The organism is Novosphingobium terrae (assembly GCF_017163935.1).
Taxonomy (GTDB): domain Bacteria; phylum Pseudomonadota; class Alphaproteobacteria; order Sphingomonadales; family Sphingomonadaceae; genus Novosphingobium; species Novosphingobium terrae.
The window spans coordinates 1,183,777-1,240,381 of the sequence record NZ_JABVZR010000001.1; the positions used below are offsets into that span (position 1 = coordinate 1,183,777).

51 protein-coding genes (2 of these 51 running past the window's edge) are annotated in these 56,605 nt (G+C 64.7%); 31 read left to right on the forward strand and 20 right to left on the reverse strand.

The window, feature by feature from the left end; genetic code table 11:
* The 5 genes from gcvT to HGK27_RS05630 all read left to right on the forward strand — a co-directional run.
* Positions 1-146: the final stretch of a glycine cleavage system aminomethyltransferase GcvT gene (gcvT, locus tag HGK27_RS05610; protein ID WP_407674600.1), read on the forward strand. 1,063 nt of this gene lie to the left of the window's left edge; the window shows 146 of its 1,209 coding nt (coding positions 1,064-1,209); its start codon lies off the left edge, out of view; it ends in the stop codon at positions 144-146.
* Complete coding sequence (gcvH, locus tag HGK27_RS05615; protein ID WP_206239428.1) at positions 143-514, forward strand: glycine cleavage system protein GcvH; 372 nt, start codon at positions 143-145, stop codon at positions 512-514. The genes gcvT and gcvH overlap by 4 nt, the downstream gene beginning before the upstream one ends.
* Before the next feature lie 7 nt (positions 515-521).
* Positions 522-1,889, forward strand: a complete 1,368-nt coding sequence (gcvPA, locus tag HGK27_RS05620) for an aminomethyl-transferring glycine dehydrogenase subunit GcvPA (protein WP_206239430.1) — start codon at positions 522-524, stop codon at positions 1,887-1,889.
* A 1-nt stretch (position 1,890) separates the two neighbouring features.
* On the forward strand, positions 1,891-3,456 hold the full coding sequence (gene gcvPB / locus HGK27_RS05625; protein WP_206239432.1) for an aminomethyl-transferring glycine dehydrogenase subunit GcvPB: 1,566 nt from the start codon (positions 1,891-1,893) through the stop codon (positions 3,454-3,456).
* 135 nt (positions 3,457-3,591) lie between these two features.
* Positions 3,592-4,086 (forward strand): CcdC protein domain-containing protein, encoded by a 495-nt coding sequence (locus tag HGK27_RS05630; protein WP_206239435.1) that lies wholly within the window; start codon positions 3,592-3,594, stop codon positions 4,084-4,086.
* Here the strand turns inward: HGK27_RS05630 and HGK27_RS05635 are convergent.
* A complete protein-coding gene (locus HGK27_RS05635) occupies positions 4,034-4,963 on the reverse strand; it encodes a DMT family transporter (protein WP_206239437.1) in 930 nt (309 codons plus the stop codon). The genes HGK27_RS05630 and HGK27_RS05635 overlap by 53 nt on opposite strands.
* Before the next feature lie 44 nt (positions 4,964-5,007).
* Here HGK27_RS05635 and HGK27_RS05640 point away from each other — a divergent pair, with 44 nt between their 5' ends.
* The gene (locus HGK27_RS05640) at positions 5,008-5,214 is read left to right on the forward strand and encodes a hypothetical protein (protein WP_206239439.1); all 207 of its coding nucleotides are present in this window, start codon (positions 5,008-5,010) and stop codon (positions 5,212-5,214) included.
* A 265-nt stretch (positions 5,215-5,479) separates the two neighbouring features.
* Here the strand turns inward: HGK27_RS05640 and HGK27_RS05645 are convergent, their stop codons facing one another.
* The 6 genes from HGK27_RS05645 to HGK27_RS05670 all read right to left on the reverse strand — a co-directional run bounded on the left by HGK27_RS05645 (position 5,480) and on the right by HGK27_RS05670 (position 12,290).
* Positions 5,480-7,027 carry a CpaF family protein gene (locus HGK27_RS05645; RefSeq protein WP_206239440.1) on the reverse strand — a complete coding sequence of 516 codons (1,548 nt, stop codon included), beginning with the start codon at positions 7,025-7,027 and terminating at the stop codon, positions 5,480-5,482.
* A 469-nt stretch (positions 7,028-7,496) separates the two neighbouring features.
* Positions 7,497-7,754 carry an ATP synthase F1 subunit epsilon gene (locus HGK27_RS05650; protein ID WP_206239442.1) on the reverse strand — a complete coding sequence of 86 codons (258 nt, stop codon included), beginning with the start codon at positions 7,752-7,754 and terminating at the stop codon, positions 7,497-7,499.
* 3 nt (positions 7,755-7,757) lie between these two features.
* Positions 7,758-9,203, reverse strand: a complete 1,446-nt coding sequence (atpD, locus tag HGK27_RS05655) for a F0F1 ATP synthase subunit beta (protein ID WP_206239444.1) — start codon at positions 9,201-9,203, stop codon at positions 7,758-7,760.
* 24 nt (positions 9,204-9,227) lie between these two features.
* Positions 9,228-10,103: a F0F1 ATP synthase subunit gamma gene (locus HGK27_RS05660; protein WP_206239445.1), complete on the reverse strand. Its 876-nt coding sequence runs from the start codon at positions 10,101-10,103 to the stop codon at positions 9,228-9,230.
* Positions 10,104-10,127: 24 nt separating this feature from the next.
* The gene (atpA, locus tag HGK27_RS05665) at positions 10,128-11,657 is read right to left on the reverse strand and encodes a F0F1 ATP synthase subunit alpha (RefSeq protein ID WP_206239447.1); all 1,530 of its coding nucleotides are present in this window, start codon (positions 11,655-11,657) and stop codon (positions 10,128-10,130) included.
* A gap of 78 nt (positions 11,658-11,735) precedes the next feature.
* Positions 11,736-12,290 carry a F0F1 ATP synthase subunit delta gene (locus HGK27_RS05670; protein ID WP_206239449.1) on the reverse strand — a complete coding sequence of 185 codons (555 nt, stop codon included), beginning with the start codon at positions 12,288-12,290 and terminating at the stop codon, positions 11,736-11,738.
* A gap of 294 nt (positions 12,291-12,584) precedes the next feature.
* Between HGK27_RS05670 and HGK27_RS05675 the strand changes: the two genes are divergently transcribed.
* Complete coding sequence (locus HGK27_RS05675) at positions 12,585-13,487, forward strand: CPBP family intramembrane glutamic endopeptidase (RefSeq protein WP_206239451.1); 903 nt, start codon at positions 12,585-12,587, stop codon at positions 13,485-13,487.
* Here HGK27_RS05675 and HGK27_RS05680 read toward each other — a convergent pair.
* Positions 13,472-15,652: a primosomal protein N' gene (locus tag HGK27_RS05680; RefSeq protein ID WP_206239452.1), complete on the reverse strand. Its 2,181-nt coding sequence runs from the start codon at positions 15,650-15,652 to the stop codon at positions 13,472-13,474. The two genes, HGK27_RS05675 and HGK27_RS05680, sit on opposite strands and share 16 nt — an antisense overlap.
* Before the next feature lie 201 nt (positions 15,653-15,853).
* Here HGK27_RS05680 and fsa point away from each other — a divergent pair, with 201 nt between their 5' ends.
* The 4 genes from fsa to HGK27_RS05700 all read left to right on the forward strand — a co-directional run bounded on the left by fsa (position 15,854) and on the right by HGK27_RS05700 (position 20,500).
* Positions 15,854-16,504, forward strand: coding sequence for a fructose-6-phosphate aldolase (gene fsa / locus HGK27_RS05685; protein WP_206239454.1), 651 nt, complete (start codon positions 15,854-15,856; stop codon positions 16,502-16,504).
* Positions 16,505-16,526: 22 nt separating this feature from the next.
* A complete protein-coding gene (gene cobT / locus HGK27_RS05690) occupies positions 16,527-18,341 on the forward strand; it encodes a cobaltochelatase subunit CobT (RefSeq protein WP_206239455.1) in 1,815 nt (604 codons plus the stop codon).
* A gap of 167 nt (positions 18,342-18,508) precedes the next feature.
* Positions 18,509-19,987: a cysteine--tRNA ligase gene (gene cysS / locus HGK27_RS05695; protein WP_206239457.1), complete on the forward strand. Its 1,479-nt coding sequence runs from the start codon at positions 18,509-18,511 to the stop codon at positions 19,985-19,987.
* A gap of 39 nt (positions 19,988-20,026) precedes the next feature.
* On the forward strand, positions 20,027-20,500 hold the full coding sequence (locus HGK27_RS05700; RefSeq protein ID WP_206239459.1) for a DUF3828 domain-containing protein: 474 nt from the start codon (positions 20,027-20,029) through the stop codon (positions 20,498-20,500).
* Positions 20,501-20,504: 4 nt separating this feature from the next.
* Here the strand turns inward: HGK27_RS05700 and HGK27_RS05705 are convergent, their stop codons facing one another.
* Both HGK27_RS05705 and HGK27_RS05710 read right to left on the reverse strand, forming a co-directional pair.
* Positions 20,505-20,924 carry a hypothetical protein gene (locus tag HGK27_RS05705; RefSeq protein WP_241126858.1) on the reverse strand — a complete coding sequence of 140 codons (420 nt, stop codon included), beginning with the start codon at positions 20,922-20,924 and terminating at the stop codon, positions 20,505-20,507.
* Positions 20,914-21,111, reverse strand: coding sequence for a hypothetical protein (locus HGK27_RS05710; RefSeq protein WP_206239460.1), 198 nt, complete (start codon positions 21,109-21,111; stop codon positions 20,914-20,916). The genes HGK27_RS05705 and HGK27_RS05710 overlap by 11 nt, the downstream gene beginning before the upstream one ends.
* 112 nt (positions 21,112-21,223) lie before the next feature.
* On the opposite strand from HGK27_RS05710, the gene HGK27_RS05715 reads away from it, so the two are divergent.
* A complete protein-coding gene (locus HGK27_RS05715) occupies positions 21,224-21,886 on the forward strand; it encodes a S24 family peptidase (protein WP_206239462.1) in 663 nt (220 codons plus the stop codon).
* A gap of 18 nt (positions 21,887-21,904) precedes the next feature.
* Here the strand turns inward: HGK27_RS05715 and HGK27_RS05720 are convergent, their stop codons facing one another.
* On the reverse strand, positions 21,905-22,414 hold the full coding sequence (locus HGK27_RS05720) for a thioredoxin family protein (protein WP_206239464.1): 510 nt from the start codon (positions 22,412-22,414) through the stop codon (positions 21,905-21,907).
* Positions 22,415-22,515: 101 nt separating this feature from the next.
* Between HGK27_RS05720 and HGK27_RS05725 the strand changes: the two genes are divergently transcribed.
* Entirely contained in the window at positions 22,516-23,187 is a 672-nt protein-coding gene (locus HGK27_RS05725) for an MBL fold metallo-hydrolase (RefSeq protein ID WP_274617175.1), read from the forward strand.
* Between the two features lie 38 nt (positions 23,188-23,225).
* Here the strand turns inward: HGK27_RS05725 and HGK27_RS05730 are convergent, their stop codons facing one another.
* A complete protein-coding gene (locus tag HGK27_RS05730) occupies positions 23,226-23,651 on the reverse strand; it encodes an MAPEG family protein (protein ID WP_241126859.1) in 426 nt (141 codons plus the stop codon).
* 182 nt (positions 23,652-23,833) lie between these two features.
* Here HGK27_RS05730 and rpmF point away from each other — a divergent pair, with 182 nt between their 5' ends.
* The 5 genes from rpmF to HGK27_RS05755 all read left to right on the forward strand — a co-directional run bounded on the left by rpmF (position 23,834) and on the right by HGK27_RS05755 (position 27,182).
* Positions 23,834-24,013 (forward strand): 50S ribosomal protein L32, encoded by a 180-nt coding sequence (rpmF, locus tag HGK27_RS05735; RefSeq protein WP_068080150.1) that lies wholly within the window; start codon positions 23,834-23,836, stop codon positions 24,011-24,013.
* 36 nt (positions 24,014-24,049) lie between these two features.
* Complete coding sequence (gene plsX, locus HGK27_RS05740) at positions 24,050-25,117, forward strand: phosphate acyltransferase PlsX (protein WP_206239465.1); 1,068 nt, start codon at positions 24,050-24,052, stop codon at positions 25,115-25,117.
* Complete coding sequence (locus HGK27_RS05745) at positions 25,114-26,085, forward strand: beta-ketoacyl-ACP synthase III (protein WP_206239467.1); 972 nt, start codon at positions 25,114-25,116, stop codon at positions 26,083-26,085. The genes plsX and HGK27_RS05745 overlap by 4 nt, the downstream gene beginning before the upstream one ends.
* A gap of 174 nt (positions 26,086-26,259) precedes the next feature.
* Entirely contained in the window at positions 26,260-26,556 is a 297-nt protein-coding gene (locus tag HGK27_RS05750; protein WP_068080145.1) for an integration host factor subunit alpha, read from the forward strand.
* Between the two features lie 164 nt (positions 26,557-26,720).
* A complete protein-coding gene (locus HGK27_RS05755; RefSeq protein WP_241126860.1) occupies positions 26,721-27,182 on the forward strand; it encodes a MerR family transcriptional regulator in 462 nt (153 codons plus the stop codon).
* Between the two features lie 302 nt (positions 27,183-27,484).
* On the opposite strand, the gene HGK27_RS05760 is transcribed toward HGK27_RS05755, so the two are convergent.
* The 3 genes from HGK27_RS05760 to HGK27_RS05770 all read right to left on the reverse strand — a co-directional run bounded on the left by HGK27_RS05760 (position 27,485) and on the right by HGK27_RS05770 (position 31,016).
* The gene (locus HGK27_RS05760; protein WP_206239470.1) at positions 27,485-28,042 is read right to left on the reverse strand and encodes a SixA phosphatase family protein; all 558 of its coding nucleotides are present in this window, start codon (positions 28,040-28,042) and stop codon (positions 27,485-27,487) included.
* Positions 28,043-28,049: 7 nt separating this feature from the next.
* Entirely contained in the window at positions 28,050-30,791 is a 2,742-nt protein-coding gene (locus tag HGK27_RS05765; protein ID WP_206239472.1) for an ATP-dependent DNA helicase, read from the reverse strand.
* A 78-nt stretch (positions 30,792-30,869) separates the two neighbouring features.
* Entirely contained in the window at positions 30,870-31,016 is a 147-nt protein-coding gene (locus HGK27_RS05770) for a hypothetical protein (protein WP_206239474.1), read from the reverse strand.
* Between HGK27_RS05770 and HGK27_RS05775 the strand changes: the two genes are divergently transcribed.
* From HGK27_RS05775 to HGK27_RS05790, 4 genes are all read left to right on the forward strand, one after another.
* Entirely contained in the window at positions 31,015-31,191 is a 177-nt protein-coding gene (locus HGK27_RS05775) for a hypothetical protein (RefSeq protein ID WP_206239476.1), read from the forward strand. The two genes, HGK27_RS05770 and HGK27_RS05775, sit on opposite strands and share 2 nt — an antisense overlap.
* Complete coding sequence (locus HGK27_RS05780) at positions 31,184-32,815, forward strand: lysine--tRNA ligase (RefSeq protein WP_206239478.1); 1,632 nt, start codon at positions 31,184-31,186, stop codon at positions 32,813-32,815. The genes HGK27_RS05775 and HGK27_RS05780 overlap by 8 nt, the downstream gene beginning before the upstream one ends.
* Before the next feature lie 23 nt (positions 32,816-32,838).
* Positions 32,839-33,369: a DUF1003 domain-containing protein gene (locus HGK27_RS05785; RefSeq protein ID WP_206239479.1), complete on the forward strand. Its 531-nt coding sequence runs from the start codon at positions 32,839-32,841 to the stop codon at positions 33,367-33,369.
* A gap of 302 nt (positions 33,370-33,671) precedes the next feature.
* Positions 33,672-34,028: a VOC family protein gene (locus HGK27_RS05790; protein ID WP_206239481.1), complete on the forward strand. Its 357-nt coding sequence runs from the start codon at positions 33,672-33,674 to the stop codon at positions 34,026-34,028.
* A gap of 3 nt (positions 34,029-34,031) precedes the next feature.
* Here HGK27_RS05790 and HGK27_RS05795 read toward each other — a convergent pair whose 3' ends face one another.
* The 3 genes from HGK27_RS05795 to ettA all read right to left on the reverse strand — a co-directional run bounded on the left by HGK27_RS05795 (position 34,032) and on the right by ettA (position 37,777).
* On the reverse strand, positions 34,032-34,763 hold the full coding sequence (locus HGK27_RS05795; protein WP_241126861.1) for a prolyl hydroxylase family protein: 732 nt from the start codon (positions 34,761-34,763) through the stop codon (positions 34,032-34,034).
* A gap of 205 nt (positions 34,764-34,968) precedes the next feature.
* The gene (locus tag HGK27_RS31270) at positions 34,969-35,895 is read right to left on the reverse strand and encodes an RcnB family protein (protein ID WP_274617153.1); all 927 of its coding nucleotides are present in this window, start codon (positions 35,893-35,895) and stop codon (positions 34,969-34,971) included.
* A 202-nt stretch (positions 35,896-36,097) separates the two neighbouring features.
* A complete protein-coding gene (gene ettA / locus HGK27_RS05805; RefSeq protein WP_206239484.1) occupies positions 36,098-37,777 on the reverse strand; it encodes an energy-dependent translational throttle protein EttA in 1,680 nt (559 codons plus the stop codon).
* A gap of 193 nt (positions 37,778-37,970) precedes the next feature.
* On the opposite strand from ettA, the gene HGK27_RS05810 reads away from it, so the two are divergent.
* Positions 37,971-39,317: a M28 family peptidase gene (locus HGK27_RS05810; protein WP_206239488.1), complete on the forward strand. Its 1,347-nt coding sequence runs from the start codon at positions 37,971-37,973 to the stop codon at positions 39,315-39,317.
* A gap of 289 nt (positions 39,318-39,606) precedes the next feature.
* Here HGK27_RS05810 and HGK27_RS05815 read toward each other — a convergent pair whose 3' ends face one another.
* The gene (locus HGK27_RS05815) at positions 39,607-40,716 is read right to left on the reverse strand and encodes a hypothetical protein (protein ID WP_206239490.1); all 1,110 of its coding nucleotides are present in this window, start codon (positions 40,714-40,716) and stop codon (positions 39,607-39,609) included.
* Positions 40,717-41,262: 546 nt separating this feature from the next.
* On the opposite strand from HGK27_RS05815, the gene HGK27_RS05820 reads away from it, so the two are divergent.
* Both HGK27_RS05820 and HGK27_RS05825 read left to right on the forward strand, forming a co-directional pair.
* Positions 41,263-42,087 carry a sulfite exporter TauE/SafE family protein gene (locus HGK27_RS05820; protein WP_407674602.1) on the forward strand — a complete coding sequence of 275 codons (825 nt, stop codon included), beginning with the start codon at positions 41,263-41,265 and terminating at the stop codon, positions 42,085-42,087.
* 75 nt (positions 42,088-42,162) lie between these two features.
* Positions 42,163-43,350, forward strand: a complete 1,188-nt coding sequence (locus HGK27_RS05825; RefSeq protein ID WP_206239493.1) for an aminotransferase class I/II-fold pyridoxal phosphate-dependent enzyme — start codon at positions 42,163-42,165, stop codon at positions 43,348-43,350.
* 550 nt (positions 43,351-43,900) lie between these two features.
* On the opposite strand, the gene HGK27_RS05830 is transcribed toward HGK27_RS05825, so the two are convergent.
* Complete coding sequence (locus HGK27_RS05830) at positions 43,901-46,528, reverse strand: TonB-dependent receptor plug domain-containing protein (protein ID WP_241126862.1); 2,628 nt, start codon at positions 46,526-46,528, stop codon at positions 43,901-43,903.
* Positions 46,529-47,215: 687 nt separating this feature from the next.
* On the opposite strand from HGK27_RS05830, the gene HGK27_RS05835 reads away from it, so the two are divergent.
* The 6 genes from HGK27_RS05835 to HGK27_RS05860 all read left to right on the forward strand — a co-directional run.
* The gene (locus tag HGK27_RS05835; protein WP_206239495.1) at positions 47,216-47,374 is read left to right on the forward strand and encodes a hypothetical protein; all 159 of its coding nucleotides are present in this window, start codon (positions 47,216-47,218) and stop codon (positions 47,372-47,374) included.
* Positions 47,371-49,449: an acyltransferase family protein gene (locus HGK27_RS05840; RefSeq protein WP_206239496.1), complete on the forward strand. Its 2,079-nt coding sequence runs from the start codon at positions 47,371-47,373 to the stop codon at positions 49,447-49,449. Before HGK27_RS05835 ends, HGK27_RS05840 begins: the two co-directional genes overlap by 4 nt.
* Before the next feature lie 128 nt (positions 49,450-49,577).
* On the forward strand, positions 49,578-50,213 hold the full coding sequence (locus HGK27_RS05845; protein ID WP_407674633.1) for a TetR/AcrR family transcriptional regulator: 636 nt from the start codon (positions 49,578-49,580) through the stop codon (positions 50,211-50,213).
* 628 nt (positions 50,214-50,841) lie between these two features.
* Positions 50,842-52,110: an efflux RND transporter periplasmic adaptor subunit gene (locus HGK27_RS05850; RefSeq protein WP_206239499.1), complete on the forward strand. Its 1,269-nt coding sequence runs from the start codon at positions 50,842-50,844 to the stop codon at positions 52,108-52,110.
* Between the two features lie 29 nt (positions 52,111-52,139).
* Positions 52,140-55,331: an efflux RND transporter permease subunit gene (locus tag HGK27_RS05855; RefSeq protein WP_206239501.1), complete on the forward strand. Its 3,192-nt coding sequence runs from the start codon at positions 52,140-52,142 to the stop codon at positions 55,329-55,331.
* A 10-nt stretch (positions 55,332-55,341) separates the two neighbouring features.
* A protein-coding gene (locus HGK27_RS05860) for an efflux transporter outer membrane subunit (protein WP_206239503.1) crosses the window boundary here: on the forward strand, positions 55,342-56,605 show its 5' portion. Its footprint extends 140 nt past the window's final position; the window shows 1,264 of its 1,404 coding nt (coding positions 1-1,264); the start codon lies at positions 55,342-55,344; its stop codon lies beyond the right edge, outside the window.

Consider the following 56,605-nt stretch of genomic DNA (forward strand, 5'->3'; position numbering starts at 1 on the left):
CCATCGCCATGGCCTATGTCGATGCCGCGCATACCGCCGAGGGCACCGCTCTTTCCATTGACGTGCGCGGCAAGAAGCTGCCCGCCACCGTCGTGCCCATGCCTTTCCAACCCACCCGTTATTACCGCAAGGGAGCCGCCAAATGACTCGCTATTTCACCAAGGAACACGAGTGGATTCAGGTCGATGGTGACACCGCCACCGTCGGCATCACCGACTTCGCTCAGGAATCGCTGGGTGACATCACCTTCGTGGAGCTGCCCGACGCGGGCCGCGCCGTCACGGCGGGCGAAGCTGTCGCCGTGGTGGAATCGGTGAAGGCCGCCAGCGACGTCTACGCGCCTGTCGCGGGCACGATCGTGGAAGGCAACCCTGCCCTCGATGCCGAGCCCGAGCTGGTCAACAGCGCTGCTGAAACCGACGGCTGGCTGTTCAAGCTGACCCTGACCGACGCGGCTGCGCTGAGCGACCTGCTCGATGAAGCCGCCTACAAGGCCTATATCGCGGAGCTTTGATCTCACGATGCGTTACCTTCCCCTGACCCCGGCGGATCGCACCGCCATGCTCGCGGCTGTCGGCGCCGGCACCATCGACGATCTCTTCGCCGATGTGCCCGCCGATGCGCTGCTCTCCGGCCCCGTTGAAGGCCTTGCCCCGCACGCCAGCGAAATGGCGGTGGAGCGCCATATGGCGCGTCTGGCGGGCAAGAACCTCTCGGCGGGCGCGGCGCCTTTCTTCCTGGGGGCAGGGGCTTACAAGCACCATATCCCGGCCAGCGTCGACCATCTGATCCAGCGCGGCGAGTTCCTGACCGCCTACACGCCCTATCAGCCGGAAATCGCGCAGGGCACGCTGCAGGTGCTCTTCGAGTTCCAGACGCAGGTCGCGCGCCTGTTCGGCACCGATGTGGCCAATGCCTCGATGTATGACGGCTCGACCGCATGCTGGGAGGCCATTGCCATGGCGGGCCGCGTCACGCGCCGCAAGAAGGCGGTGCTCTCGGGCGGTCTGCACCCGCATTACGTGGGCACGGCCGAAACCATGGCCAAGTTCACCGGCGATGTGATCGAGGCCCGCTCGCCCGTGCTGTCGGCCCAGCCCGACGATGCCGAGGTGATCGCCGCCATCGACGACCAGACCGGCGCTGTCGTGGTGCAGTACCCCGATATTCTGGGCCGTATCCCCGATCTGGCCGCGATTTCGGCTGCCGCCCACGCCAAGGGCGCGCTGCTGGTGGTCGTTGTCACCGAGCCGGTGGCGCTGGGCCTGATCGAGGCGCCGGGCCATCTGGGCGCGGACATCGTCGTGGGTGAGGGTCAGTCGCTCGGCGTCGGCCTCAACTTCGGCGGCCCTTATCTGGGCCTGTTCGGTGCTTCGGAGAAGTTCCTGCGCCAGATGCCGGGACGTCTTTGTGGCGAGACCGTCGATGCCGAGGGCAAGCGCGGCTTCGTGCTGACGCTCTCCACCCGCGAGCAGCATATCCGCCGCGAGAAGGCCACCAGCAACATCTGCACCAATGCCGGGCTTTGCGCGCTGGCCTTCAGCATTCACATGAGCTTGCTGGGCGGCGAGGGCCTGTCGCAGCTGGCGGCGGTCAACCATGACCGTGCGCGCCAGACGGCGGAACGCCTCGCCCAGATCCCGGGCGTGACGGTGCTGAACGACGCCTTTGTCAACGAGTTCACCGTGGTGCTGCCCGCCGATGCGCGCGAAGCCGTGCGTTCGCTGGCGGACAAGGGCGTGCTGGGCGGTGTCGCTCTTGGTCGCCTCTATCCGCAGGACAAGGCGCTGCATGCCGGTCTGCTGGTGACGGCGACCGAATGCACCACCGATGACGATATCGAAGCGCTGGCCACCACGCTGGCCGACGTTCTGAAGAAGGGGGCCTGAGATGAACGCTCCGAATGCATCCGGCTGGAAGCCTGAAATGGTGGCCGATGACGGTTCCGTGCAGCCGATGACCGTGTCGGGAGACAAGGGCCTTCAGCTTGAAGAGCCCTTGATCTTCGAACTCAACCGCGCGGGCCAGACCGGCGTGGACATCGATGCGCCGACGCGCGGGCCCATCGCGGGTCTCGCCAAGTTCCTGCGCAAGGCGCCCGCCGCTTTGCCGGGCCTGACCGAGCCGGAGGTGGTGCGCCACTACACCCGCCTGTCGCGCCAGAACTATGCCATCGATCTGGGGCCGTTCCCGCTGGGTTCGTGCACCATGAAGCACAATCCGCGCCTGAATGAGAAGGTCGCGCGGATGCCCGGCTTTGCGGATATTCACCCGCTGCAGCCCAAGCACACCGTCGCTGGCGCCTTTGAAGCCATTGCCGAGCTGTCGGACTGGCTGATCGGCTTGACCGGCATGGCCGCCGTGGCGCTGAGCCCCAAGGCTGGCGCCCATGGCGAGCTGTGCGGTCTGCTCTGCATCCGCGCCGCGATCGAGGCCAAGGGCGAGAACCGCCCGGTGGTTCTGGTCCCGGAAAGCGCGCATGGCACCAACCCCGCCACTGCCGCCTTCGCCGGTTTCCGCGTGGAGAGCATCCCTGCCACCGAGGATGGTCGCGTGGATATGGCTGCTCTGGTCAGTCGCCTCGGCCCCGATGTGGCCGGTGTGATGATTACGAACCCGAACACTTGCGGTCTGTTCGAGCGTGATCTGAAGGCGATTTCGGACGCCGTTCACGCCTATGGCGGTTACGTCTACTGCGATGGCGCGAACTTCAACGCCATCGTCGGCAAGGTGCGCCCCGGCGATCTGGGCGTGGACGCCATGCACATCAACCTGCACAAGACCTTCTCCACCCCGCATGGTGGTGGCGGTCCGGGTTCGGGTCCGGTGGTGCTGTCCGAGGCGCTGGCGCCCTTCGCCCCGCTGCCCTTCGTGCAGCGTGAGGCCGATGGCCGCGTGCATCTGGTGGAAGAGGAAGAAATCGCCTCGACCGGCCATGCGCAGAGCTTTGGCCGTATGGCGGCTTTCCACGGCCAGATGGGCATGTTCACCCGCGCGCTGACCTACATTCTGTCGCATGGCAATGATGGCCTGCGTCAGGTGTCGGAAGATGCCGTGCTGAACGCCAACTACATCCTGCGCGAGCTGGAAGATGTGCTGGAAGCGCCTTTCGCCAAGGCGGGCCCCTGCATGCATGAGGCGCTGTTCAGCGATGCCGGCCTTGCCGCCGGCTTCTCGACGCTGGACATCGCCAAGGGCCTGATCGACGAGGGCTTCCACCCGATGACGGTCTATTTCCCGCTGGTCGTCCATGGCGCGATGCTGATCGAGCCGACCGAAACGGAAAGCCGCGCCGGTCTGGACCGCTTCATCGCCAGCATGCGCTCGCTGGCCGAACGTGCCCGCGCGGGTGACGAACGCCTGAAGACGGCGCCGCACTTCACCCCGCGCCGTCGCCTTGATGAAACCCTGGCCGCCCGCAAACCGGTGCTGGTGTGGAAGGGCGACAAGGCCTGATTGCGTGCGCCACGCCGAGAGGCTGGCGCAACGTAAGCACAAATGGGAGCGCGAGGGTGTAACACCCTCGCATTTCTCTCTTTTCTTCCCTGATGGCTGTGTTATTCTTTTAATACAGTCATCAGGGACCAAAACATGCATAACGGCAATCCTTACAGCCAGTGGATTCCCATCGCCGTGATCGTGGTGGTGCTGGCGCTGCGCAGCCGCCAGATCGGGCGGGAGCGACCGTTCCGCCCCGCTCTGTCGCTGATCCTGCCGGTGATCGCTCTGGCAGCGATCACCGCGCTGCTGATTGCCCGCCCGCCCGAACCATTGGGCTGGGCCGCTCTGGCCGGAGGACTGGTGCTGGGCGTGCCGCTGGGCTGGCAGCGCGCGAAACTCACCCATATCGGCCGCGATCCGGTCACCGGCGCGCTGTTTATCCGCCAGTCGGCGGCGGCGATGATGCTGCTGGTCGGCGTGATCGTGCTGCGGCAGTTTGCCCGCTATGAAATGGTCGAGGCAGGCGCGGCCCATGCCGCCTGGCTCGCGCTGGCCAGCGATGCGCTGATCGGCTTTGCCCTGGGCAGCATTGTCACCTTCCGCGGGGAACTCTACCTGCGGGCGCGCTCTCTTCTGGCGGCGTAGCAGCGGCGCGGGCGCGAACCCGCTCTCGCCAGACGATCACTAGCCCGGCGGCCACCACCAGAGGCGCCCCCAGCCATGTGCTGGCAGGCGGCATCTGGTGGAAGACCAGCCAGCCATAAAGCGTCGTCCAGATCAGCGAGGAATAATCCATCACCACCACGGTGGAGACCGGGCCATAGCGCAAGGCCGCCGTCAGCAGCAGCTGCGCCAGCGTGCCGATGCTGCCCATGGCCAGAATCATCGCCCATTGCAGCGGCGTGTGATGCGTCATGGTGAAGGGCAGGGTGGGCAGCATCAGCACCGTGCCCACCAGCGAGAAGTAGAACACCACCGAAAGCGGCGTTTCCGTGCGGCCCATATCGCGCAGCTGGATCGAGACCACCGCCACCATAAAGCCCGAAGCCAGCCCGACCAGCGCCCCGATCGGGGAAATCGGCATGGCGCCGGGCCGCGCGATCACCAGCACCCCGGCAAAGCCCAGAGCCACCGCCAGCCCGCGCCAGCGACCGGGTTTCTCCCTCAGGAACAGTGCGGACAGCACCACCGCGAACATCGGCGTGGTGAAGCCCAGAATGGTCGCCACCGCCAGCGGCAGCAGGATCGTTGCGCCGAAATTGGCCAGCATGCCCACCATGCCCATCAGCGACCGCGTGGCATGGCTCTTGAAACGGGTGGTCTTGAGTTGCCACATCTGCCCGCGCAGCAAAATCCAGCCCAGCAGCAGCGGCAGGGCCCCGGCCTGTCGCCAGAAGATGATCTCCGGCAGGGAAACGCCCATCTGATGCACCAGCTTGACCAGCATATACAGGCTGGACATGGCCAGTGCCGCGCCAAGCCGAAGGCCCAGCGCCAGAAAGGGGCGTTGATGAACAGGCATGAGTTTCCGTTTACCCGCGCGCGCCGTTGAGGCAAGGGCAGGCGATGGAATTGGACTTTGCGAAATGCGCATGGGTCGCGAGCCTTTCGGTATCGCTGGCCGTGCTGGGCTGGCTGGCCGACCGTCGCCGTTTGCGCCGCGCCGATCCGGACGCTGTGGGCTGGGTGCCGTGGCGCGGAATCTCGTTCTGGGCGACGATGGTGGGGGTGCTGGCTGCGGCTGGGGCCGTGAAGTTCTGGATGGTGTCTTAAAGGGGGAAGAAGAGATTATGCGAGGGGGTTACCCCCTCGCGCTCCCGGGTTTGTCTGCGTTGCGCTTCGGGTTCGACATTGCGCCCGGATTGCCGCGCCGCAGGCCTGAACTTGCTGGCTCTGTCTCTCCTCAGGGATGACTTGCCTGCGGCGTTTTAGGACACGCAGATGGAGAGGCCGCGCGCGCCGATGGGGCGGCACCACCCTATCGTCGGGAGACGTAACGGGGGTGCAGGGGGCGTAACGCCCCCTGCTTCAACTTTTCTTACAAACAGGCCTCAAGATAAGCCTGATCGAACCCGAACTGACGCGCCTTTTCCAGCGTATAAGGCCGCAGACCCGAGGGACGGAACTCACCGATGATCTTGCCGTCCTCGCTCTCGTCCAGATATTCGAACTTGAACAGCTCCTGCGTCACGATCACATCGCCTTCCATCCCGATCACCTCGGTGATGTTGGTGGTGCGGCGCGAGCCGTCGCGCAGGCGCTTCACCTGCACGATGATGTCCACCGATTCGGCGATCTGGCGGCTGATGGCTTCCTTGGGGATCTTGATGTCGCCCATCAGGATCATGTTTTCCATACGGCCAAGGCATTCGCGCGGGCTGTTGGCGTGGAGCGTACACATCGAGCCGTCGTGACCGGTGTTCATCGCGGCGAGGAGGTCGAAGCACTCCGCGCCACGAATTTCGCCCAGAATGATGCGATCCGGGCGCATACGCAGGGCGTTCTTCACAAGGTCGCCGATGGTGATGGCGCCCTGGCCTTCAAGGTTGGGCGGGCGCGTTTCCAGCGGCAGCCAGTGCGGCTGCTGCAGGCGAAGTTCGGCGGCGTCTTCGATGGTCAGCACGCGCTCGCCGGGGTCGATCATCTTCGACAGGGCGTTGAGCATCGTCGTTTTACCCGAGCCTGTACCGCCCGAGATGACGATGTTCATGCGACAGGCGCCCGCAATCTTCAGCGCGGTGCACATCGGGTCCGACATGGAGCCGAAATCGCGCAGCATATCGAGCGTGATCGGCTTTTCGGAAAACTTACGAATCGAGATGGCGGTGCCGCGCAGCGAGAGCGGCGGCACGATCACGTTAACGCGGCTGCCGTCCTTCAGGCGGGCGTCGGCCAGCGGCGTGGTCTGGTCGACGCGGCGGCCGACCTGATTGACGATGCGCTGCGCGATCTGGAACAGATGCTGCTCGTCGCGGAAGCGGATGGTCGAAAGGGTCAGCTTGCCCTTCTTTTCGATGTAGGTCTGATCCGGGCCGTTGACCATGATATCGGACACGTCGGGATCGCCCAGCAGCTCTTCGAGCGGGCCAAAGCCGAGCAGCTCGTCGATCAGCACCTTTTCCAGCGCGAACTGCTCACGCCGGTTGAGGGTGATCTTCAGCTCGGCCAGCACCTCCATGATGATGGGGCGGAATTCCTCGGCCAGTTCATCCTTCGTCAGCGTGGCGGCGGCTTCGGGATCGACGCGCTCCAGCAGGCGTGGCAGCACCTCTTCCTTGATCTTGTGAACGCTGGCCTCGAAACCCTCGGCCTTATGCGTGTTCTCGACCGTGGTGTTCATGCGCTCGTCGAGGCGCGCCATGGCCTCGCTGCGCAGGGGCTGGGGCGCAGACGGAGCGGGCGCCGGGGCCGGAGCGGGCGCGGCGGATTCGGCAGGCAGCGGCGGGAATTGCTGTCCACCCGGCGGCGGCTGCTGAGGCTGGGCCGCCGGAGCAGCGCCACCCTGCATGGGCCGCGCCACGCCGAATTGCGGGCGTGCGCCTTGCCCGAAGCTGGTGGGGCCGTTGCGTCGCCCGAATGCGCTCATAAGTCTCGATCCCTGATCACGTCCCGGCCACAGCCCAGCCGGGTGTGGCGTATGATGGTTGGTGAATAAGACGGAAACTTTGAGGATTTGCTAATAAGTAAGCACGGGTGAGGGGGATTACGGGGCGTTCAGGGAGGAAAAGGAAAAAGCGAGGGCCATCGCCCTCGCGCTCCCTTTACGTCTCCCGACGATAGGGCAGTGGCGCCCGATCCTCGTGCTTAACCTCTCCACCTGCGCGGCATGCCGCCGCAGGCAGTGGATCGCTGGAGAGGGCAGGCTGCACGTGAAATTTGAAAGCCTGCGGCGCAACAATCTGGGCGCAACGCTGAACCCTTGGCGCAACGTAGACATTCATGGGAGCGCGAGGGGGTAACCCCCTCGCATCTTTCCCTTAACTCCCTTGAACAAAGAAAAACCGGGCAACGGAACCCCGCCACCCGGTCTTTCTAATCACGTAAGGGCAGAAAAATCAGCCCTCGACATGCTCCGCCAGCACGGTGAGGCCGCTGGCGCTCACCTCGGCGAAGCCGCCCGAGACGGCGATGTCTTCGGGGGTGCCGTTTTCAGTACGGTACACCTTCAGCACGCCGTCGCGCACGGTGGACATGAAGGGCGCGTGGCCTTCAAGCACGCCGAACTCGCCTTCCGTGCCGGGAACGACCACCATGTGGACGCTCTCGGACCGGACCAGACGCGCAGGCGTGACGAGCTCGAAATGCAGTGCCATGGATCAGGCCTCCGCAGCCAGCTTCTTGCCCTTTTCGATGGCTTCGTCGATGCCGCCGACCATGTAGAAGGCGTTCTCGGGCAGATGGTCGTATTCGCCATCGACCACAGCCTTGAACGAGCGGACGGTGTCCTCGATCTGCACGAACTTGCCGCTGATGCCGGTGAAGACTTCGGCCACGTGGAAGGGCTGCGACAGGAACTTCTGGATCTTGCGGGCGCGGGCTACGGTGAGCTTATCTTCTTCCGACAGCTCGTCCATGCCCAGGATCGCGATGATGTCCTGAAGCGACTTGTACTTCTGCAGCGTTTCCTGAACGCGGCGGGCGGTCTCGTAGTGCTCCTGACCGACAACGGCGGGCGTCAGCACGCGCGAGGTCGAGTCCAGCGGATCCACGGCCGGGTAGATGCCCAGCTCCGAGATGGCGCGGTTCAGCGTGGTCGTGGCGTCAAGGTGAGCGAACGAGGCAGCCGGGGCAGGGTCGGTAAGATCGTCTGCGGGCACGTAAATGGCCTGCACCGAGGTGATCGAACCCTTGGTGGTGGAGGTGATGCGCTCCTGCAGGGCGCCCATGTCGGTCGACAGGGTGGGCTGGTAACCCACGGCCGAAGGAATACGGCCCAGCAGAGCCGACACTTCCGAACCGGCCTGCGTGAAGCGGAAGATGTTGTCCACGAAGAACAGCACGTCCTGGTTTTCCTGGTCGCGGAAATACTCAGCCATGGTCAGACCCGACAGAGCAACGCGAGCGCGGGCGCCCGGGGGCTCGTTCATCTGGCCGAACACCAGAGCAACCTTCGAACCATCGGGGGTCGGGTTGCCCTCGGCGTCCTTGGCGATAACGCCGGCGTCGAGGAACTCGTGATACAGATCGTTGCCCTCGCGGGTACGCTCACCCACGCCGGCGAACACCGACACGCCGCCGTGGCCCTTGGCGATGTTGTTGATCAGTTCCTGAATGAGAACCGTCTTGCCCACGCCGGCGCCGCCGAACAGGCCGATCTTGCCGCCCTTGGCGTAGGGGGCCAGAAGGTCGATGACCTTGATGCCGGTGACCAGAATGGCCGCTTCGGTCGACTGCTCGATGAAGGGCGGGGCTTCGGCGTGGATCGGGGCGAACTGGGTCGCGCCGACGGGACCGCGCTCGTCGATCGGCTCGCCGATGACGTTGAGGATGCGGCCGAGGGTCTGCGGGCCCACGGGGACCGAGATCTGGGCGCCGGTGCTGGTCACGGCCTGGCCGCGCGTCAGACCGTCGGTCGAGTCCATGGCGATGGTGCGGACGGTGTTCTCACCCAGATGCTGGGCAACTTCGAGAACCAGACGGTTGCCGTTGTTGCTGGTTTCCAGCGCGGTGAGAATGGCGGGCAGTTCGCCGTCGAACGAAACGTCGACGACGGCGCCGATGACCTGGCTGATCTTGCCAGTGGAGGTGAGCACGGTGGCCATAGGGTTATTCCTTTTGGTCGTCGATCAGAGCGCTTCGGCGCCCGCGATGATTTCGATGAGTTCAGTGGTGATCGCGGCCTGACGGCTGCGGTTGTACTGAACGGTCAGCTTGTTGATGAGGTCGCCGGCATTGCGCGTGGCATTGTCCATGGCGGTCATCGATGCGCCCTGTTCGCTCGCCGCATTCTCCAGCAGAGCGCCGAAGAGCTGGGTGCGCAGGTAACGCGGCAGCAGCGCGGCGAGGATGTCTTCCTCATCGGGCTCATATTCCACCACGGCGCCGCTGGTCTCCGCAGCCACCTTGGGGGCGGGCACGGGGATGATCTGCTGCGTGGTCGGCTCCTGCAGCAGGGCGCTGCGGAACTTGGAATAGAACAGATGAGCCACGTCGAACTTGCCCGCTTCGTAAAGCGCAACGAGTTCGTTTGCGATCGCCTCGGCCTCGGCAAAGCCGGGTTCGCGCACCGAGGTGGTGTCGAATTCGGCCTCAACCGCCTTGGGGAATTCCCGGCGCACCACCGCACGGCCCTTGCGGCCGATGAGGTAGAACAGCACGGTCTTGCCCTCGGCCTGAAGGGCCTGCGCCTTGGCGCGGGCGGCCTTCAGGATGTTCGAGTTGAACGCACCGCACAGGCCGCGATCCGAGTTGGCCACCACCAGCAGATGCACCTGCGACTTGCCGGTGCCGGCGAGCAGCTTGGGGCTGTTCTCGCTGACGGTGATGCGGCTCGCGAGCGAGCCCATCACCTGCGCCAGACGCTGGGCATAGGGGCGGGCGGCCTCGGCGGAAGCCTGCGCCTTGCGCAGTTTTGCCGCCGCGACCATCTGCTTGGCCTTGGTGATCTTCTGGGTCGACTTGACCGAGTTGATGCGTAGCTTGAGTTCTTTAAGACTGGCCATCGCCAATTACCCTCCCGGTAAGGTTCAGGCGTACTGCTTGGCGAAGGTGTCGAGCGCGGCCTTCAGCTTGCTCTTGGCCTCATCGCCCAGATCCTTGGTGTCGCGGATCAGCTTGAGGACATCGGCGTGGTTCTGATGCAGGAAGCTCAGCAGCTCAGCCTCATACTCGGTCACCTGCTTGACAGGGATGCTGTCGAGGTAGCCGTTGGTGCCAGCGAAGATCACCGCGGTCTGCTCCTCGAAGCCGAGGGGCGAGAACTGGGGCTGCTTGAGCAGCTCGGTCAGGCGCGCACCGCGGTTCAGCAGCTTCTGGGTCGAAGCGTCGAGGTCCGAACCGAACTGGGCGAAAGCGGCCATTTCGCGATACTGGGCCAGCTCCAGCTTGATCGAGCCGGACACCTTCTTCATCGCCTTGGTCTGCGCCGACGAACCCACGCGCGACACCGACAGACCCACGTTGATGGCCGGACGGATGCCCTGATAGAACAGGCCGGTTTCAAGGAAGATCTGGCCGTCGGTGATCGAGATCACGTTGGTCGGAATGTAGGCCGACACGTCACCGGCCTGCGTTTCGATGATCGGCAGGGCGGTCATCGAGCCGTTGCCGAAGTCGTCGTTCAGCTTGGCGGCGCGCTCCAGCAGGCGGCTGTGCAGATAGAACACGTCGCCGGGGTAGGCTTCGCGGCCCGGGGGACGACGCAGCAGCAGCGACATCTGGCGATAGGCCACGGCCTGCTTGGAAAGATCGTCATACACGATCACGGCATGCATGCCGTTGTCGCGGAAGAACTCGCCCATGGCGCAGCCGGTGTAGGGGGCCAGATACTGCAGCGGAGCGGGCTCCGAAGCGGTGGCGGCCACGACGATGGAGTACTCCATCGCGCCGTTCTCTTCGAGCTGACGCACGATCTGAGCGACGGTCGAACGCTTCTGGCCGACGGCGACATAGATGCAATACAGCTTCTTGCCTTCGTCGTCGCCCTGGTTGGCGGCCTTCTGGTTGATGAAGGTGTCGATGGCGACGGCGGTCTTGCCGGTCTGGCGGTCACCGATGATCAGCTCGCGCTGGCCACGGCCGATGGGAACCAGAGCGTCAATGGCCTTCAGGCCGGTCTGCACGGGCTCGTGCACCGACTTGCGAGGGATGATGCCCGGAGCCTTCAGCTCGACGCGGCGGCGCTCGGTGTATTCGATCGGGCCCTTGCCGTCGATCGGGTTGCCCAGCGCGTCGACCACGCGGCCCAGCAGGCCCTTGCCGGTCGGCACGTCCACGATGGTGCCGGTGCGGCGCACAGTGTCGCCTTCGCGGATCTCGCTGTCCGAACCGAAGATCACGACGCCGACATTGTCGGCTTCGAGGTTGAGGGCCATGCCCTGCACGCCATTGGCGAACTGCACCATCTCACCGGCCTGGACCTGGTCCAGACCGTGGATGCGGGCGATGCCGTCACCCACCGACAGCACGCTGCCCACTTCCGAGACCTGGGCCTCGGTGCCGAAATTGGCGATCTGGTCCTTGATGACCTTCGAGATTTCTGCGGCGCGGATATCCATGTTCAGCCTTTCATCGAAGTCTTGGGGAAGGGCCCTACAGTTAGGTTTGCCCTTCGTCGCTTAGCCAAAAGAAGGAGGTTAGCCCTTCATCGCCTGAGCGAGAGAATTGAGACGGGTGCGGATCGAGCTATCGATCTGCTGGCTGCCGATGCGCACCACCAGGCCGCCAAGCAGCTCCGGATCGACATCGGCCTTGATCTTGACGGTCTTGCCTTCGCGGGCAGCCAGCTTGGCCGACAGGGCGGCAAGCTGATCGTCGGTCAGCGGGTGAGCGCTGGTGACCTGGGCGGTAACCTCGCCGCGGGCGGCAGCGGCGATCGAACCGTAAGCGGCGATCACCTGCGGCAGCGCCGAGAGGCGGCCATTGGCGGCCAGCACGCCGAGGAACTTGCGCGTTACATCGCCCAGTTCCAGCACGCCTGCCACGCCGCTGAGCGCCTGCCCTGCGGCATCGCGGCTGACCAGCGGGTTGCGAATCAGGTTGGACAGATCGTCCGAGGCGGCCAGTGCCGCACCCAGTTTCTCAAGATCGGCCTCGACAGGCGAAACAACGCCCGTTTCCTGGGCCAGATCGAACAATGCCGAGGCGTAGCGGCCTTGCAGGCTGGCGGTGATGCCGGCGGAATTCTCCACGCGCGTCGGTCCCCTTTAATCCGGACTCTGAACGCATGAAAGACCGGACCCCGATGCCCGACCCCCGTTCAGATGGTCGGGCGCATAGCGGGCATTATCGCGCTATGCAAGCCGCCGGGGGGTCGCCATGGGGCATGACGTGTCAAAAATATGAAAACGCTATGAACGGAGGGGCAATACGCCATTTGACGCGGTCGCATTGGTATGCGGAGGCGCGAATCACTCCACAGGCAGATGGGCTCGACAGCCGGGCTGCCGTGAGGGAGAAGAAGGGCCGTTCCTGAAAGGTCCTTGATGACGCATCCTGACGCCTCTGTTGCCACGACTTCGCAGCCGCGCTGGCGGCGGGTGCTGCTTCATCCCGGCAGCCTGCTGGCGATCGGTTTTATCTGGCTCGCGCTGGCCGAGGTGGTGCCGCTGTTCCTCTCGGAAAAGCTGTTCGGGCGCAATGCGGAGCATCATATCCACCCCGCTGTCGAAATCGCGGTGGCGCTGTGGCTGCTGGTAGCGTGGAAGCTCTACAAGCGTTGGGTGGAGCGCTGCGCCGATATCGAACTGCCATTGGCCAGAGCCTTGCCCGAATGGCTGGCGGGTCTGGCTTTCGGCATTCTGCTGTTCAGCGTGATGACCGGCGTGGTGGCGCTGCTGGGCGGGTTGACCGTGACGGGCGTGGGCGGGTTTGGGCAGCTGGCTCCAATGCTGAGCATGGCGGCGATCTCCGGCGTGGGCGAGGAGCTGCTGTTTCGCGGTGTGATCCTGCGCCAGCTGGAAAAGATGGTGGGCACATGGGGCGGTCTGGCGCTGACCTCGGCCTTCTTTGGCCTGGCGCATCTGGGCAATGCGGGGGCGACATGGTTTGCCGCTCTGGCCATCGCGCTGGAGGCCGGACTGCTGCTGGGTGCGGCCTATCTGCTGACGCGGCGGCTGTGGCTGGCCATCGGCATCCACAGCGGCTGGAATTTCACGCAGGGGTGGATCTTCAGCGTGCCGGTGTCAGGCGGCAAAGCACCCGAGGGTCTGTTGCTCACCCAGCGCCACGGCCCCGAATGGCTGACAGGCGGCGCCTTCGGTCTGGAGGCCAGCGCGGTCGCGATGGTGGTGGCGACCTTCGCTGGCGTGGTGCTGATGCGCCGTGTGATCCGGGCGGGTGGCATCGTGCCCGCGCCTTGGACCTTACGGCGTCACACAAAGGAATAAGGATCGATATCCACGCCCACGCGCACGCCGGGCGGGAATTTCAGCCCGCCCAGCCATTGCCGGATCACCGTCTGTACCTGCGCCGAGCGTTTGGCATTGATCAGCAGCCGATAGCGATAGCGCCCGCGCAGCTGCGCCATGGGGGCAGGGGCGGGGCCCAGCACCGCGACATCGGGTAGATTGGGCCGGGTGCCGCCGATGGCGCGGGCGGCGTCGCGTGCCTCGGCTTCGTCTTCGGAGGAGACGATGATCGCGGCCCAGCGTCCGAAGGGCGGGGCGAAGGCGGAGCGGCGTCCTTCCGCCTCGGCGGCGTAGAAGGCGTTTCGGTCGCCGGCGGCCAGAGCGGCGATGACCGGGGCGCTGGGCGAGCGGGTCTGGATCAGCACCTCCCCCGGCTTTTGTGCGCGGCCCGCGCGGCCCGCCACCTGAGCGATCTGCTGATAGGTGCGTTCGCCCGCGCGCAGATCGCCGCCTTCAAGGCCCAGATCCGCGTCGATCACGCCCACCAGCGTCAGATCGGGGAAGTGATAGCCCTTGGTGACAAGCTGCGTGCCGACGATCACATCGATCATCTTGTTCTCCGCCGCCGCCACGAACTCGCCGATCTTTTCCGGGCTGTTGAGCGTGTCGGAGGTGACCACCGCCACCCGCGCATCGGGCATGATCTGGGCCACTTCATCGGCGATGCGCTCCACGCCGGGGCCGCAGGCGACGAGGCAGTCGCCCTCGCCGCATTCGGGGCAGGCGGGGGGCATGGGTTCCTCATGCCCGCAATGGTGGCAGGCGAGGCGGCGTGAGAGGCGATGTTCCACCAGCCATGCGCTGCAATCGCTGCACTGGAAGCGATAGCCGCAATGCCTACACAAAGTCAGCGGCGCATAGCCGCGCCGGTTGAGGAACAGCAGCGATTGCTCACCCTTCTCCAGCCGGTCTTGCAGCTTTTCCACCAGCGGCGGGGCGATCCAGTGGTTGCGCTCGGGCGGGTGCTGGGTGAGATCGACGATCTGGATGTCGGGAAGGCTGGCCCCGCCGAAGCGCGAGGGCAGATCGACCTTCTGGTACACGCCTGCCTCGGCCAGCTGCATCGATTCGAGCGCGGGGGTGGCGCTGGCCAGCACCACCGGGATCTGCTCGAAACGGGCGCGGATCACCGCCACATCGCGGGCGTTGTAGCGCACGCCATCGTCCTGCTTGAAGCTGATTTCGTGCGCTTCGTCCACGATGATCAGCCCCAGCGCGGCATAGGGCAGGAACAGCGCCGAGCGTGCCCCCACCACCACCTGAGCGCTGCCATTGGCCACCGCGCGCCACGCGCGCCGCCGCTCGCCCGATTTCAGACTGGAGTGCCAGAGGATCGGCGCCACGCCGAAGCGCGCCTCGAACCGGCGCAGGAAGTTTTCCGTCAGCGCGATTTCGGGCAGCAGCACCAAAGTCTGGCGGCCAAGGCGAAGCGCTTCGGCGACAGCCTCGAAATAGGTCTCGGTCTTGCCCGAGCCGGTCACGCCATCGAGCAGGAAGGGGGTGAAGCCGTCCTTCTGCCGCCCTTGGCGCACGGCCTCGATAAAGCGGTCGGCGGCCTCCTGCTGGCCATCCGACAGGGTGGGCACATCATGTTCGGGATCGGCGGGAGGGTAGGGGCGGTCGAGATCGACCTGCACCGCCTCCATCAGGCCGTTGTTCACCAGTCCACGCAATACCGCTTCCGAAACGCCCGCAATCTCGGCCATCTCGCGCAAGGTGCCTTGAGCGCCCGGCAGCTTTTCCAACGCCTGTTTGCGCTGGGCGGTCAGGCGACCCGGTTCGGCGCCCTCGACCAGCCGGTATTCGGTCATGGTGCGCCCGCCTTGCAGCGCGGCGGTGCTGGACAAGGCCATCCGCGTCACCGAGGCCAGCGAGGCGCAATAGTAATCCGCCGTCCATTCGATCAGTCGCCGCAGAGGCGCGGGCAGGGGCGGCACCGGCAGCACCGAAAGGATCGGGCGCAGGCGGTTGTCGCCCACCTCCTCGGCGGGCAGGCGTTCCGGCTCCCACACCACGCCAAGGATCTGGCGTGGGCCCAAAGGCGCGACCACCACGCTGCCCGGCTCCACCGTCATGCCGTGGGGGGCGCGGTAATCCAGCACCGGCAGGGCGGCATTCATCACAAGCAGGCGGATACGGGTCATGGGGGTCATCTAGAGCATCGTGCGAAAAAGTGGGAACCGGTTTTTCGCGAAAACGATGCGGCATCAACGAAGCTCTTGGCGCTGGCGGGGGAAGGGGCACAGGTATAAAAAGGAAGGGTTGGGTTCCGCGCCAAGCCTGCCTATAGGCCCAAGCATCACGGGGCGGAATCGCCCGATCACGCCAGCGCAGGAGTGCCAGCCATGAAATTCTTCGTCGACACCGCCGAAACCAAGGACATCGCCGAACTGGCCGCCACCGGCCTGCTCGATGGCGTGACCACCAACCCCTCGCTGATCGCCAAGTCGGGCCGTGACTTCATCGAAGTCACCAAGGAAATCTGCGGCCTGGTCGATGGCCCGGTCTCCGCCGAAGTCGTCAGCCTCGACCATGAGAGCATGATGCGTGAGGCCGAGATCCTCCGCAAGATCGCCGACAATGTCTGCATCAAGGTGCCGCTGACCTTCGACGGCCTCAAGACCTGCAAGGCGCTGACCGGCGACGGCACGATGGTGAACGTCACCCTGTGCTTCTCGGCCAATCAGGCGCTGCTGGCCGCCAAGGCTGGCGCGACCTTCGTCTCGCCCTTCATCGGCCGCCATGACGACAATGGCTTCGACGGCCTCGACCTGATCCGCGACATGCGCCTGATCTATGACAACTATGACTTCCAGACCGAAATTCTGGCCGCCTCGATCCGTCATGGCGTGCATGTTCTGGAATGCGCCCGCATCGGCGCGGATGTGATGACCGCGCCGCCCGCCGTCATCAAGGGTCTGGTCAAGCATGTGTTGACAGACAAGGGTCTGGAAGGTTTCTTGGCCGACTGGGCCAAGACCGGCCAGAAGATCTGATTTTTCAAATAAGGTAAGCACATTGGCGGAGGAAACACCCCTCGATCGGTTCAAGCAGGCTCTTACCGGCACCGCGCGCGCGATGTCGGATGTGGCCGAGGTCGAGGTGAACTGGTCCGCCGATGTGCCTGCCATTTCGGGCACGACGATGCGCGTGCCCATGCCCGGTCGCGGCCTCCCGCTGGAGGCCGCGATGCAGGCGCGCGGCGTGGCCGATGGCTATGCCTTGCGCATCAAGCATCACAATGCCGCGCTGCACAACCGCGCCCAGCCCGCCGAAGCGACCGCGCGCGCCTGTTTCGACGCCATCGAGCAGGTGCGTTACGAGGCTTTGGGCGCCAATGAATATGACGGCGTGCGCTACAATCTGGGTGCCGCGCTGGATCAGCGCATCGCGGGCGATCCCATCACCCGTGTCGAGCGGCCCGATCAGGTGCCTTTGCCCACGGCTCTGTCGCTGATCCTGCGCGAGCATCTGACCGGTGAGCCCGTGCCTCCCGCTGCGATCAAGGGCGTGGCGATGGTGCGCAAGTGGATCGAGCAGAAGGCGGGCAAGGATTTCGAGGCTCTGGCGGAAAAGCTGGATGACCAGAAGGCGTTCCAGCATCTGGCGCTCGATATGCTGGGCCATCTGGAGCTGACCCGCGCCGAGCTGGAACCCAATGGCGAGGACGAGGAGAACCCCGAGTCCGGCGACGAGCCCGATGACGACGATCAGCCCGGCGAGGACTCGCAGGAAATGCCTCAGCCGATGGAGGCGGCCTCCGAGCCGACGCGCGGTGACGATGAGGGGCAGGACGACGCCGATGGCGAAATGTCCGACGATGCCGACGATTCCGAAGGCAGCGAGGATGCCGAGGATGGCATGTTGCCAACGCGGCCCAACCGCCCGTGGACGGAAACGCCTGAAAACTTCGATTACAAGAGCTTCACCACCCAGTTCGACGAGGTGGTCGCAGCCCAAGACCTGTGCGACGATGAAGAACTGACCCGCCTGCGCGCCTATCTGGACGCGCAGTTGAAGGGGTTGCAGGGCGTCGTCACCAAGCTGGCCAACCGTTTGCAGCGCCGGTTGATGGCGCAGCAGAACCGCAGCTGGGATTTTGATCAGGATGAGGGCATGCTCGATGCCGCGCGTCTTGCCCGTGTGGTGGTCGCGCCGGGGCAGTCGCTCAGCTACAAGATCGAGCGCGATGTCGAGTTCAAGGATACGGTCGTCACGCTGCTGATCGACAATTCGGGCTCGATGCGCGGGCGGCCGATCTCCATCGCGGCGATTTCGGCTGACGTTCTGGCCCGCACTCTGGAGCGCTGCGGGGTCAAGACAGAGGTTCTGGGCTTCACCACCAGCGCCTGGAAGGGCGGCAAGAGCCGGGAGCAGTGGCTGGCCGGTGGCAAGCCTGCTCATCCGGGGCGTCTCAATGACTTGCGGCACATTGTTTACAAAAAGGCTGATGAGCCCTGGCGCCGGGCGCGCAAGAATCTCGGCCTGATGATGCGCGAAGGGCTGCTGAAGGAAAATATCGACGGCGAGGCGCTGATCTGGGCGCATAACCGCATGCTGGCCCGGCAGGAGGACCGCCGCATCCTGATGGTGATCTCCGACGGCGCGCCGGTGGATGACAGCACGCTGAGCGTCAATGCGGCGGGCTATCTGGAAACCCATCTGCGCAAGGTCATCGAGTGGATCGAGAAGCAGTCGCCGGTGCAGCTGGTGGCGATCGGCATCGGCCATGATGTGACGCGCTATTACCGCCGCGCCGTGACCATCATGGATGTCGAGCAGCTGGGCGGCACGATGATCGAGCAGTTGGCGGGCCTCTTCGAAGACGGTTGAGTCGTTTGCGGCACGATGCGAGGCATCGTGCCGGGCGGCACCGGCCCTCTCCCCCGCCCGGCCACCCAGAGCATACCGTCGAGTAGCCGGGCGAGGGAGCGGGCCGGTGCCGCCAAAAGCGCTGTGGCGCTTGACCTTTCCCTCGCGCCTTGCCAACCGGCAGGGCTATGACTGACGCCACGCCCCTGAAGCTGTTCAACAGCCTGACCCGCCAGCTCGAAACCTTCGAGCCCGTCCACCCCGGCGAGGCGCGCGTCTACAGCTGTGGCCCCACGGTCTACAACTATCCGCATATCGGCAATATGCGCGCTTATGTGTTTGCCGATGTGTTGGGGCGGGTGCTGTCCTTCAAGGGCTACAAGCTTTCCCACGTCATCAACATCACCGATGTGGGCCATCTGACCGACGATGCCGACGCCGGTGAGGACAAGATGGAAAAGATGGCCGCGAAAGAGGCCAAAAGCATCTGGGCCATCGCCGAGCATTACACCGAGGCTTACTGGGCCGACATCAAGGCGCTGAACATCCGCCAGCCGATGGAATGGTCGGTGGCGACGAAATATGTGCCCGCGATGATCGAGTTCGCCGAAAAGATCGCCGACAAGCACTGCTATGAGCTGGAAAGCGGCCTCTATTTCGATGTGGCCAGCGTGGCCGATTATGGCCGCCTTGCCCGTGCCCACACCGAAGAGGGCGAGGGCCGCATCGAGGCTGTCGAGGGCAAGCGCAACGCCGCCGATTTCGCGATCTGGCGCAAAACCCCCGCTGGCGAGACGCGCCAGATGGAATGGGATTCGCCCTGGGGTCGCGGTGCGCCGGGCTGGCATCTGGAATGCTCGGTGATGAGCGGGCAGCTGCTGGGCTTCCCCTTTGACATTCACACCGGCGGCATCGATCACCGCGAAATCCACCACCCGAACGAGATCGCGCAGAATCAGGCCTTCTGCTGCTCCGGAGGGCTGGACGTGCCCGGCAATTCCGGCGCCAAGCTCTGGATGCACAACAATTTCCTCGTCGAGCGCAGCGGCAAGATGAGCAAGTCCTCGGGCGAGTTCCTCCGCCTGCAACTGCTGATCGACAAGGGCTATCACCCGCTGGCCTATCGCCTGATGTGCCTTCAGGCGCAGTATCGCAGCGAGTTGGAGTTCAGTTGGGAAGGGCTGGGCGCTGCTTTGACGCGCCTGAAGCGTCTGGTGATGGCGGTGGAGCAATTGCGCGCGCGCCTCAACGATGAAGGCGGCTCCGTGATCGAGGGCGCCGAGCCGGGGCCGAAGTTCGCGCCCCTGCGCGAGGCTTTCGCAGCGGCGGTCAGCGACGATCTGGGCACGCCGATTGCGCTCACCCAGCTCGAAGCGGTGGTGGCGCTGAAAAAGGTCGATCTGGGCCAGAAGCTGGCGGTGATCGCCGAGATGGATGCGGTGCTGGGCCTCAACCTGCTGGCCCTGACTCGCGCCGAATTGCGCCTCAAACCCAAGGTCGCCACCATCACCGAGGCCGAGATCGACGAGATCCTCGCCGCCCGCCGTCAGGCCCGTGCGGACAAGGATTTCGCTAAGTCCGATGCCCTGCGCGACGACCTCGCTGCGCGCGGTGTGGAGGCCATGGATGGCGACCCGCTCGGCTGGGACTGGAAGCTGGAGGCGTAAAGGGTTAAGAACGCTCCCGGTTTACGCCGGGAGAGTTCTATGTCCGTCGCCACCTTTGCCAGCCTGTTGCTTGCCGCCGGAGCGCCCAGCCTGGGGGACGGGCGGGCGCTCGATGCTCTGGTCAACCAGATTTACGACCCCTATCGCGGGGACGGACACGCGGAATATTGGAACGCGCCGATCTACTCCACGCAGACCCGGCAACTGATCCAGATGTGGTCGCAGAGCCGCCGGCACGGCAGCGATGATGTCTCCGAAACCGATATGCTTTGCGATTGTCAGGACTGGGACGCCAATGCCTTCCATGTCGAGACGATCAGCCGTCAGTTCACCGGGCCGGGCCGGGCGGTGCTGCTGCTGCGCGTCTGGCAGACCAAAAGCGATCACAGCAATGTGCGCCTCTCGCTGATCAAGGAGGGCAGCCGCTGGACGGTGGAGGATATCGGGGACTCGGCGGGCGGCAGCGGCCTGAGGTCCGCCCTTGGCCGCGCCATGAGCAAGGCGCGGCGCTAGAGTTTCAGATTTCGTTGAGCAGCAGCAGGTCGGCCTCGACCACCATCAGCGGGCGGGGCTGGGTAAGATGCGTCACCTCGCTGACGCCCGCATCGGCCACCAGCCGGCCCGGCAGATGGAATTCGTGATCGGGCAGCAGGGCGATGAAACTTTCCGCCGCCGCAATGCCCGGATCGCCCGCGAAGCTCAGCGTGATGGTGTGGCGCGTGCCTGAAAAGGTGGCGCTGGCCCAGGGCCTTTCGGCGTGGGAGATCAGCTCGCTTTCCGGCCCCGCCAGTCGCATCACCGCATCGAGCAGGCGCAGCGCCGGATCGCGCCGCCGCCGGGAGCCCAGCGCGCCGCCGCCATCATGCGCCGTGGGCTTGCGCGAGGGGCCGGAGAAGAGGCGGATCAGATCGCGCCCATGGTGAAAATCAAAGCGCATGGTCGGCCTCCTTCGGTTGGGCGTGGCTGTCGATAAAGGCCTCGATGCGGCGGGCGAGGTCATCGCGCGGCACGCGGCCATTGCGCATATCGCCGACCAGACGCGGGTCATGCGCCACCAGCCGCCCGAATTTGGTCCACGGCATGCCGCTGTGGCGCAGAAACGTCTCGATCCTTCTGAGCAACATCAAAGCCCCCTTTCGTCTGGGCGCCTGCGGTGGAGCCCGAATCAGAATGTTCTTTAAATGTTCCATTCGAAGTCCTACTTGTCTAGGAAATTTCCTATGATAGGATGGTGCCATGAACAGCACCGATCCGCGCAACCGACTGGTCGAATTGGCGCGTGAGCGCGGCACCAGCCTGGCTGCGCTTTCGGAATTGATCGGGCGAAATACCACATATATTCAACAATTTGTGCGCAAGGGCAGTCCGCGCAAGCTGGAGGAGGGAGACCGGCGCACGCTGGCCCGCTTCTTCGGCATCGCCGAGTCGCAGTTGGGTGGCGTGGAGGATAAATCCTCGCTGCTGGACTTGAAGCGCGAGACTTCGGCCTGGGTCGATGTGCCGCGTCTGGCGCTCGATGCTTCGGCGGGGCCGGGGGCGCTGCCGGAAGCCATGGTGGTGGGGGAAAAGCCCTTTGGCCACTTCCGCTATGCGCGGCGCTGGTTACGCGGGCAGGGGCTCGATCCCGCGCATCTCTCGGCGATTGCCGTGGCGGGCGATTCGATGGAGCCTGCCCTGCATGATGGCGACGAAATCCTTGTCGATCTGCGCCCGCGTGACTGGGGTGACGGCGTCCATGTGCTGCGGCTGGGGGAGACGTTGCTGGTTAAGCGGCTGGCCTTCCGTCAGCCGGGGCAGGTGCATGTGATCAGCGAGAACCCGCGCTACGCCCCCTATGATCTGCCGCTGGAAGAGGTGGCGATCATCGGGCGAGTCGTCTGGAAATGCGGGCGGATCTAGACCCGCCCGCACAGGATCTCACTTCGTCCAGCTGGCCAGCCAGTCGGCCAGCGCTTGCGGGCTCATATGGCGCGCGTCGGACAGGGCCGTTTCGTGGCCGGGGTTCAGCACCTTGCGGGTTCTGGGGTCGATGATCAGCACGGCGGGCACGCCCTTGGGGCGCGGCGGCTGGCCGTAACCGGCCCAGATGTCGAGATTCTTGGTGTAGCGGCCCACATCGATCGTCACCTCGACATAATGCTTTTCCACGAAGGCTTTAACCTCGGGCAGTTCGATCGTGCCGGCCAGCACGCGGCAGTCCGGGCACCAGTTGCCGCCGAAATCGAGCAGCAGCAGCTTGTGCTCCTTCTTCGCCCTGGCCGTGGCCTTGGCGACATCAGCCTTGGCATCGGCATTCTCGTCATAGGGCAGTGGCAGTGGCTGGTTGAGCTGGTCGAAGCTGGAGATCGCCACATGCGGGGCCGGAGCCGCCAGAGCGGGCGCGGCAGTGCAGGTGAGGGCGATGGCGGCGGCAAGGAAAAGGCGCATCCCATGAATCCTAACTAAATGAGTTGAGATTTTTATAGGCCGCGCCCGCCGATGTGCAACGCCCTTTGCGCGCATGGTTTTCGCCGCTATCTCCCGATGCCATGGCCACCAATCCCACCAAGCCCGAACCGCCGCTGCGCGCCGCGATCATCCCCGTCACCGCCTTCCAGCAGAATTGCTCGCTGATCTGGTGTACCAAGACGATGCGCGGGGCGCTGGTCGATCCGGGCGGCGATCTGGACAAGTTGAAGGCGGGCGTCGCCAAAGCGGGTGTCACGCTGGAGAAGCTGCTGGTCACCCATGGTCATATGGACCACTGCGGTCTGGCAGGCGTGCTGGCGCAGGAGTTGGACCTGCCGCTGGAAGGCCCGCATGAGGATGACCGCTTCTGGATCGAGGGGCTCGACAATCCCAACACCCGCATGGGCCTCGAAGGCAAAAGCTTCGAGCCGACTCGCTGGCTGCAGGATGGCGACACCGTCACCGTGGGCGAGCTGACGCTGAATGTGATTCACTGCCCCGGCCATACGCCCGGCCATGTGGTGTTCTTCCACGAAGAATCACGGCTGGCGATCGTGGGCGATGTGATCTTTCAGGGCTCGATCGGGCGGACGGATTTTCCCAAGGGTAATCATCAGCAGTTGATCGATTCGATCACGGAAAAACTGTGGCCACTGGGCAAGGATGTGAATTTCATCCCCGGCCATGGCCCCATGAGCAGCTTCGGCCATGAAATGCTGACCAACCCCTTTGTGGGCAGCCGCTACGGTTAAAGGCAAAGGGGGCGGCGAAAGCCGCCCCCTCACATTCATCAGGCGGGATGCATCATCTGATGCATCGCCACAAACAGCGCAAAGCCGCCAAGACCCAGCTGGATCAGAATGGCCGAGACCGCGCCGAAGACTCGGCCCGCCTTGAAGCGCCCATCCATGCCCCAGGCGTGAGTCACGCGGCCCAGCATAAAGACGGCGCCCACCACCGGCAGCCACCAGCTGCCCTTGCCGGAAAGCTCGATCCCGGCGACCAGAATCAGCAGCAGCGGCGTGTTCTCACTGAAATTGGCGTGAGCGCGCATGCGGCGGAAAATCGAATCATGTCCGCCATCGCCCACATCCACCTTCAGCTTTCCGCGCAGCTGGCCGATGCGCAGGCTCAGCCAGAAGTTGATCAGCGCGGCTGCGGCTGCCAAAGCCAGCGTGGTGGGCAGGATCATCGGGATTGTCAGGCTTACGGGCATGTTTGTCGCTTCCCCCTAAAGGCGTTGATGATAGATATCTTTCAGTTCGTTGCGCCGATTAGACCAGAGAAGCTTGCAACACACGCCAAATTCGCTATAGGCGCGCCTTCGCTCCGCCGGTGCTGAGATGCATTGAGGCGGCTTTTACTGTCGGTAACGAATTTTCAGGAACAGGTGCCTCCATGGCTGTCCCCAAAAGAAAAACCTCCCCTTCTCGCCGGGGCATGCGCCGCAGCCATGACGCGCTGTCGGTCGAGGCGTTCCACGAGTGCTCGAACTGCGGCGAGCTGAAGCGCCCGCATAACCTGTGCAACGCTTGCGGCCACTACAATGGTCGCGAGATTGTCGCGGTTGGCCTGTAAGCGCAACCGCGCGCTGACAGCAGGAGGTAAGCACCCATGACTTCGCCGCGTATCGCCGTTGACGCGATGGGCGGTGATGAGGGTGTGCGCACGATGGTCGCTGGCGTGGCATTGGCCCGTCAGCGGCATGATCGTGCGCGTTTCCTTTTGGTGGGTGACGAGGCCCAGATCAGCAGCGCGCTCGATCATCATTCCGATCTGCGTTCCGCTGTCGAGATCCTGCATGCGCAGGACGTGATCAGCGGAGAGGAAAAGCCCAGTCAGGCCTTGCGCCGTGCGCGCACCACCTCGATGGGGCTGGCCATTCACGCCGTGCGTGACGGGCTTGCCGGCGCCGCCCTTTCCGCGGGCAACACCGGCGCGCTGATGGCGATTTCCAAGCTGGCGCTGCGCACCATGCCGGGCATTGACCGGCCTGCGCTGGCCGCTCTGCTGCCCACGCTGGACGCCAGCGATCTGGTGATGCTGGATCTTGGTGCCAACACGGAATGCGATGCCCGCAATCTGGTGCAGTTCGCCATCATGGGCGCGGCCTATTCGCGCATCGTGACGGGCCGGGCCGAGCCGCGCGTCCGCATTCTGAACATCGGCACCGAGGACAACAAGGGCACCGAAGAACTGCGCGACGCTGCCGCTCAGCTCAAGGCTGCCGCTGCTGGCCTGTCGATCGCCTTCGATGGCTTCACCGAGGCGGACAAGCTCTGCCGCGGCGAGGTCGATGTGGTGGTCACCGATGGTTTTTCGGGCAACATTGCCCTGAAGGCTGTCGAGGGCACCGCGCGTTTCGTTGGTGATCTGCTGCGTCGTTCCTTTGCCTCTTCGCTGCGCTCCAAGATCGGTTTCCTGATCTCGCGTCCGGCGACGGAATTGCTCAAGCATCATCTCGATCCCAACAATCACAATGGCGCCGTCTTCCTCGGGTTGAACGGTGTGGTCGTGAAAAGCCATGGCAGCGCGAATGCGCTGGGCGTGGCCAATGCCGTGGGCGTGACCCAGCGGCTGCTGGAGGAAAAACTGACCGAGCATATTGCCGCCGACCTTGACCGGTTGGGGACCGACAAGATCCGTAACACCGCAAAGTCCGTGGCAGGTGCTTCTCAGTGACCCTTCGATCCGTGCTCACCGGCACCGGCAGTGCTCTGCCGGTGCGTCTCGTCACCAACGCCGAACTGGCGGAGAAGGTTGACACCAGCGACGAGTGGATCGTCGAACGCACGGGCATCCGCACCCGTCATATCGCCGGTGAGGGCGAAACCACGGCCACGCTGGCCACCGATGCGGCGCGCAATGCGCTGGCCGCTGCGGGCCTGACCGGGGCCGACATCGATCTGATCGTGCTGGCCACCGCCACGCCGGATCAGACCTTCCCCGCCACCGCCACCATCGTGCAGGACGCCATCGGCGCGCGGGGTGGCATCGCCTTTGACGTGGCGGCGGTCTGCTCGGGCTTCGTCTATGCCGTGGGCGTGGCCGATTCGATGCTGCGCACCGGCATGGCCAAGCGCGCGCTGGTGATCGGTTCGGAAACCTTCAGCCGCATCCTCGACTGGGAAGACCGCGCGACCTGCGTGCTTTTCGGCGACGGTGCAGGCGCCATCGTTCTGGAAGCGCGCGAGAGCGACGCAGCCGATGCACCCGGCATTCTGGCTACTCGCCTGCATGCCGATGGCGCGCATAACCAGCTTCTGTTCGTCGATGGCGGCGCCAGCACCACCGGCGAGATCGGTAAGCTGCGCATGAAAGGCCGCGAGGTCTTCCGTCATGCCGTCAACAACCTCTCCAGCGTGCTGGGCGAGGTGCTGGGCGATGCGGGCTTCACCGCCGATGACATCGACTGGCTGGTGCCGCATCAGGCCAATGCCCGCATTCTGGACGCCACCGCCCGCAAGCTGAACATGGCGCCGGAGAAGGTGGTGGTCACCGTGGATCGCCATGCCAACACCTCTGCCGCCTCGGTGCCGCTGGCGCTGGACGTGGCGATGCGCGACGGGCGGATCAAGCCGGGTGATCTGGTGATGATCGAGGCGATGGGCGGCGGCTTTACCTGGGGCGCCAGCCTGATTCGCATCTGATTCGGCTCCGGCGAGGCATCTTGCCGGACGAATTTTACATTCTTCGCACCATAGTGGAACAAATTGGCCCACGAATGCCTCCGCTTATGCAGGATGGCATTGTAATCCCGCGTGGATTTGCTATCCAATCGGACTCGGGAGGGTCGCTTTTTCAAGGCTATGGGGGGGAAACAGATGCGCTCCATGAACACACTCACACGTGCAGATCTGGCCGAAGCCATCAATCGCAAACTGGGCTATTCCCGAGCGGAATCGCTCGGCATGGTGGAAGCCATTCTCGATCACATGAGCGATGCTCTGGCTGAGGGTGAAAACGTCAAGATTTCCGGTTTCGGCACGTTCCTGCTCAGGGACAAGACCGAACGGATCGGACGCAATCCCAAGACCGGCGTCGAAGTGCCGATTACCCCGCGACGGGTGCTGACGTTCCGCGCCAGCCAGATGTTGAAAGACCGCGTTTCGGGTGAATGATCTTGCCGATGTTCGGCTCGGCAGAGACTGAGGGCATGACGTCAAGGAATCCCTTGACGAGCAGGCCCGAACAGCCTCATCAGCCGACGAAGACAGCCGGAGTGCCGGGGGGCGCTTCGGCTGTCACCGTTTCTGGGCCTGATATGTCTAAGCGAGGAAAAACCTTGGCCCCATCCGGCGACATCCAAGCGCTGTTGAATGACGGCAAGGCACCTGACGCTTTGCGCACCATTGGCGAGGTCACGCGCGCGCTCTCCATCGCCCCGCATGTGCTGCGCTACTGGGAGGAGCAGTTCCCCATGCTGCGCCCGGTCAAGCGTAGCGGCGGCAGGCGCTATTACCGGCCCGAGGACGTGGTGCTGCTGGTCGAGATCCACCGGCTGGTCCATGCCCAAGGCTATACGCTGCGCGGTGCCCGGCAATATCTGGAAGAGCGGGCGAGGGCGCCAAAGGCTGCCGCTCAGCCCGTCATCGCCATACCGGAACCTGCCAAGCCGCAGCCGCTTCTGCCTTTGCTGATGGATGCACCGCCGCTTGCGCCTGTGCTGGGGTTGCCTCAGGATGATCTGCTGGATGCGCTGATCGGGTTGCGGGGCGATCTGGCTCGGTTGCTGGGAGAAGAATAAGGAAAGGGCAAATGCGAGGGTGTTACACCCTCGCGCTCCCGGGTTTTGTCAGCGTGGGCGCTTCGGGTTCAGCCAAAGAGCAACGTCGCAGCGCCGCAGGCAACAATCCCAAGCCAGCGCTAGCGTTCATGGATCAACTGCCTGCGGCGCTTTCGGCTGCGCAGGAGGAGAGGTTTAGCGCTTGGATCGGGTGCCACCACCCTATCGTCGGAAGACGGAATGGGAGCGCGAGGGCCCGGAGCATGTCTCTTGAGACATGCGACAAACCAGAGGCTCCCCCCTCGCATCTTCTCTTAAATCCCTTAAAGCGGCTCGCCCCCGGCCAGATCGCGCGGGCGCTTGAGATGCGTAAATCGCGCGCAACCATCTTCCACCTGCGCCCAGCGCTCCACATCCAGCTCCAGCACGGCGAAGCTGGCGGTGGGGAATTTCATCTCCACCTCGTCACGCAGCGGGCTTGAGCCATTGTCAGGCACGAGATCGAAGATCAGGTCTTCCAGCCCCGGATTGTGCCCGACCATCAGCACGGTGTTGAGGTTCTCATCCAGCTCGCGCAGCACGTCGATCAGCGTGACCGAACTGGCGAGATAGAGCCGGCGGTCCCAGTTGATCGCCAGCGCGGCGCCTTGGGGCATGCCCGCGCCCTCGGCGGCTAGTTCGATGGTTTGCGCCGCGCGGACGGCGGGGGAGGACATCACGCGGTCCCATGTGAAGCCCTGCTGCTGGCTCCACTCGCTGATGTGCTGGCCCATGCGGGGGGCCCAGCGCAGGCCGCGCGCATTCAGGGGGCGGTCGAAATCGCGGGCACGCGGATCGTCCCAGTCGGATTTGGCGTGGCGGAAGATGCCCAGAGTCTTCATGCGTGTTTTAGTCATCCGTTGCGGCGGGCGTTGCCTCTGCCCAAGCAGAAACACCCGCGCTCACCCGTTGTAAAGCCTCATCGAGTGAAAGGCGATGAACGGGTGTGCCGGGCGGAAAGGCGCTGAGCAAGCGGCTAGGGAAGGCCGAGGAGAGCACCACGAAATGGCCCTTGTCACCCTGGGTGCGGATCAGGCGCCCGAAGGCCTGCGCCAACCGCGCCCGAATGATCCGGTCGTCATGGGCCTGACCGCCGCCGGGATGCGCGGCGCGGCGGGCGCGGTGCAGGATGGTGGGTTTGGGCCATGGCACCTGTTCCATCACCACGAGGCGCAGCGAGTGGCCGGGCACGTCCACGCCGTCGCGCAGGGCATCGGTGCCCAGCAGGCTGGCCTTGGGATCGTCGCGGAAGATGTCGACCAGCGTTCCGGTGTCGATGGGGTCGACATGCTGGGCGTAGAGCGGCAGGCCGCCGCGCGCCAACCGGTCGGCGATGCGGCCATGGACGGCGCGCAGGCGGCGGATCGCGGTGAAGAGCCCCAGCACGCCGCCGCCGCTCGCCTCGATCAGGCGGCCATAGGCGGCGGCCAGCGCGGGGATGTCGCCGCGCGGCACATCGTTGACGATCAGCACCTCGGCCTGATTGGCGTAGTCGAAGGGGCTGTCGAAGGCGGCGGTCTTGGTGGGGCTGTCGAGATGCGCCGCGCCGGAGCGGGCCAGAGCGGTGTCCCAGTCGTCGCCCGCGTCGGAGCGGTCGCGCAAGGTGGCGCTGGTCAGCATCACGCCGTGGGCGCCGTTGAGCACGGTGGAGGCAAAGGGGCGCGTGGGGTCGAGCCAGTGGCGGTGCAGGCCCATATCGAACTCGCGCCCGTCGGAGCGTTCCAGCGCCAGCCAGTCGACGAAATCGGGGCCATCCATCGCCTCGCCGCCGACACGGGCCAGCAAGGCCTCCCACGCGCCGATCAGATCGACGCGCCAGCCCAAGGATTGCCGCGCACCTTCGATGCGGGCGCGGCCTTGGCCATCCAGCCAGTCGGGCGGATCGGCAAGGATCGCTTCGAGGCGCAGGCCCAGCTTGACCAGCGGGCGGCGCAAGTCGCCCAAAGCCTGCCCGGCGTTCTGGGCGGCCTCGATAAAGGGGCCATCAAGCCCGGCGGCCTCGGTTTCCAGACCATAGCCGCCTTCCTGCCCGCCGCTTTCGTCGCGGGCATAGACGGTGGCGCGCACGGCGGCGAACAATTCTTCCAGCGGGCCGGAGGGTTCGCCCTCCACCACGCGGGCCAGCCAGCCGTCGCCGTTGAGCGCTTCGGCGGCGGCGCGGGCCTGAGTGATCGCCAGAGCGCCTGCCTCGTCATAGGAGGCGACATCGGCGAGGCGCGCGGAAAGCCCCCGGCGGCGGCCTTTGGAGCCCTTTTCCGGGCCGATGACCCAGCGGCGCAGTTCGATGGCCTCGCTGCCGGTGAGTTCGGCGGCGAAGGTGCTGTCGGCGGCCTCGAAGATATGGTGGCCTTCGTCGAAGACGATGCGGGTGGGGCGCTGGGCGACATCGCGGCCCCGCGCGGCGTTCACCATCACCAGCGCATGGTTGGCGATGACCAGTTCCGCCTCGGCGCTGGCGCGGGCGGCGCGCTCGATGAAGCATTTGCGGTAGTGGGGGCAGCCGGCATAGACGCATTCGCCGCGCCGGTCGGTCAGGGCTGCCACGCCGCGGTTGCGGAACAATGTGGGCAGCCAGCCGGGCAGATCGCCGCCGATCATATCGCCATCAGCAGAGTATGCCGCCCAGCGGGCGACCAGTTGTGCCATGATCCCGGCGCGGGCCTGAAAGCCGCCTTGCAGCGCGTCCTCAAGGTTGAGCAGGCAGAGGTAGTTCTCGCGGCCCTTGCGCACCACGACGCGGGCCGGGCCGGGGTTGGGGCCCCAGATGCGGGCGGCCTCGCGCCGCAGCTGGCGTTGCAGCGCCTTGGTGTAGGTGCTGACCCAGACCGTGCCGCCCGAGGCCTGCGCCCACAGCGAGGCCGGGGTGAGATAGCCCAGCGTCTTGCCGGTGCCGGTGCCCGCCTCGGCCAGCAGCATATGCGGCGTGTCGCGTGAGGGGCGGGGGGCGAAGATATGGCCCACGGACTGCGCGTAATCGCGCTGGGCGATGCGCGGTTCGGCGCCGGTTTCGCTCAGGGCTCCGGTGATTTCTGCCAGACGCAGCGCGATGGCTTCGGGCGGAAGGTTGATCTGCGCGGGCTGGGGGCGGGGGGCGGCTTCCTCCCATTCGGGCAGGCGGGAGAAGAGCCAGCGCTCGGCCCGGCCCGGATTGGCGATGCGCGCCGAGAGCAGAGTCGCCCATGGCCAGCGCAGGCGGATCATGGCTTGCAGGCCGGTCCATGCGCCTTCGCGCTCGGCCCAGTCGGGGCTTTCGCAGCGTTCCAGCAGGATGGATGCTGCCTGTTGCAGCAGGGCGGGGACAGCCTCGTCGCTGTCGGGTTCGGTGAGGCCCAGCGCATGGGCCAGGCCCTTGGGCGTGGGCACCATAAAGCGCGCGGGGTGGACGAAGGCGAACAGCTCCAGCAGGTCGAGGCCGGAGAGGTCGGGATAGCCCAGACGCGTCGCCACCAGCGGCGCGTTGAGCATCAGCAGTGGCGTGTCCGCCGCCGTGACGATCGCCTCGCCCTTGCCGACCAGCCGCGTCGCCTCACGCTCGCGCAGCCAGCAGCCGGAGTGGCTGGCATGCAGGGCGGGAAGGGCGCGTGTTTCCATAGTGTTCCAGCGCATAGGCGCGGGGGTATGGGCGCTGCAAGTGGTTTGGGCGCAGACGGCGGTGGGAAAGCCTGCGCTTCAGCCGAAAAGGATGCGTTCCAGCAAGGAGAGCGGGCGCGGCATCGAGCGAATGGGCCCATGCAGGCGCAGCCGGTCGCACGGGTTCATGGGGAGGCGAAAGGGGGCGGGCGCGGGGGCGGTGGGGGTAACGGAGTCGGGTGTCATGGCACTCTCCGAAAAAGGCGGCGTGGAGAGGATGCAACGCGCCGCTTGTCGAGAGATTAACGAAACCTTCCGCATCTGTCCCAAGGGATATTTACGCTCATGCGAAATGCGGCGTTTTGGCCAGTTGGGGCTTGCGAAATCCGCGCGTGCGGGCAAAAGCGCGAGCTATGACTGACACCGATCTCCAGACCGCCGCAAATCTTGCTTCAGCAGCCATGGCGTCCAAAGCATGGCCCTTCGAAGAGGCCCGCAAGCTGCTCAAGCGCTATCCGCAGGGCAAAGGCAAAGACGGTCAGGATGTGCCGGTGCTGTTCGAGACCGGCTATGGCCCCAGCGGTCTGCCGCATATCGGCACGTTTCAGGAGGTGCTGCGCACGACTCTGGTGCGCCGCGCCTATGAGGTGCTGACCGGCAAGCCCACCCGTCTGGTGGCTTTCTCCGACGATATGGATGGCCTCCGCAAGGTGCCCGACAATGTGCCCAACAAGGAGATGCTGGCCGAGCATCTGGGCAAGCCGCTGTCGCGCATCCCCGATCCCTTCGGCACGCATGAGAGCTTTGCGCATCACAACAATGCGATGCTGCGCGCCTTCCTCGACCAGTTCGGCTTCGATTACGAGTTCGTCTCGGCCAGCGACCGCTACAATTCGGGTGAGTTCGACGAGGCCTTGCGCGGCGTGCTGCGCAATTTCGACAAGATCATGGGCATCATGCTGCCCACCCTGCGCGAGGAGCGCCGCAAGACCTATTCGCCGATCCTGCCCGTGTCGCCCACCAGCGGCATTGTGCTTCAGGTGCCCATCGAGGTGGTGGATGCCGAGGCCGGCCTGATCCGCTTCGAGGATGAGGGTGAGACGGTTGAGCTGTGCATTTTCAAGGGCAATGCCAAGCTGCAGTGGAAGGTCGACTGGGCCATGCGCTGGGTGGCGCTGGGCGTCGATTACGAGATGTGCGGCAAGGATCTGACCGACAGCGTGACTCAGAGCGGCAAGATCGCCAGCGTGCTGGGCGGGCGCAAGCCGGAGGGGCTGATCTACGAACTGTTCCTCGACGAGAATGGCGAGAAGATCTCCAAGTCCAAGGGCAACGGCCTCACCATCGAGCAGTGGCTGACCTATGGCAGCGAGGAATCGCTGGGCTTCTACCTCTTCCGCGAACCCAAGAGCGCCAAGAGCCTGCACACCGGCATCATCGGTCGCGCGGTGGACGAATATTGGCAGTTCCGCGAGAAGATCCCCACCCAGCCCATCGAGCAGCAGTTGGGCAACCCCGTGTGGCACCTGCTACGCACCAATGGCGCCAGCATCGGCGGCGAGGGCGACAAGCTGCCCGTGACCTATGGTCTGCTGCTCAATCTGGTGGGCGTGCTGGGCGCCAATGCCACGCGTGAGCAGGTCTGGTCCTACCTCGCCAATTATGTTGAGGATGCCACGCCTGAGGCCCATCCCGCGCTCGATACGCTGGTGACCTGCGCGCTGGCCTACAACCGCGACTTTATCGCCCCCACGCTGAACCGCCGCGCGCCCGAGAATGGCGAAGTGGCGGCTCTGACCGCGCTGGACGAGGAACTGGCTGCCACCAGCGACGATGCCACAGCGGAAGAGCTACAGAACATTGTCTACGAAATCGGCAAGGACCCGCATTACGGCTTCGAGAGCCTGCGTGACTGGTTCAAGGCGCTGTATGAGACGCTGCTGGGTTCGTCTGCCGGGCCGCGCATGGGGTCCTTCATCGCGCTCTACGGCATCGAGAACACGCGCAAGCTGATTGCTCAGGCTTTGGAGAGCGCCAAGGCCTGATCTGAAACCGAAAGAGGCGGCCCATGAAGCTGGACAACACGCCCGAAGCGCTTGCCGAAAAGCTGCTGGGCCGCCCTTTCGATCAACTCGACGAGGACGAGCAGCATGTGCTGCGCCATGTCCTCTCGCGCGATGTCAGCCTTGAGGATGATGAGACGCAAGCCGCCAAGGCCGGCTTCGGTGACCGGCTGGCCGACCGCGTGGCGAAAGTCGGCGGCAGCTGGGGTTTCATCATCTGGTTTATGGTGACGCTGCTGGGCTGGATGCTGCTCAACAGCCCGCTGGTTTCGCGCTGGATCGGCCAGTGGGACCCGTACCCCTACATCTTCCTCAACCTGATGCTCTCGATGCTGGCGGCGGTGCAGGCCCCGGTCATCATGATGAGCCAGAACCGCCAAAGCGCGCGTGATCGCATCTACAATCGGCACGATTACGAGATCAATCTGCGCACCACCATCGAGATCGTCCGCCTGCATCGCAAGATTGATCGGCTGACGGGGAAGGTGGAGCGTCTGATGCATCCGGGGGAGCATAAGAAGGGCGTTAAGGAGTAAAGGGGACATGCGAGGGTGTTACACCCTCGCGCTCCCGGGTTTTGTCAGCGTAGGCGCTTCGGGTTCGGCCAAAGAGCAACGTTGCAGCGCCGCAGGCAACAATCCCAAGTCAGCGCTATCGCTCAAGGATCGACGGCCTGCGGCGCTTTAGCCATCGCAGGTGGAGAGGTCGGGCGCAGCATTTCGGCGCCACCACCCCATCGCCGGAAGACGGAATGGGAGCGCGAGGGGGTAACCCCCTCGCATCTTCTACTTCCTACCTTCCTCAACCCGGGTTACCTTCCCAAAAACAGGAGGGCATCATGACAGTCGTGGGCATCGGCGGTGTGTTTTTCCGGGCTAAAGATCCGGCGGCGCTTCAGGCATGGTATCGCCAGCATCTAGGCATTGGCGGTGAGGACCCTTTCCACTGGACGCAGACGGCAGGCCCGGCGCTGTTCATGCCCTTCAAGCAGGACACCGATTACTTTCCCGCCGCCAAACAGTGGATGATCAACTTCCGGGTCACAGGGCTGGCCGAGATGATCGCCACACTGCGCGCATCCGGGATCGAAGTGACCACCCATGCCGATTGGGACACGCCCCAGACCGGCAAGTTCGCCCATATCACGGACCCGGAAGGCAATATGGTCGAACTCTGGGAGCCACCCCAGAGCTAACCTTCAGCCCGGCAGACCGGCCCAGTTGCGGGTGCGATACCATTTGGTGATCACATATTTGCAGCCCTTGATCACGGGCAGGGCGGCGTGCAGCGTGAAGTGGTTGGGCGTGCCGTCGATGTTGGCGTTGTTCCAGGCCAGCAGCATGCCCTGGCGCGGCGTGGCGGTGACGCCGGCGCGCTCGAAGACGGTCTCGCCGCCTTCCTCCACATCGTTGAGGTAGATCATCGCCGTCCAGCTGCGCTGACCGCCCCGGCTGCGTTCACCGGGCCAATAGGCGGCCTTGGTCGAGAAGAAATCGTAATGCGCCTTGAACTGCTGGCCGGGCATATAGCGCTGGCCCTGCATCGTCTCGCCATAGGCCGAGGGCATGCCGAGCAGGTCGTCTATCCGCCGCTCGATCATCATCACGAAGGGGTCGAAGCGGTCGACATTGCCCGAGTAGCTGCTGCGGATCGAGATGTCGTGATCAGCGTCATAGGTCGAGGAAGGCTCGGCGATGCTGTCGACCATCTCGATGATCTGGGCGCATTCGTCGGGCATCAGGAATTCGGTGACGGTGACGATCTCGGCCTGATGCACCGGGGCGTGCCAGACAGTGGGATCGAGCGCGAGCCTTGCCCGCACCGCGCCGCCCATTTTCTCAAGGGCAGATTTATCGACCACCGGCCCCATGTCGGGAAAGACATGGCCATGAGCGGTGTTGTTCACGGGGGCGGCAGGTGCTGTGCTCATCGGGCTCCGGCTTCGCTGGTGGTTACGCAAAGGTTACGTGCAGCGTTTTGCCTGTCCCAATTTGGCGTGAGCGTCAACGCCCCCTGAACCCCGAGCGAGGTTTGACCGGGGCGGACTCAAGGCGGACCGTGATCGGTATGCGAGAACCCCGCCTGAGTGCGAAGGGCGGCTCAGGCGGGGTTCATCTCGGGTTTGCGGCTTCCGTTTAGAGGAAGAAGCCGTAGAGCACGTCAACGACCTGACCGCTGTAGGTATCCACCAGCACGGCGTCATTGTAGTAGCGCACCCACTCATAAGGCTCATAGGCCGGGGGCAGGCGATAGGCGTAAGGGTCGGCGATCACATAGGTCGAGCCGAAGAACAGCCGGTCCAGCGTGAAGCCGATGCCGAGGCGGCGATAGGCATAGCCGCGATAGGGCGGCGCATAGCGGCCCATGCGGAAGACATCGCGGTGCATGTCGCGCCAGGCCGACCAGTTGTAGCGGCTGTCATTGCGCCAGCCGTTGTTCCAGCCGCCGCCGGGGCGGCCCGGCCCGTTGAAGCCGGGCCCACCGGGACGACCGGGCTGGTTGTAGCCCGGGCCACCGGGGCGGCCATTGTAGCCGGGGGCACCGGGGCGACCGTTGTAGCTGGGGCCGCCGGGACGACCGGCATCGTTATAACCGGGGCCGCCCGGGCGATTGCCGTCGAAACCGGGCCCACCGGGGCGACCCGGCTGGTTGAAGTTCCCGCGATTGTCAGGCCCGCGCTGGACATTGCCGCCGTTGTTGCCGTTGAAGCCGGGGCGTTGGCCGTTCCACTGGCCACCACCGGGGTTCCCGCCGGGGCCGCGCTGAACATTGCCACCGCCCGGATTGCCGGGCTGAGGGGCCGCCGGGCGCTGAGCACCGGGCGCGCCAGCCTGTCCGCCGCCGTTGAAGCCGCCGCGCGGGCCACCGCCACCGGGGCCGCCGGGATTGCCGCCACCATGCGGCGCGCCGCCACCGGGGGCGCCGTGCTGAGCCGGGGGAGGCGTGCGACCGCTGTCGGGATTGTCGTCGCGCTTCTGGGCCATGGCCGGAGTCGCGATCATTGCGATGCTCGCCATCGCCGCGATTGTTGCAAGATGCGCCGAGCGCCGGTTGTTGCCCATGGTAACCTCATGCTCCCCAGGCGATCCGTGATGGATGCCGCCTTGATCGTTACTTTGTATCAGAAACTGGCTGACATAGCGCTGAACCGTTCAGAGTGCCTTTTGTTCATCTTTCTGTTTTTCGTGTAAAAACAGCATATAAAAACAAAGCCCCCATCGCGCAGGGCGACGGGGGCTTCGCTTGACCGAAACGCTGAAAAGATCAGCGAGTCAGCTTCTTATAGGCCAGCGCGGTCGGGCGGTCAGCCGCATCGCCCAGACGGCGGCGCTTGTCTTCCTCATAGGCTTCGAAGTTGCCCTCGAACCATTCGACATGGCTGTTGCCTTCGAAGGCGAGGATGTGAGTCGCCAGACGGTCAAGGAAGAAGCGGTCGTGGCTGATGACCACGGCGCAGCCAGCGAAGTTCTCGATGGCTTCTTCCAGAGCGCGCAGGGTTTCCACGTCCAGATCGTTGGTCGGTTCGTCGAGCAGCAGCACGTTGCCGCCCTGCTTCAGCATCTTGGCCATGTGGACGCGGTTGCGCTCACCGCCCGACAGCTTGCCGACGTTCTTCTGCTGGTCCTGACCCTTGAAGTTGAACGCGCCGACATAGGCACGCGTGCTCATGTCCTGCTTGTTGACCTTCATGTAATCCAGACCGTCCGAGATTTCCTCCCAGACGTTCTTCGACGGATCGAGGTGATCGCGGCTCTGGTCGACATAGCCCAGACGCACGGTCTGGCCGATCTCGATCGTGCCTTCATCGGGCTGCTCCTGCCCGGTGATCAGCTTGAACAGCGTGGACTTGCCCGCGCCGTTCGGCCCGATCACGCCCACGATGCCACCGGGGGGCAGCAGGAAGGACAGGTTCTCGAACAGCAGCTTGTCGCCGTAGGCCTTGGTGATGTTCTTGGCCTCGATCACCTTGCCGCCCAGACGCTCGGGCACCTGAATGACGATCTGCGCCTTGTTGACGATGCGGGTTTCCTGCGATTCCACCAGCTGATCGAAGGCCTTGATACGGGCTTTCGACTTGGTCTGGCGGCCCTTGGTGCCGGCGCGGATCCACTCCAGCTCGTCCTTGATCGCCTTGGAGCGGCCTTCGTCCTCGCGGCTCTCCTGCTCCAGGCGCTTGGCCTTCTTGTCCAGATAGGTGGAGTAGTTGCCCTCGTAGGGGAAATACTTCCCGCGATCGAGCTCCAGAATCCAGTCCACCACATTGTCGAGGAAGTAACGGTCGTGGGTGATCATCAGCACCGCGCCGTGGTATTCCTTCAGGTGGTTTTCCAGCCAGTTGACCGATTCCGCGTCAAGGTGGTTGGTCGGTTCGTCGAGCAGCAGGATGTCCGGCTTCTGGATCAGCAGGCGGGTCAGCGCGATACGGCGCTTTTCACCGCCCGACAGGCTTTCCACCGACCAGTCGGACGGCGGGCAGCGCAGCGCTTCCATGGCGATTTCCAGCTGGTTGTCGAGCGTCCAGCCATCGACGGCGTCGATCTTGCCCTGCAGATCGCCCATCTCTTCCATCAGCGCGTCGAAATCGGCGTCCTCCGGCGGATCGGCCATGATGTTGCTGATCTCGTTGAAGCGGTCGACCAGATCGGCGGTGGCGCGCGCGCCATCCTTCACGTTTTCCAGCACCGACTTGGTGGGATCGAGCTGCGGCTCCTGCGGCAGATAGCCGACGGTGATGTTCTCGCCGGGCCAGGCCTCGCCGGTGAAATCCTTGTCGATGCCGCCCATGATCTTGATCAGGGTGGATTTACCCGCGCCGTTCGGGCCCACGATGCCGATCTTGGCGCCCTGATAGAACTGCAGGTTGATGTTGCTCAGCACCGGCTTGGCGGCGCCGGGGAAGGTTTTGGTCATGTCCTTCATGACGAAGGCGTATTGGGCGGCCACAGGCGGTCTCCAAGTCGAAATGATGCGCGGAATTTTGCGTTTTTATCGGATTTGCCGCGCTCACTACAGGCTGGCCCGGCCCTTGCCAAGCGGGGCGTGGCGCATCGGCGCTGAAAGTGATCCACGGCGGGATAAAGCGGGGGAGGCATTCGGCCATTGGCAGGTTTCAAAGCGCGCGCTAATCCTTGCGCCTATGCGAAACATTCTTTCCCCGCTGGCGCTTGCTGCCAGCATCGCCGCCGCTTCGGCCCCCGTCACCGCGCAGGCGCAGGGAGGGAAGGATACGGTGGCCTATACCATCGTCGCCGACCTCACCAGCGAGGTCGGCCAGCGATTGGGCGGCACCGCGCGCGAAGCCTATGCCCGCGACTGGGCGGTGAAGCGCCTGACCGCGCTGGGCCTCACCAACCCGCATATCGAGCCCTACACCATGCCCGGCTGGGAGCGCGGTGCGGAAAGCGCCACGCTGCTGGGCGCTGCCGAGCAGAAGCTGGCCATAACCGCCCTTGGCAATTCGGGCGCGACGCCGGCCAGCGGCATCAAGGCGCCGATGGTCTATTTCGCCAGCTTTGACGCGCTGAAAGCTGCCCCCGATGCCGCCGTGAAGGGCAAGATCGTCTTCATCGACAATGCCATGCGCGCCGCTCAGGATGGCGCGGGCTATGGGCCCTATGGCGATGCCCGCCGTGCAGGCCCCTCGCTGGCGGCGAGCAAGGGCGCGGCGGCGGTGCTGATCCGCTCGATCGGCACCGACCACAACCGCGATCCCCACACCGGCTTCACCGGCTGGGACAAGGGCGTGACGCCGATCGCCGCCGCCGCCGTCTCGGCCCCCGACGCCGATCTGATCGCCCTGCGCGCGAAAAAGGGCGTGGTCGAGCAGGTCGCCCTCACGCTGACCCCGCGCTTCACCGGCAATGTGCAGTCGGGCAATGTGGTGGCCGAACTGCCGGGCCGTGATCGCTCGCTGCCGCCCATTCTGGTGGGTTGCCATCTCGACAGCTGGGATCTGGCCACCGGCGCCATTGATGACGGCGCGGGCTGCGCCATCGTCACTGCCGCTGCCTTGCAGGCGGTGAAGGACGGGCAATTGCTGCGCACCATTCGCGTGCTCTGGGCCGGTGCGGAGGAGCGCGGCGGCTTCGGTGGCGCGGCCTATGCCAAGGCCCATGCCAAGGAGCCGCATGCTCTGGCGATGGAATCGGATTCAGGCGCGGGCCGGGTGTGGCGCGTGAACATTGCCATGGGCGCCGCCGACAAGGCGCTGGGCGACAACATCGCGGCGCGCCTCTCGGACATGGGCGTCGTGCGCGGCGAGAACAAGGCCGAGGGCGGCGAGGATGTCGGCTCGATCGCCGCTGAGCAGAAGATCGCGGTGATCGATATGACTCAGGACATGACCCATTATTTCGACATCCACCACACGCCCGACGATACGCTGGACAAGATCGATCCGGCGGAGCTGCAGCAGAATGTCGACACATGGGCGGCGGTGCTGAAGATCGCGGGGAATGCGCCGACGATTGCTCCGCAGGGGTAAGAAGAAAGGGGTAAGTGCGAGGGTGGGTCTTTGTTGGTTGCATGTCTCAAGAGACATGCTCCGGGCCCTCGCGCTCCCATTATTTGTCCACGTTGCGCATCGGGCTCGGCCATGGAGCAACGTCGCTGCGCCGCAGGCTTTAACATGCGAGTGCAGCCCTCGCTTACAATTCGACTGCCTGCGACGCCATAGCTTGCGCAGGTGGAGAGGCCGGGCGCTCCGTTTCGGTGCCACTGCCTTTTCGCCGGAAGACGTAACGGGGGTGCAGGGGGCGTAACGCCCCCTGCTTTTATGCTGCTTCTACCTGCTCGGGCGCTTCATCCGGCGTGTTCCAATAGGTCCACAAGCGCCAGACAGCACGGGGCAACAGCACGTAACCGATAAAGTACCAGGGCAGCATGATTGCGCCCCAATAGAAGGTGTCCGCGCGCGAGAAGAGCGCGATCATCAGCGCATAGCCGAAGACCAGCAGGATGCAGAAGCGTCCCTCTCGCCCTTGCAGGGAGAGCCAGCCCAGCAGCGGCAGCGAGGCCGTCAGCAGCGCCACGCCAAGGGGCAGGGGTTGCAGCGTGCTGGTGAAGATCACCGCCTTGAGAAAGCCTGAGAAGCCCTGCAGCCCGTGCCAGCCGGAGGAGGCGATGTCGCTCGGCAGCGCCTGCGCGTTCACCTGCGTGGCGTGCCAGGCCATAAAGGCGCCCCATACCGCCAGCAAGGCGACCCAGCCCGCGACAGCGCGCCATTGCTTCTCGAACACGGCGAAGGCGAGGGCGAGCAGGGCGAAGGGCAGGGTCAGCTCGCGGATGAACAGGCCCAGCGCGATGGGGATCATCGGCAGCCACCACTTGCGCGGCCAGCCGATCCACAGCGCCAGCGCGATGCAGATGCATTGCCCGGCGGGGTATTCCTGAAGCGCGAGGATGTTGGGCTGCGTGACCTGCGATCCGCCCGCGCCCAGCGCGCCCAACAAGGCCAGCCGCTCGATCAGATGGAGCTTGTACTCGGTGGCCAGCACCCACAGGAAGGTGCCGATAAACAGCGCCGCCATGCAGAAATACTGCACCGCCTGCCAGCCGAAGCGCGCGGCAAAGACGACCTCGGTGGGCTGGCGCATCGTGATGAAAGGCTTGAGGGGATAGTGATGCGCGCGGTGCAGCGTGGCTGCCGCGGCATAGTAATTCTGCCCCTTGGCGACCTGCGCGGCCATATCGTGATAGAGCCGCACATCGGTGTAGCCGCCCTTCTTGGCAACCTTGATCGGCGGCGGCGTGGCCGTGAGGCACCAGGCGGCCAGCGCGGCCACCAGCAGCGCCAGCACCACTGCCAGCACGCGGGCCTTGCGCCGGGGCAGGCGGTCCAGGGCGGGGATATGCGCCGTCAGACCGGCGGGCAGAGACAACATTCCTGATCCTTCTCAAGCTCCCGTGCGTTGCCGCTTCGGGAACGGGCCCTTGTTTGCGCTTTGCTGCCCTGTGTGCAAGGCCCAAGGCAGCATCAGTCGGGGATGGAGTGGGGGCTGGCAGGAAGGCCTTGGCTGTTTCCTGCGCCGCGACTCGGGAAAATGGGCGCTTGATCATGCCTGCAAAGGCTTTGCGGCAAAGCGAGAGGCACGCGCGCCAAAGGCTGCGATACAAGGTTACATCAATTTGATTTCAGGCTGTAAATCTGCAGCTGGCTGGCCCGCTTCGAGCGGATGTCTGATCGAATGCTGCGTGAGGGGGCGGGCGGCTATCCGAAAACTGCGATTTGGGCGCGCCTTCCCTTTACAATGCGCAAGCCGGGGCGAAATTCAAGTGGGTAAATCACTTCTGTCGCCAGAAAGCTGTCAGGCGCAAACAAACCCCAACAGGGACGAATGGCACGGCTTTGACCGGCGCGATGGTGAACTCGCCCACAAAGCAGCGGACCGGACGCTCTAAAACAAGGGGTCAGAATTTTGACGCAAGAGATGAGTATGTGGCTGGTGCCTGCATTGGCAATGCTGGCAGCCGGTCTTGTCGCAGGTTTCGCTGCCGGTATCTTCGGTATTGGCGGCGGTTTCGTTGTGGTTCCCGCGCTGATGCTGGTGCTGCCCCTGCTGGGCGGTGACAAGCACCAGCTGGCCCATGTCGCCATCGGCACATCGGCGGCCACCATCATCATCACCTCGCTCCGTTCGCTGCGGTCGCATGCGAAACGTGGTGCGGTCGAGTTTGAAATCCTGAAAACATGGGCGCCATGGCTGATCGTCGGCGACGCTGTGGGCGTGATGCTGGCGGGCAAGGTCGATGGCCATGTGCTGCTGATGATCTTCGCCATCGGCGTGGCCCTGATGGCCGTGATGTTCCTGCTGCCCAAGCTGGCCGACCACAAGCTGAGCGACAACATGCCCAGCCTGGCGCCGCGCATGGCGATTGCCGGTGGCCTTGGCACCTTTTCGGCGCTGCTGGGCATCGGTGGCGGCACCATCGCCATCATGGTGATGACGCTGAGCGGCCGCACCATCCACCGCGCCATCGCCACGGCGGCTGGCATCGGCACGCTGATCGCCATTCCCAGCGCCATCGGCTTTGCCATCATCGGTTTCGGTGAAAGCGGCCTGCCTTACGGTTCGCTGGGCTATGTGAACATGCCCGCCGTGGTCGCCATCTCGGCGATGTCGATCATCTCGGCGCCCTATGGCGTGGCCGCCGCGCACAGCCTGCCTGCCGGTCCGCTGCGCAAGATCTTCGGCTGCTATCTGCTGGTCGTCTCGGCTATCATGTTCAAGAACGCCATGCATATGGCGCACTGATCGCGTATGAAGGGGGAGCGGAAAGCTCCCCCTTTTTTGTTTCTGCAAGACCAAAATTCATGAGGGACCCAATCCATGCAACTGGACAACCAGAGCATCGACACTCTTTCCGCCGAGGCACAGGACGACCTGCTCTCGCGCGGGTTCAACCGCCGCGATCTGGCGCGCATCGCCGCTGTTTTCGGCACGGGCGCGGCGATGGTCGCCGCCAGCGGTACGCCCGCCTGGGCCTCGGGCGGCGTGCCCGATCCGGCGCCCACCGCCAAGACGCGCATCGGCGCCAATGAATGCTGGACCGGCCCGCTGATGCCCGGCCAGGCCGCCGCCGCCAAGATGATCAGCCAGTCGAACCGCTACTCGCCCCATGACGAGCGCGGCGATTTCATCAAGGCCGTGATGCAGGTCGAGGGCGTGCCCTATGACCATGTCGCTCCGTGGCCCGGTTCGTCGGACCCGCTGTGCCGCAGCGTGATCACCTTCTGCTCGCCCACCAAGGGGCTGGTCACCGCCGATCCCACCTTCGAGCTGGCCGGTCGCACCGCCCAGTGGCTGGGCGCTCCGGTGAAGGCCGTGCCGCTGCTGCCCGATATGCGTCATGACGTGAAGGGCATGCTGGCCGCCAACCCCAACGCTGGTCTCTACTATATCTGCACGCCCAACAACCCGACCGGCACGATCACCCCGATCGCCGACATCGAATGGCTGCTGCAGAACAAGCCTGCCGGTTCGATGGTGCTGGTGGATGAGGCCTACACCCATTTCGCGGGCGTGCCGGTCGCCTCCAAGCTGATCATGAAGTATCCCGACCTGATCGTGATGCGCACCTTCTCGAAGATCTTCGGCATGGCGGGCATGCGCATGGGCTTCATCATGACCCAGCCCGAGAACATCGCCAAGATGATGCGTTATGACGGCGGCATGCAGTCCGGCGCTCTGCCGCTGCCTTCGCTGGTCTGCGCCACGGCCAGCCTGCTCGACGCGCAGGGCATCGCCAAGCGCAAGGCCGAGATGGAGGTGGCCCGCGCCTATGCTCTGGACGCGCTGAAGAAGAAGGGCATCAAGACGATGCCGACCCAGGCCAACATGTTCATGGTCGAATGGGGCAACAAGACCGCCAAGGAGATGCAGGCCAAGTTCCGCACGCAAAGCGTGGAAATCGGTCGCAGCTGGCCGATCTGGCCCAATGTGTCGCGCATCACCGTGGGCTCGATGGACGATATGAAGAACTTCGCTCTGGCGCTGGATAAGGTGTGGGTTGCCTGATGTGACCTGATCCTTTCACGGCTGCCGATGAGGGCCGCTTCCTTCGGGAAGCGGCCTTTTTTGTTTGCGGGGAAGGGAAAGGGAGAAAGAGAAATGCGAGGGTGTTACACCCTCGCGCTCCCGGGTTCTGTCGGCGTCGGCGCTGAGGGTTCGGCCTTGAGGGAGGTCGCGGCGTGGCGGCTGTGGCACTTCGGCGGAGGAAATGTCTGCCGATTTGCCTTTGGTGCGGCAGCAGGCAGGGTTAAGCGGCCTTAGGGAGGGGGGAGGTGGGGCAACCTTCAGTCACACCACAGCGCCGCAGGCAGCCTTATCAGACAGGTCTACCGAGAGGGGTGGAGTTCTCCTGCCTGCGGTGCTCTATGCTGCGCAGGTGGAGAGGCTGGGCACCAGGATCGGGAACCACTACCCCATCGCCGGAAGACGGAACGGGAGCGCGAGGGGGTAACCCCCTCGCATCTTCCCTTCTCCCTTCAACCTCCCCGAAGCGCACACAAAAGAACGCCGCCGGTTTCCCGACGGCGTTCCCTCCCTCATGGATGAAGTTAGAGGCTTACCACTTCACGGTCACGCGCCCGTAGTAGGACCCGCCGTTGATGCCGTAGGGCGAGAAGGACGGGTACTGCGTGGCATAGCTGGACGAACCCGAGGCCAGGTAGCCCGCGCGGATCGCTTCGTAGCTGATCTTGGTGGGGTAGTGGTTGGTCAGGTTGTTGGCGCCCACGGCCAGCTTCACGTTCTTGAACAGGTCGTAGTCCAGTTCCAGATCGGTGATGAAGGCGGCCTTGATATGCTCGCGGAAGTCCGCGCCCGAGGTGGCGGTCGTCAGCAGGGCCGAGGCCGAGTAGAAGCTCTCGCGCAGGTTGGCGCTGAACTTGCCCACCTTCCAGAATCCGCCCAGCGTGGCGCGGAACTTGGGGGTGGTGTCCTGCAGGTTCGACACGTCATAGCGCGAGATCAGCGCCGAGGCGGTCGGGTTGGTGGTGCTGGTGTAGAGGGCCGAGGGCAGTGCCGCGATCTTCTGCACCTTGTTGTCATTGTAGTTGGCCGAGAGCGACCAGTCCACGCGGCCAAGGCCGGCGGGCAGTTCGGTGGGGTAGGTGGCCATGAAATCGATGCCGCGGGTGCGCATGTCCACGCCATTGGCAAAGGTCTGCACCGCGACCGAGCCGGAGGTGTTGAAGCCGCCGGTGCCGGTGTTGGTCTGGATGTAGCTGGGGATCGCGCCGCCCAGCGCGGTGGAGACCGCATTATACACCGCCGACTGGTTGTAGAGATTGTAGAGATCCTGGCTGTAGTTGGCGACGCAGCCCGACAGGGTGGGGCTGGTGCCTGCCGCATTGTAGTAGGTCGAGGGGCAGTAGCTGCCGCGGAAGCCATAGAAGCTGGAGGAGATGATGATGCGGTTGCGGATCGTCGTCTGATAGGCGTCGATGGTGATGGTCAGCTTGGGCAGCGGGTTGAGCACGAGGCCGGCGCTGAAGCTGGTCGACTTTTCAGGCTTCAGGCCCGAGAAGCCGAGCGACTGTGCCGCCGCCGAGTTGGCCTGAAGCACGCCGCTGATGCTGCTGGGGCCCACGTTGATGCCCGAGTAATATTCCTCGGCCAGGGTGGGGGCGCGGAAGCCGGTCGACACCGTGCCGCGGATGGCGACAGCGGGAGTGAAGTCGTAACGGCTGGTCAGCTTGAAGACGGTGGTGTCGCCAAAGTCGCTGAAGTGCTCGTGGCGGACCGCGCCATCGACCAGCCACTTGTCGACGGGCTTGATGCTGAGGTCGAGATATTGCGCGAAGTTGCGGCGGCTGTGGTAGCTGGCGTTGGTGGGGCCGTAGCCGAAGAACGACTGCGCGCCGCCGCCATAGTAGGACGCGGGGTCACCGGCCTTGATCTGGTAGCTTTCACGGCGATATTCCAGACCAGCCGCGATGTTGAGCGGCCCGGCCAGACCCACATCGACCGAGCGCGTCAGATCGAGCGTGCTGTCCCACATGGTCGTGGCGAAATCGCCGTTGTGGAACTGGGTGGGGGTGACGCCATAGGCCTTGTAGTATTCGGCGTTGGCCGAATCCTGCGTGTTGACGCCGATCTGATCCTTGGAGAACTGGGTGGCCAGATCGAAATGCGTGTCGCTGATCGCGCCCTTGAAGCCGCCGGTGACCTGATAGTCGGTTTCCTCGATCTCTTCGAGCGGCGAGAAGCCGGTGGAGAACAGCGGCACGCCCGCTGCGCTGACCACCTGAGCGGGGGTGCGATAGTTCTCGAAAGCGCGGGCGATCTTCTTGCCGTAGCTGCCGAAGCTGTAGACTTCGAAATCGCTCCATTCGTAACCGGCATTGTAGCTGGCCACGGTCTGCTTCACTTCGGGGTCGCCCGAGATGCGGTTGACATAGGGATAGTTGGCCGCCGAGGTCAGCGCCGGATATTTGGCCAGATTGCCCACGGCGGTGGCATTGCTGCCGGACACGCGGGGATCGATATCGCCGCGGAAGCTGTGCGCCTTGTATTTGGTTTCGGCGGTGATGTTCAGATACATGCCTTCGGTCGGCTCGATGCCGATGTTGCCCGAAATGTCGTAATTGCCGCCGCCCTGGTCCATATAGTGGCCGCCGGTGACGTTCAGCACGCCGCCATGGTTGGCCTTCTTCTGGATGAAGTTGACGACGCCCGCGATGGCGTCCGTGCCATATTGCGCGGCCGCGCCATCGGTCAGCACTTCGACGTGATCGACCGAGTCAGACAGGATGTAGCTGGTGTCAGGCGCGGCGCCACCGCCGAAAGGACCGCCCGAGACGTTGAGGTTGGCGGTGCCGTGACGGCGCTTGCCGTTGACGAGGATCAGCGTGTGGTTGGGCGACAGGCCGCGCAGTTTCATGGCGGGGCTGAGCGCGGCAAGATCGCTGCCGAAGCCCTGCGCCTGGATCTGCGGCAGGTTCTGCGCCAGGCTCTGGATCATGTCGGGCGAGCCGGTGCGCTTGAGCATGTCACTGCCCAGAATCTGGATCGGCGCCGGGCTGTCGGCGGCCTTCATGCCGGTGGTGCGCGTGCCGGTCACGATGATCGCACCGCCTTCGTCATCCCCCGCAGCGGCGGCGGCAGGTGCAGGTGCGGGCGCGGCCATGGCGGGCAGAGCGTAAGCTCCGGCGATCACCAGTGCCAGCATCGAAGTCGTCGTCTTTTTCATAAAGCCCCCTTTTCTTTGCGAAATAGAGCGCTTCCAGCCATCCTCGTGTCGTCGCGATCCGTCAGTGTGCCCGCAGCTTGCGCATGGCCGGGAAGGGCCGATGCGCTCCATGTGGAGCCACCTTTGTGTCTTGCGTGTCATCTTGGCCGCGCGCTTCGCGGCAGGGCGCGCCAAGCGGGGCGACCGGCAACGGGCTTGCGGAACATTGGCATAAGGCGGGGGGAGCGAAGTCAAGGATCGCCGCCTGCGCTGAAACGGTGGAGCCGATAGAAAGAAAATCCATCATGTCCATTCGCATCAGGCGAAGGAATATTGGCAAGCCGGGCCCTTCGGCGCCGACCATATCATATGGCGACCCTTGTTGTTGCAATGCTGTACACTCGTCCCTGAACTCTTGTGCATCATGCCCTGTCGGGTGATGCATTCGACTGCCCTTTGATGCTCAGAAGAAGCCATGAAATGCGGGGCGGGGGCATGGGGCATTTTACCACTATGGGAAAACAGGTGTGTTTTACTGGCAACAGGTGGATTTTTATGTGCTTTTTAGAAGTCCTGCCGCAGCTCTCCTAGGGCGCTGATAGGACGGGGAAGTTTTTCCCTGCGGTGATACTCTGGCCGGTGCCGGATTTTGCTGATGGGGCGTCCATCTGATTGTTTCTTTTCCTGCACGAACAGCAATGTTCCATTTTGAAACTGATCGACTTGGTGGATGATGCGCCGGATTGCCGCATATGGACGGTTTTTTACGCCGTCTTCCGGCATTGTGGCTTCGATGCAAAACGCTTTGCCAAGCAGGCTCGTCAGCCTTATCGCGCCGCTTCCGCTTTGAACCAGGACGCACGATGACCACGCCGCATGTTCCCGCCCGCTACCGCCCGGATATCGACGGGCTGCGCGCGGTGGCGGTGGGCTCGGTGATCGTCTTTCACGCCTTTGCCCGCCAGCATTTCGGCGGTTTTGTCGGCGTGGACATTTTTTTCGTCATCTCCGGCTATCTGATCAGCGGCATTCTGCTGCGCGAACTGGATGAGGGCCGCTTCAGCTTCCTGCGCTTCTATGCCCGGCGGGTGAGGCGGATCTATCCCGCGCTGGTCGTGATGATGGCGGCGGTGCTGGGTTTCGGCTGGCTGGAGCTGTTCGACGCCGATTTCCACCGGCTGGCTTTGCATGTCGCGGCCAGTGCGGGCTTTATCGTCAACCTCGTCCTCTATCGCGAGGCGGGCTATTTTGACACCGCCTCGGACGCCAAGCCGCTGCTTCACCTGTGGAGCCTTGGCGTCGAGGAGCAGTTCTACATCGTCTGGCCGGTGCTGCTGCTGATTGCGCATCGCATCGGCAAGCGGTTGGGCAGGGGCGTGGTGTGGGGCGTGCTGGCTGCGCTGATGCTGGCCAGCTTCACCCATGCGGTGCTGCTGATGCGGCACGACATCTCCGCCGCCTTTTACTGGCCCACCGCGCGCGGCTGGGAGCTGCTGGCGGGCGCTGCGCTGGCGCTGGCTCATGCGCGTGGGGCGGCCCTTCAGCCGCGTCCTGCCATCGCCGCTGCTTTGGGCGCGGCGGGAGCGGCGGCGATCGCGGCCAGCCTGATCTTCGTCACCGCCGAAAAGCCCTTTCCCGGCTGGAACGCTGTGCCTGCCGTGGCGGGCGCGGTGCTGCTGCTGGCAGCGGGGCCGGGCGGCTGGGTCAATCGCTGGCTGCTGGGGCTGGCGCCAATGCGCTGGGTGGGCGCGATCAGCTATCCGCTCTATCTCTGGCACTGGCCGCTGCTGGCCTATGCCGCCATCGCCGGTTTCGACAGTGTAACGGCCCGCGCCATCGCCATGGGCGCCGCCGTGTTGCTGGCATGGCTGACGATGCGGCTGGTGGAAGAGCCTTTGCGCTTTGGCAGTCGTCCGGGGGTCAAGCTGTGGGGTCTGATCACGGCCATGGCGGCGCTGGGCCTCTTCGGTCTCTGGGCATGGGGGGTATGGGGGCACAAGCCGCTGCCCTCTTACACCGCTGATCGCACCGCCGCCTTTGCCCATCAGCTCAACTGGCAGACGCCGGTGGGCAGTGCGGATCAGAAGGCCGCCTGCTACCGCCTGATGCCCGGGCGTGTCGGCATGGCACATCCGTCGCAGAATGATTTCTGCTACCTGCTGCATGACGGCAAGCCCGATGTGGCGATGATCGGCGACTCGCTCAACCTCAGCCTGTTTCCGGGCATGGCGCATGTCACGCATCACAATCTGCTGCTCGCCTCGGCCAGCGAGGCGGCGCCTTTCTACGACTCCCGCACCACCGACTGGCCCGACCGCAGCCGGCTGGGCAATTACCGCCTGACCAATCAGGCGCTGGATTTCGCCATCGCCTCGCGCTCGATCCGGGTGGTGCTGCTCTCCTATCTCAATGCTGACCGGCTCTTCACGCCAAGCTCGGGCCATTACATCCAGGATATGCGCGGCACTGAAGACACGGACGTCAACGATGGCGAGCATGTCGAGGTGGCCGCCAATCCCGCCGTCGATGGCCCCGCCACGATGGAGGCCGCGATGCGCCGCACGCTCACCAGGCTGAGGCAGGCGCATAAGCAGGTGATCGTGATCTTCCCCAACCGCCGCATGAGCTTCAATCCGGCCAGTTGCCTCGACCGGCTGCGGCCCGTCCACGCCGCCACGGTCAACGATCTCTGCGCGGTGCCCGATCATGACGAGAATGCCCGGCGCCGTCAGGCCTATGTCACGCGGGTGGAAAAGATCGTTCGCTCCTACCCCAATGTGACGCTGTTCGATGCCTCTGCGCCGCTGTGCGAGGGCGGGCTGTGCTATGCCATGCGCAACGGACATATGCTCTATCGCGACGATCTGCATGTTTCGGAAGAAGGGGCGGCGCTGATCGCTCCGGGGCTGGAACAGGCGATCGATACGGCCATGAAGCGTTAAGCTGATTTCGGCTATCGCAAGCGGGTGTTCGACTGAGGAACCCCCGGGAAGAGCCTCGTTAGGACCAAAGCCGCATGGGTCAAAGCGCTCTGGACGATTCGTGCATCATGGACTATATACCGCTCGGTATGGAAAGCATCGAAGACAGCGTCGCAATGATCGAGCCGGTTGCTCCCACCCGTAGGCGGCCGCGCCAGTTCTGCCCTGATGAGGCGCTGACAGCGGCGCTTCAGGTGTTCTGGGCGCGTGGTTACGAAGGCGCCTCGATGGCCGAGCTGACCGAGGCGATGGGCATCACCAAGCCCAGCCTGTATGCCTGTTTCGGCAATAAGGAAGCGTTGTTCTACAAGGCGCTCGACCTCTATGAGCGGGACAAGCTGGCCTATGTGCAAAAGGCGCTGGTGGCGCCGACCGCCAAGGGCGTGGCCGAACAGTTCCTGCGCGGCGCGCTGGCATTGCAGACCGGCACCACCGATCCGCGCTGCTGCCTTGGTGTGATCAGCGCTGTGGCCTGCACGACTCAGGCCGACTCGATCAAGCATGAGGTGATGGCGCGCCAGGAATCCTCCAGCCGGGCGATCATCGAACGCTTCCGCCGCGCCAAGGAAGAGGGCGACCTGCCCGAGGGTGTGGAGCCTGAAGCCTTGCAGGCCTATCTCTCCGCCGTGCTTCAGGGCATGGGCGTGCAGGCCAGCTCCGGTGCCTGCCGTGAACAGCTGGCGCAGCTGGTCGAGACCACGCTGGCGCTCTGGCCGGGCCGTTAAGACAGCCTGTCAGACTGCTGATGGGACAGCCGGCATCGCCGGATTTGGCGCTTTCACCATGCTGTCATCCATCGGCTTTAAGCTGAGGGCAGGGGATTGCTGCCGGGCCGAGCATGGCTAATGCTATGTTTCACAACCATTCTGAACCTCAGCTGAAAAAATTACCAAGCGGTATATAAATCCGGTTGACGGTTGCGATGCAGCATTCTATACCGCTTGGTATTGAAGGCGTCGGGGCCCAGTCCCCCCGCTGAAGTGCAGGACCATCCCCCCGTCCCGTCCTGCCGCCCCGATGCCTTCATGCTCGCAACATCATGCAGGATGATGTTGCACGCGGTCCATCCTGCGCGGCCTGTCACCCATAGGGGCCGCGTGGGGAATGGGGCCGATACCGGTTCTCGTCCGGCGGCGCGCTAGCCCCCCGAAAGCGCCCCTCCGGACGGGGGGCCGGTTCAAGACAGAGTTCCCAGCTCGGCTGTCGGTGCCATGCCGTCGGCGCGGTGCCCGCCTGTGCCTTGTGGCGCGAGAGCGGGCGCTGGCGTCGTCGCGTGTCGTCCGCAGCCCTTCAACGCCGCCTCATCAAGATCCGACACATTACCGATCCGACACAAACGCCGGAGTTCCCCCCATGGATATGCAAACCACCCTCAAGACTCGCGCCGAAGCCGAGGCGGCAGCGGAAACCCGCGCCCCCCGCTCGTTCTCGACCCGCAATCTGGCGATCGGCGCCATGGCTCTGGCCTTTGTTGCCGGTATCGGCTGGCAGGCGCTGCACCGCCCGGCACAGGCCACTGTCGCCCCCGAAGTGATGCTGGGCGTGGCCACGCCGCTCGCCAGCCAGGTGGTGCAGTGGGACGATTATGTCGGCCGCTTCGCCCCCAGCCAGAGCGTCGAGGTGCGCCCCCGCGTTGCCGGGCAGATCACCGCGCTTCACTTCCATGACGGCGATCTGGTGCAGAAGGGCCAGCTGCTCTTCACCATCGACCAGCGCCCCTATCAGGCCGCTCTGGCCGAAGCGCAGGCCAATGTCGCCAGCGCGGCCAGCGCTCTGGCGCTCGCCAAGTCCGATTACGCCCGTGTCGGCCGCCTGACGGGCGACGAGGCCGTGTCCGCCGGAGAGGTCGACAGCCTGCGTTCGCGCATGCAGTCGGCGCAGGCCGCTCTGGCCGCTGCTCAGGCTCGCGCCCGCCAGCGCGCGCTCGATATGGAATGGACCCAAGTGCGCGCGCCGATTTCGGGCCGCATTTCGGATCGCCGCGTCGATGTCGGCAATCTGGTCGCGGCGGGTGAGGGGGCCAATGCCTCGCTGCTCACCACGATCAATGCGTTGAACCCGATCTATTACACCTTCGATTCCTCCGAAGCGCTCTACCTCAAGGCCCAGCGTGACCGCGCCAAGAACGGTCAGGCACCCGAGGTGGAAATCAAGCTGCAGGACGAATCCGGCTACAACTGGAAGGGCCGTCTGGACTTCACCGACAACGGGCTGGACCCGCATTCGGGCACGATCCGTGGCCGCGCCATCATCGACAACCCCAAGCTGTTCCTGGCGCCCGGCATGTTCGGCAACATGCGCCTCTCGAACGGCGGCACGGTGCAGGCGCTGATGGTGCCTGACGAGGCGATCCAGTCCGATCAGGCCCGCAAGACGGTGCTGGTCGTCGGCAAGGGCGGCACGGTTGCCGCCAAGCCGGTGGAACTGGGCCCCGTGGTGCGCGGTCTGCGCATCATCCGCAGCGGTCTGCTGCCCACCGATCAGGTGGTTGTGACCAATTTCCAGGCCGCGATGCCCGGCGCCAAGGTCTCGGTCCACAATGAGCCGATCAAGCCCGCGCCCGTCGCCACCGACCCCGGCATTTCGGCGCCCGTGGCTGCCCAAGCCACGCTGGCCCACTAAAACCTCTTTCTCACGGGACACCCCCTCCCATGCGACTTTCCCGCTTTTTCATCGACAGGCCGATCTTCGCCGCCGTGATCGCCGTGGTGATCATGGTGGTGGGCGCGCTGGCATTCGTCAGCCTGCCGATCAGCCAATATCCCAACATCGTCCCCCCCACGGTGACGGTCGCCGCCCAATATCCGGGCGCCTCGGCTGAAACCGTGGCCAACACCGTCGCCTCTCCCATCGAGCAGGAGATCAACGGCGTCGACAACATGCTCTATATGAGCAGCCAGTCGACCGGCGACGGCAAGGTGACCATCACCGTCACCTTCAAGGTCGGCACCGATCTCGATACCGCTCAGGTGCTGGTGCAGAACCGTGTCGCCGTGGCCGTGCCGCGTCTGCCCGAAGAGGTGCAGCGCCTTGGCGTCGTGACGCGCAAGACCACGCCGGACTTCCTGATGGTGGTCAACCTGCAGTCGCCCGATGGCAGCCTGAACCGCGATTATCTGTCGAACTATGCCCTCACGCAGGTCAAGGACCGCCTCGCGCGTCTCGATGGCGTGGGTGACATCAACCTGTTCGGCTCGCGCGATTACGGCATGCGCATCTGGATCGATCCGGGCCGTGCTGCCGCACTGAACCTGACCGCTGGCGAGATCGTTGCGGCTCTGCGCGCGCAGAACGTGCAGGTGTCTTCTGGCGCGCTGGGTCAGCCGCCGGCCAACCACGGCGATGCCTTCCAGCTCGGCGTGGAAATGCAGGGCCGTCTGACCGAGCCTCAGCAGTTTGCCGATATCGTCATCCGCACCGATGCCGATGGCCATCAGGTGCGCGTGCGCGATGTGGCGCGCGTGGAGCTGGGCGCTCAGGACTACAACATCAACACCTATCTCTCGAACAAGCCCACCGTGGTGATCGCGGTGATGCAGCGCCCGGGCTCGAACGCTCTGGAGGCTGCGGCCAAGGTCAAGCATGAGATGGACACCATCTCCAAGTCCTTCCCCAAGGGCATGGAATATTCGGTGATCTACAACCCCACCGAATTCATCAGCCAGTCGATCGACGCCGTGTACCACACGCTGTTCGAAGCCGTGGTGCTGGTGGTGCTGGTGATCCTGATCTTCCTGCAGAACTGGCGCGCGGCGATCATCCCGATCATCGCCATTCCGGTCTCGCTGGTGGGTTCCTCCGTCGTGCTGCTGGCACTGGGCTATTCGCTCAACAACCTGTCGCTGTTCGGCCTTGTGCTAGCCATCGGCATCGTGGTCGATGACGCCATCGTGGTGGTCGAAAACGTCGAGCGCAACATCGAGAACGGTCTCTCCCCGCTGGAAGCGGCCCGCGTCTCGATGGATGAGGTCTCGACGGCGCTGGTGGCCATTGTGCTGGTGCTTTGCGCGGTGTTTGTGCCGACGCTGTTCATCACCGGCCTGTCGGGTGCTTTCTACAAGCAGTTCGCCGTGACCATCTCGACCGCGACGATCATCTCGCTGATCCTCTCGCTGACGCTCTCGCCTGCCGCCGCCGCTTTGCTGCTGCGCCACAAGCATGGCAGCATCGCCGACGACCACAGCAAGCCTGCCTGGCAGCGCCTGCTGGCCCGCGCCGCCGACCGTTTCAATGCGGGCTTCGAGCGTCTGTCGGACGGTTACGCCCGCCTGACGCGCCGCATGCTGGGCGCACCCAAGAAGGTGATGGCCACCTATGCGGCGCTGATCGCGGCGACCGTGGGCATGTTCGTCATCACCCCCTCGGGCTTTATCCCGGCGCAGGATCAGGGTTACTTCCTTGCGGTGATCCAGCTTCCGTCTGGTGCCTCGCTGGAACGTACCGATGCCGTCACCCGTGAGGTGGCCGCCAAGATCCTGCCCATTCAGGGTCTGCGCGGTGCGGTGATGTTCGCCGGTTTCCATGGTCCCTCGCAGACCTCGGCGCCCAACTCTGCCGCCATCTACTTCCCCTTCAAGACCTTCGACGAGCGCAAGAAGCTGGGTGCCACCTACAAGGGCATCATGGATCAGGCGCAGAAGGCCGTGGCCGGTTACGACAAGGCTCGCATCATTCTGGTGCCGCCGCCGGTCATTCAGGGCATCGGTGCTGCCGGTGGTTACCGCTTCATGCTTCAGGACCGCGAGGGCCGTGGCTATGACGAGCTGAACAAGCAGGCCTGGGCGCTGATTGCCAAGGCGAATGCCGAAAAGGGTCTGCATCAGGTCTACACGCTCTTCGACGTCGGCACGCCGCGCGTCTGGGCCGATGTCGACCGCCGCAAGGCCGATCTGCTGGGCGTTCCCCCTGAGCGTATCTTTGAAGCGCTGCAGGTCTATCTGGGCTCCAGCTTCGTCAATGACTTCAACCTGCTGGGCCGCACCTATCACGTGACCGCCCAGGCCGATCAGGCCAGCCGCGAAACGGTTGCCGATATTGCCAATCTGAAGACGCGCTCGAACACCGGCCAGATGGTGCCCATCGGTTCGGTCGCCACCTTCAGCGACAAGACCGGCCCCTACCGCGTGGTGCGCTACAATCTGCAACCCGCTGTCGAAATCGACGGTGACACGGCTCCGGGCTATTCGACCGGCCAGTCGCTCGCCACGATGGAGAAGCTCGCCGAGACGCTGCCTGCCGGTTACGGCGGTGACTGGACGGACATCGCCTATCAGCAGAAGTATGCCGGCAACACCGCCGGTCTGGTCTTCGGCATGGCTGTGTTCTTCGTCTTCCTGGTGCTGGCTGCCCAGTATGAAAGCCTTGCCCTGCCTCTCTCGATCATCCTGATCGTGCCGATGTGCTTGCTGGCCGCGATGCTGGGGATCAATCTGCGCGGGATGGACAACAACGTCCTGACGCAGATCGGTCTGGTGGTGCTGATTGCTCTGGCGGCCAAGAACGCCATCCTTGTGGTGGAATTCGCCAAGCAGGCCGAGGACGAGCAGGGCATGGACCCGGTGGAAGCCGCCGTCTTTGCCGCCCGCACCCGTCTCCGCCCGATCCTGATGACCTCGCTGGCCTTCATCCTCGGCGCCGTGCCGCTGGTGATGGCGACCGGTGCTGGCGCCGAACTTCGGCAGGCGCTGGGTACGGCGGTGTTCTTCGGCATGGCGGGCGTGACCGGTTTCGGCCTGCTCTACACCCCCAGCTTCTATGTGCTGCTGCGCAAGCTCTCCCTGCGGATGGCCCGCAGGAAGGGCGGCAAGGCCACGCATGACTCTGCCTGGCAACCGGCGGAATAAGGAAAGACCCATGAAGATCAGGATGATCCTTCTGCTGGCGACAACCAGCCTGCTGGCCGCCTGCGCCGTGGGGCCCGATTACAAGGCCCCGAAAACCGCCCCCGTGGCCGCCGCTCCCTTCACGGGGGCGGCAAGCCCGGCCTTCACGCAGGAGGCCGCCGCCGATCATTGGTGGAAGCTCTACAATGATCCGCTGCTCGACCGGATGGTGGACGACGCCCTCAAGGCCAACACGGACATCCGCGTGGCGGCAGCCCGTGTGGAACGCGCCCGCGCCCTGCTGCGCAACGCCAAATCCGCACGCCTGCCGAGCACCACGCTGGATGCTTCGGCCACGCGTGAGCGTTTTTCCGCTGCTCAGCTGACCTCTTCCAACCAGCAGCGCGAAGCCTGGTATTATGATGGCGGGCTCTCGCTCTCCTATGAGGTCGATCTGTTCGGCCGTGTGCGGCGCGGTGTGGAAGCGGCCCATGGCGACGCCGATGCCGCCGATGCGGATGCCGATGCGGTGCGGCTGGCGGTGATCTCCGATACGGTGCGCGCCTATCTGGATGTCACCACCAGCGCCGAAAGGCTGAAGGTGGCGCAGGAGACGGTGACGCTGCTCGACCAGTCGATCCGCATCACCGGTGCGCGCGTCGATGTGGGGCGTTCGGACCGGCTCGATCTGATCCGCTTCCAGACCCTGCGCGATCAGCAGGCCGCCGCCATTCCGCAGATCGAGGCCGATCGCAAATCGGCCCTGCTGCGGCTGGCCACGCTGACGGGCCGGGCCCCTCAGGACCTGCCGGCTGACGTGATCGCTCAGGTGGTCACGCCGCACCCCGCCAAGCCTATCCCGGTGGGCGATGGCGCGGCGCTGCTGGCCCGCCGCCCCGACGTGCGCGCCGCCGAGCGCCGTCTGGCCGCCGACACCGCGCGCATCGGCGTGGCGACCGCTGACCTCTATCCGCGCATCACTTTGGGCGGATCGGTGGGCTCCTCGGCCTTCACCGGCATGGATGTGCTGGGGTCGGAATCGACGCGCTGGTCCATTGGCCCGCTGATCAGCTGGAACTTCCCCAACATCGCCGCCACCCGCGCCAAGATCGCCGCTGCCAAGGCCGACAGCAAGGCCTCGCTGGCGACCTTCGATGGCACGGTGCTGACCGCGCTTGAGGAAACCGAGCGGGCGCTCTCCACCTATGCCCATGCTCAGGAGCGGACCGATACGCTTGCCCGCGCTCAGGATGAGGCGGCGCGTGCTGCCCGCATCAGTCTGGCGCGGCAGCGGG

Coding starts and splice junctions, on each gene's coding strand:
- HGK27_RS05750 (WP_068080145.1), top strand. CDS start 26,260: ATGCGCTCCATGAACACACTCACACGTGCAGATCTGGCCGAAGCCATC.
- HGK27_RS05845 (WP_407674633.1), top strand. CDS start 49,578: ATGGAAAGCATCGAAGACAGCGTCGCAATGATCGAGCCGGTTGCTCCC.
- HGK27_RS05790 (WP_206239481.1), top strand. CDS start 33,672: ATGACAGTCGTGGGCATCGGCGGTGTGTTTTTCCGGGCTAAAGATCCG.
- HGK27_RS05700 (WP_206239459.1), top strand. CDS start 20,027: ATGTCCGTCGCCACCTTTGCCAGCCTGTTGCTTGCCGCCGGAGCGCCC.
- HGK27_RS05730 (WP_241126859.1), bottom strand. CDS start 23,651: ATGCCCGTAAGCCTGACAATCCCGATGATCCTGCCCACCACGCTGGCT.
- atpD (WP_206239444.1), bottom strand. CDS start 9,203: ATGGCCACCGTGCTCACCTCCACTGGCAAGATCAGCCAGGTCATCGGC.
- HGK27_RS05795 (WP_241126861.1), bottom strand. CDS start 34,763: ATGAGCACAGCACCTGCCGCCCCCGTGAACAACACCGCTCATGGCCAT.
- plsX (WP_206239465.1), top strand. CDS start 24,050: ATGACTTCGCCGCGTATCGCCGTTGACGCGATGGGCGGTGATGAGGGT.
- HGK27_RS05715 (WP_206239462.1), top strand. CDS start 21,224: ATGAACAGCACCGATCCGCGCAACCGACTGGTCGAATTGGCGCGTGAG.
- HGK27_RS05660 (WP_206239445.1), bottom strand. CDS start 10,103: ATGGCCAGTCTTAAAGAACTCAAGCTACGCATCAACTCGGTCAAGTCG.
- gcvH (WP_206239428.1), top strand. CDS start 143: ATGACTCGCTATTTCACCAAGGAACACGAGTGGATTCAGGTCGATGGT.
- rpmF (WP_068080150.1), top strand. CDS start 23,834: ATGGCTGTCCCCAAAAGAAAAACCTCCCCTTCTCGCCGGGGCATGCGC.
- HGK27_RS05825 (WP_206239493.1), top strand. CDS start 42,163: ATGCAACTGGACAACCAGAGCATCGACACTCTTTCCGCCGAGGCACAG.
- HGK27_RS05820 (WP_407674602.1), top strand. CDS start 41,263: ATGAGTATGTGGCTGGTGCCTGCATTGGCAATGCTGGCAGCCGGTCTT.
- atpA (WP_206239447.1), bottom strand. CDS start 11,657: ATGGATATCCGCGCCGCAGAAATCTCGAAGGTCATCAAGGACCAGATC.
- fsa (WP_206239454.1), top strand. CDS start 15,854: ATGAAATTCTTCGTCGACACCGCCGAAACCAAGGACATCGCCGAACTG.
- HGK27_RS05635 (WP_206239437.1), bottom strand. CDS start 4,963: ATGCCTGTTCATCAACGCCCCTTTCTGGCGCTGGGCCTTCGGCTTGGC.
- HGK27_RS05645 (WP_206239440.1), bottom strand. CDS start 7,027: ATGAGCGCATTCGGGCGACGCAACGGCCCCACCAGCTTCGGGCAAGGC.
- HGK27_RS05705 (WP_241126858.1), bottom strand. CDS start 20,924: ATGCGCTTTGATTTTCACCATGGGCGCGATCTGATCCGCCTCTTCTCC.
- HGK27_RS05775 (WP_206239476.1), top strand. CDS start 31,015: ATGGCACTCTCCGAAAAAGGCGGCGTGGAGAGGATGCAACGCGCCGCT.
- HGK27_RS05840 (WP_206239496.1), top strand. CDS start 47,371: ATGACCACGCCGCATGTTCCCGCCCGCTACCGCCCGGATATCGACGGG.
- HGK27_RS05680 (WP_206239452.1), bottom strand. CDS start 15,652: ATGACCCGTATCCGCCTGCTTGTGATGAATGCCGCCCTGCCGGTGCTG.
- HGK27_RS05810 (WP_206239488.1), top strand. CDS start 37,971: ATGCGAAACATTCTTTCCCCGCTGGCGCTTGCTGCCAGCATCGCCGCC.
- HGK27_RS05815 (WP_206239490.1), bottom strand. CDS start 40,716: ATGTTGTCTCTGCCCGCCGGTCTGACGGCGCATATCCCCGCCCTGGAC.
- HGK27_RS31270 (WP_274617153.1), bottom strand. CDS start 35,895: ATGGGCAACAACCGGCGCTCGGCGCATCTTGCAACAATCGCGGCGATG.
- HGK27_RS05640 (WP_206239439.1), top strand. CDS start 5,008: ATGGAATTGGACTTTGCGAAATGCGCATGGGTCGCGAGCCTTTCGGTA.
- HGK27_RS05770 (WP_206239474.1), bottom strand. CDS start 31,016: ATGACACCCGACTCCGTTACCCCCACCGCCCCCGCGCCCGCCCCCTTT.
- HGK27_RS05650 (WP_206239442.1), bottom strand. CDS start 7,754: ATGGCACTGCATTTCGAGCTCGTCACGCCTGCGCGTCTGGTCCGGTCC.
- HGK27_RS05725 (WP_274617175.1), top strand. CDS start 22,516: ATGGCCACCAATCCCACCAAGCCCGAACCGCCGCTGCGCGCCGCGATC.
- gcvPB (WP_206239432.1), top strand. CDS start 1,891: ATGAACGCTCCGAATGCATCCGGCTGGAAGCCTGAAATGGTGGCCGAT.
- HGK27_RS05675 (WP_206239451.1), top strand. CDS start 12,585: ATGACGCATCCTGACGCCTCTGTTGCCACGACTTCGCAGCCGCGCTGG.
- HGK27_RS05780 (WP_206239478.1), top strand. CDS start 31,184: ATGACTGACACCGATCTCCAGACCGCCGCAAATCTTGCTTCAGCAGCC.
- HGK27_RS05830 (WP_241126862.1), bottom strand. CDS start 46,528: ATGAAAAAGACGACGACTTCGATGCTGGCACTGGTGATCGCCGGAGCT.
- HGK27_RS05850 (WP_206239499.1), top strand. CDS start 50,842: ATGGATATGCAAACCACCCTCAAGACTCGCGCCGAAGCCGAGGCGGCA.
- HGK27_RS05785 (WP_206239479.1), top strand. CDS start 32,839: ATGAAGCTGGACAACACGCCCGAAGCGCTTGCCGAAAAGCTGCTGGGC.
- HGK27_RS05855 (WP_206239501.1), top strand. CDS start 52,140: ATGCGACTTTCCCGCTTTTTCATCGACAGGCCGATCTTCGCCGCCGTG.
- gcvPA (WP_206239430.1), top strand. CDS start 522: ATGCGTTACCTTCCCCTGACCCCGGCGGATCGCACCGCCATGCTCGCG.
- HGK27_RS05765 (WP_206239472.1), bottom strand. CDS start 30,791: ATGGAAACACGCGCCCTTCCCGCCCTGCATGCCAGCCACTCCGGCTGC.
- HGK27_RS05710 (WP_206239460.1), bottom strand. CDS start 21,111: ATGTTGCTCAGAAGGATCGAGACGTTTCTGCGCCACAGCGGCATGCCG.
- cysS (WP_206239457.1), top strand. CDS start 18,509: ATGACTGACGCCACGCCCCTGAAGCTGTTCAACAGCCTGACCCGCCAG.
- HGK27_RS05630 (WP_206239435.1), top strand. CDS start 3,592: ATGCATAACGGCAATCCTTACAGCCAGTGGATTCCCATCGCCGTGATC.
- HGK27_RS05760 (WP_206239470.1), bottom strand. CDS start 28,042: ATGAAGACTCTGGGCATCTTCCGCCACGCCAAATCCGACTGGGACGAT.
- HGK27_RS05720 (WP_206239464.1), bottom strand. CDS start 22,414: ATGCGCCTTTTCCTTGCCGCCGCCATCGCCCTCACCTGCACTGCCGCG.